Source organism: Bacteroides sp. An51A (assembly GCF_002161565.1).
Lineage (GTDB): Bacteria > Bacteroidota > Bacteroidia > Bacteroidales > Bacteroidaceae > Phocaeicola > Phocaeicola intestinalis.
Map to the genome: position 1 here is coordinate 1 of NZ_NFIC01000008.1, position 57,671 is coordinate 57,671.

Here is a 57,671-nt window from a genome sequence, read left to right on the forward strand (position 1 = left end):
CGTGTGTGCTTTGGGCGATTTTTTGGTCCTTTCCGCTCCTGTTCTTCGTCAGATAGCCCGCTATCTTCCTCATCACAGAAGCGGAAATCCCTCAAAAACTCATCCCAAATCATCGCACGATAAATTCAAAACAGCTTCTTAATTTCCTCTACCTTCTTCATGTTCGGCAACAATGGACCAGCGGACTGGAATTATGAATAAACGGATGTGGAATATCGCAGTCTTTAGGCTGTTGGATAAAATGTTTGTGTTTTCCGGTATTCATTAGGAGAGTGTCCTGTATGCTTTTTGAAAACCCGGTTAAAATGCTGTGAATATTGAAACCCTAGTTCGTAGGCTATTTGAGTAATGGTTTTGTCCGAACCTAAAAGCAGATCCTTGGCGGTGTCAATGATTTTATTCTGGATGTATTCTTGTGGCGTTTTGCCTGTTTCTTTTTTTATGAGGTCTCCAAAATAATTGGGCGATAGGAATACTCTCTCTGCAAAGTATCTCACTGTGGGAATACCTTCTACTTGGGTCTTTCCGTTGTGGAAATAGTCATCCAGCAACGATTCAAAACGTGTCAGGACATCCTTGTTGACTTCTTTCCGGGTTTCGAACTGTCGGTTGTAGAAACGCATACAATAATCCAATAGTAGTTGTATATTTCTGGTTATCAGCCTTTTGCTTAGTTTGTCTATCGGGTGCATCAATTCTGCTTTTATGTTTGTCAGGCAGTCAAGGATGGTGTTTTGTTCTTCATCCGAGAGGTGTAATGCTTCGTACGAACTATATGCAAAGAATGAATATGATTTGATTTCTTGTCCGAGTGACGTACCTTTTATCAGATCAGGGTGGAACAAGAGGCCTTTAGCCTTGGGCTTTACTCCTTTCTGAAGTTCTGTTTCTGCAACTTGTCCAGGTGCGAAACTGACAATGGTTCCGTCTTGATAATCGTAAGTCTGCTTGCCATAGCGGATATCTCCACATCGGGTATCTTTTAGAAACAAGGCATATATTCCATAATTGATGGTGAAATGAGTAGGAAAGTATGTTGCTTCGTCCAGGTCGATGACATTTACCAGCGGATGGAGCGATTCTAACCCGAATAGTTTATTGTACGTTTCTACCGAATCCAATTTGATAAAATCTTCTTTCATATGCATGTTATATTTTATGTAGCAAAAATACATATTTTGTGGAAAAATGCTATGCTTGATGGAATAGAATCTGTAATTAAGGTACAAATCTCCGTAATTTTTCTCCATAAGAATCAGGCTCTTGCTGCAGATTTTGCTGTGATTGTGTGTGTAAAGCATCGGAAATATCTGAAGTTTTTGGTATTATGGCTTCCGGATATGAGAAAAAAACAGCCCGTTACGCGATATTGAGTGCTTTTTTTACTAATTTTGCAATTCGAACGAAATCTTGGAGAATAATCAAACAAAAGACATATCTATGGCAAAAGAACTGAAAGAACTGACCAAAAGAAGCGAGAATTATTCGCAATGGTACAACGATTTGGTAGTAAAAGCAGACCTGGCAGAGCAGTCGCCCGTGCGTGGCTGTATGGTAATCAAACCTTATGGGTACGCCATCTGGGAAAAAATGCAGCACCAGCTGGATACAATGTTTAAGGAAACGGGACATGTGAATGCTTACTTCCCGTTACTTATTCCAAAATCATACTTGAGCCGTGAGGCAGAACATGTGGAAGGGTTTGCTAAAGAATGTGCGGTGGTCACTCATTATCGCCTGAAGAATGCCGAGGATGGTTCGGGTGTCATTGTCGACCCGGCAGCTAAACTGGAAGAAGAACTGATAATCCGTCCTACTTCGGAAACCATTATTTGGAGTACCTACAAAAACTGGATTAATTCGTATCGCGACTTGCCTATCCTTTGCAATCAGTGGGCAAATGTAGTGCGTTGGGAAATGCGCACACGTCTTTTCCTGCGTACAGCCGAGTTTCTGTGGCAAGAAGGACATACGGCGCATGCTACCCGTGAGGAAGCCGAAGCCGAAGCACAGAAGATGTTGCACGTGTATGGTGATTTTGCTGAAAAATACATGGCAGTGCCGGTCATTAAAGGAGTGAAGAGTGCCAACGAACGTTTTGCCGGAGCATTGGATACTTATACCATTGAAGGACTGATGCAGGACGGTAAGGCTTTGCAGTGTGGTACATCCCATTTCCTGGGACAAAATTTTGCTAAGGCATTCAATGTGCAATTCGTCGATAAGAACAATAAGCTTGATTACGTATGGGCTACTTCATGGGGAGTGTCTACCCGTTTGATGGGGGCACTTATCATGACTCATTCGGATGATAATGGTTTGGTTCTTCCTCCACATCTGGCGCCGATTCAGGTGGTCATTGTTCCTATTTACAAGAACGATGAGCAGCTGAAACAGATTGATGCGAAAGTGGAAGGTATTGTCACGAAACTCCGTAATATGGGGGTTACCGTGAAATATGATAATGCCGATAATAAGCGTCCGGGATTTAAGTTTGCCGATTACGAGCTGAAGGGTGTTCCCGTACGTTTGGCAATGGGTGGCAGAGACCTTGAAAACAATACCATTGAACTGATGCGCCGCGATACGTTGGAAAAGGAGACCCGCTCATGCGATGGTATTGAGGAATACGTAAAGAATCTGTTGGAAGAAATTCAGGAGAATATCTACCAGAAAGCCTTGAAATACCGCAATGAACACATTGTGAAAGTGGATACTTACGAACAGTTCAAGGAACAGATCGAAAAGGGCGGATTCATCCTTGCACACTGGGATGGTACGACTGAAACTGAAGAACGTATCAAGGAAGAGACGAAAGCAACCATCCGTTGCATCCCGTTCGAAGCAGACGAGGAAAGTCTGACACCGGGCGTCGATATGGTAACAGGTAAACCTTCGGTACGCCGCGTATTGTTTGCACGTGCTTATTGATTATTTTTCTTCCTGAGGATTGGAGTTTTGCTTTGCAGGATTCCAATCCTGATTGGAAACAGGGAAAGGAGTATTAGAAGTTGGCTGATAGTGAGAACATGTTTTTGTCTTGTATCAGGTTAGAGATATTGTATAAAAAACAGTGCCGGCAGAGTTAATGTTTTTATCTCTAGCTGACACTGTTTTTATTTTCATGGAGCTGGTTGCTGCAATGCTAACCTGATCCAATGTTGCTTGCGAATCAGATAAAATTGATTATTGATTCGCCTTATGGTTAAATTATTTGAACGAATTATTTGTCGATGTTGATGCCTTTATTACGCAAAGTTAACGCCATCAGACGAACGTAATCGGCATACTGCTTGTCATTTAATGTCTTTTTCATCAACTTCAAATTTCCATAAACCGCATTACGGACTTTCTGGTCAGTATCTTTAGACGATCTGTTCGCTAACTTCATTTGTTCCTGAAAGTAATCGCAGATATCTGCAACTTCTTCATTCTGTGCTGAAGTTAATTTCAAATACTTATTCAGTTTAGCCTTGTTAATAGATCCATCCCATTTGGCAACAGCAGTTGAATCATTCACACCGTTAGCAAATACTGATGCAGAAAACGCTAAAGCAGCTACTAATGTTAATCCAAACTTTTTCATAATACCTAAATTTTAAATGTTACCTAAAAACTTGTTACCTTAAAACAATTACGTTATCTTTTTAAATCTAGTTTAGCTCGAGCTTTATCTTTTTACCACTGCAAAGATAAGAATATGTTGAATAACATAAAAACAATATTGGAGAAAATCACAAATAAAGGTGTCATTTATTGATGTAAATCAATATCAATATAGCAAAATGTATGTTTTTGAAATGGAATTGTAATATTCTAAATGTGTTATCTGAAAAAGAAGCAACCTTTTGTAAGATTAATGTTGCCATAAACAATAGTTCGTTAAAATGATAAGTTTTCTTTAGATGAATGTCTGCCATTCAGCCAATGCATCATCTACGAAAACGAAGATATACTTCATAAGCCATTCCAGTTAACTGCTACAGCCTGAAATGTCAAATAAGTATATCTTCATTTAAAGCACATTATTAAAAACATTCGTTTCCTTTAGTTTTTTATTCTTGTGCACTCTTTTTCATTCGCAGTTCGTAGAGGTCGCTGCGACGGTCGCGTAGGTTGCGTACACTTCCGTAGGTATGAAGCTCGTTCAGCAGGTCAAGGTCGACATCCGATACCAGAATCATCTCGGTATTCGGAGTAGCCTCGGCACGTTTGCCATCGGTCGGAAAAGCGAAGTCGCATGGCGTGAATACACCCGACTGGGCATATTGGATATCCATGTTATGCACGCGGGGCAGATTACCGACACTTCCAGCTATCACCACGAAACATTCATTCTCGATGGCACGCGCCTGGGCACAGACACGTACACGTGAATATCCGTTCTGTGTATCGGTGAGGAAAGGCACGAAAAGGATTTGCATCCCTTGGTCTGCCATCAGTCGGGAGAGTTCGGGGAATTCGACGTCGTAGCAAATCAGTACGCCGATTTTTGCACAGTCGGTATCGAAGGTACGTACCATACGTCCACCACTCAAGCCCCAGCTCTTTACCTCATCGGGGGTGACATGGACTTTTTCATACATTTCGTAAGTTCCGTCACGGCGGCAGAGGAATCCTACGTTGTACAGGCTTCCGTCATCTTTTACGTAAGGCATGCTTCCGGTGATGATGTTGATGTTGTAGCTGATGGCAAGCTCAACGAAGCGGTCACGTACTTCTTCGGTGTATTGCGCCAGGGCGCGGATGGATTGTGCCTCACCCATATCGTTAAATTTAGCCATCAACGGAGCATTGAAATATTCGGGGAAAAGTACAAAATCGCTCTTATAGCCCGAAACGGCATCCACGAAAAACTCTACCTGTTCGAATACATCATCAAGAGTCTTGTATGAACGCATCTGCCATTGCACCAGGCCTACGCGCACGGTAGTTTTTTTGTCTACATACGAGTCGGTAGGTGGTTGATAGTAAATGTTGTCCCATTGAAGGAGTGTGGCGCAATGACGCGATTCCTCGTCGTTGGGCAAGTAGTTGCGCATCACACGGCGCACGTGGAAGTCGTTCGATAACTGGAAGGTGAGTACAGGGTCATAAATCTCGCGCAGGCGTACTTTTTCGATGTACTCTTTCGGGCGCATCGTGTCGGCATACTTGTGATAGTTTGGAATGCGTCCGCCAAACATAATTGCTTTCAGATTCAACTTTTCGCACAGTTCTTTTCGGTAGTCATACATGCGTCGTGCCAGGCGAAGACCTCTGTATTCGGGGTGGATAAACACTTCGATGCCATAGAGGATGTTCCCTTTCGGGTTATGGGTATTGAAAGTTTCATTGCCAGTTACTTTGGCATAGGTATGGTCGCCTTTCACCATGTCATAGTCAACGATAATGGAGAGCGCACAGCCTACAATCTTGTCGTCTGCCACGGTCACGATTTGCCCTTCCGGAAAAATGGCAATCAACTTCTTTATCTGAGCGCGTGTCCAAAATACGTCCCGGTCGGCGTACACGCGTGTGAATGATTGTGCCAACTGGTCATAATCTTCCATCCGCAAGTTGCGGATTTCTACTTTGTTGATTTTATGTGTCTGTTCCATAATGGTTATAATTATCAATGTGGCAAAGTGGGTTGGTATACAACATTACTCGTATATTTCCACCTTGTCGTTAGTATATCTTTATCTGTTTCTTGTCAAATAAAGCCGGTGGGTGATACATGCCGGAAGTTCTTCCTGGTAGTGTGTCACCATAATTAAAGTTTTGCCTTGGCGTTGGCAAAACGCCTCGATGATGTCTTTCACCATCCGGCGGTTGAACAAGTCGAGTCCGTGAAGTGGTTCGTCTAATATCAATAACTCGGGATCTTTCACAAAAGCGCGTGCCAGTAATACGAGGCGTTGTTCACCACTGGAAAGTTGTAAGAAACTGCGGTCTTTCAAGGCGAGGATACCGAAGATGTCCATCCACCATTCACACATGGCACGGTCGGCGTCACTCCGCTTTTTGTATAGCCCGATGGAGTCGTGCAGGCCGCTTGCCACGATGTCGACAGCTGGTAGGTTTTTCAAATAGGCGCGGTGCATTTCAGGGCTGACGTACCCGATATGCCGTTTGATTTCCCAAATACTTTCTCCGCTTCCGCGCTTCCGTCCGAAGAGGGAGATGTCACATGCATAGCTTTGCGGATTATCGGCACATACCAGACTGAGTAGGGTAGACTTGCCTGATCCGTTGTCGCCGCTTAAGGCCCACCGTTCGCCGCAGCGCACAGACCAGTCGAGGTCTTTCAGTATAGTGCGGTTTCCGTAACGGATGCTCACCTTGTTCAGGTCAACGATGTGGTCACTGTGATATAAACCTTCGGCATATGGCAGATTCAGGATGCGTGCGCGTTTTTCCTCAGACAATACACAAGCTGGGATTTCAGGATGCGAAGCCAAGTATTCAGAAAGTGTGATTTTCTTTCCGCATACTCTGTTGGACACAGGCACTACGTGGGTGATAAACGCAGGGATATCATCCGACTTCGAAAGCACAAGAATGACTTGTAGGTGGGTTACCTCGGTGAGGCGTTTCAACAAGACATGCAGCAAGTCGCGCGTCTTGGCATCCAAGCCAATGAACGGATTGTCCATAATCAGCACCCTAGGATGACTCAGCAAGGTCTTGGTGAGCTGGAACTTACGGAGTTCGCCACTTGAAAGAAGGATAATATGTTTGTCGAGCATCGCCTTGATGCCGAACAAGTCAAACAAGTTTTGTTTTAACGTTTCATCCTTACACTCGGGGAGCAAGTCGCGTACAACAGGCGTGTCGTCCAGGTCGTGTGCATTCCAGCGTTGTTGGTAATAATATGTAGCATCGGAGTCACCATACGAGTCGCGGAAGGTGATATACTTGATGTTATCGGACACCATTTTCGATGCAGAAGGCGAGAAGTCATATTTCACTTCGTTCATTAGCAAGGGATAACGTCCGGTTAGGGTGTCAACCAGCAGGCTCTTTCCTCCACCGTTGGGTCCGACGATGGCGATGTGTTCACCTTCGTTGAATTGCAGGTTCACTGGTTCTTTCATCCGGTATGCCGGATGGCGGGTTATGCCGTTTTCGATGGTAATGATATGTTGCATTGTTTTTTATATTATAATTGAACACAAAGACGCAAATACGCAGAGTTGTTATTGTTAAAGCAAAGTTTCCTGTTTTTAGAGAAGCAGAGCATGTGGAGAGATAATTCTCGGCAAATCTCTGTGGGTTTGGTTTTTCCTAAAAAGGAGTTCTTCGCGATTTTGTGTCTTAATGTTCTTGTTTCCATAAATCATTGGTGTATTATCGTAGCTGAGCGAGGAGCTACTTGGAGTTGGTTCCCCGTTATTGTGCCAAGTCCCAGTACCAAATCAACTTTTCCATTCTGGCATACCACCCAGTACTTCCCTTCTGGAATATTCACTTTTACGGCTTCTGTGCGTGCATTGAGCACTACTATTGTGTTGAGCCAAGCATCTCCACATGGGTTCCCTTTCAGGCGGAAAGCTACAACGCTAGAAGCAGGCACGGGGATAAATTCTAAATGTTCTCTTATTAAAGCAGCATCTCCCATGCGGAAGGCTGGATGCCCCTTGCGCATGGCTATCAACCCTCGGTAATAATCGAATACGTCACGATGCAATGTCTTGTCATTCCAGCGGATGGCATTTACTTCATCTGGCAGGTTATACGGGTTAGGTTTCCCTTGTCTTGTGCGCAAGAATTCATCTCCCGCGAATAAGAACGGCACTCCTTGCGAGGTAAGGAGGGCAGTAGCCGCCAGTTTTTGCAGCGAACCTAGTTCCTGCACTGAAGCTCCTGGAAGTGTTGCCTTCAAACGGTCGGTGAGGCACAAGTCATCATGGCAACTGACATAGCTGATGAATTGCAGTGGAGAACCCGTACATGAGTCATTGGGAGTCAAGGGATATGTGCCTCCCGATATGCCGAAACGTACGCCTTGTTCGTGGTTTGGTCTGCCAATCAGGAAAGCTCCTTTCTTGTCATTTCCGAATGGCCCGCGCAAACTATCGCGGAATTCGTCGCGGAAGACTGCTATTCCGGGCATTTTGTTCACGTTCTCTTTCATGGCAAGCAGGTCGGGCGAAAGACTTGGAACTGATGCCGCCCATCCCTCGCCGCAGATGAAGATGGCAGGGTCAATACGGTCAAGTGCATGACGTACGGTACGCATTGTCTCTGCATCGTGTAAGCCCATCAAGTCGAAACGAAATCCGTCGATGTGGTACTCTTTTGCCCAATAACAGACCGATTCCACAATAAAGCGGCGCATCATCGCTCGTTCGCTGGCAGTTTCGTTTCCGCATCCCGATCCATTAGCAAAATTTCCTTTCGCATCCTTGCGATAGAAATATCCTGGGACAGTACGTTCAAACACACTTCCTTGAACAGTAAACGTATGATTATATACTACGTCCATAATTACACGGATACCCGCATTGTGTAAAGCCTGTATCATCTGTTTAAACTCGCGGATACGCACTTGGGGATTATAAGGGTCTGTAGCATACGAGCCTTCAGGCACGTTGTAATTCTTCGGGTCATATCCCCAGTTGTATTGGGTACGTTCGGGATGGCTTTCGTCGATGGAAGCAAAGTCAAACACAGGCATCAGCTGTACATGCGTTACCCCTAGCTCTTTCAGATGTGCAAGTCCTGTATGTTCTCCCATCCATGTATGTGTAGTATCTTCTGTCAAGGCAAGGTATTTACCCCGGTATTTCATGCCTCCTGTGCTATCCGTGGTAAAATCGCGTAAGTGCATTTCGTAAATGATGGCATCTTGCAAGCTTTTTGCCGTCGGACGGCGATCGTTCTCCCAATCGGTGGGGTCGGTTTCTTTCATATCGATAATGGCTGCCCGGTTTCCGTTTACGCCCACTGCCTTTGCCCATAGTCCTGGTGTGTCACCTTGCCACACATCGTTTATCCGCACATTAAAAGTATAGAAACAGCCTTTTAAATCGCCCTCTACCGATGTTCTCCACATACCGTCTTCGGCCGGCTCCATGTCAACCATTCGTTTTGCAGACCCTCCTTGTCCGGTTTCATACACTAGCACTTTTACTTGTTGGGCGGTAGGTGCCCACAAGGCGAAACTGGTATGCAAAGGGGTATATGTCATTTCTTCCCACTTCCCTTCGTATACCGGATACTCATCGTAGGAAGCATACAAAACAGAATGTGGCTGGCAAGCGAAAATCATTGTAGTTAACATTCCCATCAACAATATTGTTTTTATATTCATTGTCTGTATATTTATTACTCATCACAGATGGTGCAAATATTAAAACTTCTATGTGCTGCTGTGGTGAACAAGCTTACATCATTTCACGATCTTCTCCGGATGTTTCCGAAGATAGTCTTTCCATCCCGAATAGGCATCGGGAAGTGCCGGACGCCCCATCTGTAAGTAATGGCAATAGGCGGCGCCCAGTGCATCGGTGGCATCCATAAAGGGACCCATTTCTGAGTCGGGGATGTGGAGCATCCGTTTCAGCATATTTGCTACCTGCTCTTTGCTGGCCTGTCCGTTTCCCGTTATCGCCATCTTGATTTTCAAAGGTGCATATTCGGTTACGGGGATATCACGGCACAAAGCTGCCACTATCGCTACTCCTTGCGCACGTCCCAGCTTCAGCATAGACTGGACGTTTTTTCCGAAGAATGGGGCTTCGATGGCAAGTTCATCGGGCAGGTACGAAGCGATGATGCCCTGCACGCGCTGGTAGATATGTTTCAGTTTCAGATAAGGGTCACCGCATTTGCGAAGGTCGATGACTCCCAGTGTTATCACTTCAGGCTTAATGCCGGTCACTTTCAAGACACCATAGCCCATAATGTTCGTGCCCGGATCGATGCCCAGAATAATCTTTTCCCTTACAGGCTGTATCACGCGATGACCTCCATCAAGGTAGGAAAACCTATCACCTTGTCTTTAAACGTTCTTTTTAGTTCCTCATTCAGGTGTGCTCCCACCTGCGTGTGCCAGCGGTGCAGTGCGGCACTGTCTTCCACTTCCCATTGCAAAGAGAAGCACTCGCTGTCCTGCTCCTTATGGCTCAGGATGCGCAAGATGCGCGGGTTGCTCAACTCTCCCGATTTTTCTGCCTCGGGAATATAACATTCGTGAAGCCAGATGACGAAATTGCGTGCGTCAGCCATCTCCACGTGAAAGGTCGTATTGTAAATCAACATAATTTTTGAGCTTTAAATTACCCTGCAAATTTAGATATAAATCTCGATTTATAGGCTAGAGTAATAAGAAAAAAAGTCAAGCCTTCATGGTTCTTTCATTTAAAGTCGTGTAAAAGGTCTTGTTTTGGCATAAGTGAAGATATGGCTTATTTTCTTTGATTTTCAAAGTTTTTCGGTAATGTGACTGATGAAGCCATGTCCGAAAGGATTCTTCATTCATTGGCGGTTCTATCATGAACAGATTAGTTTTAGCACCGATATTGTCGCATCTACAGTAAGAAGCTGTTTTGAATTTCTCCAAAAAGTTTTTCTTGGCTTGATGTATCTGTTTTCGTGTGTGCTTTGGGCGATTTTTTGGTTCTTTTCGCTCCTGTTCTTCGTCAGATAGCCCGCTATCTTCCTCATCACAGAAGCGAAAATGCCTCAAAAACTCATCCCAAATCATCGCACGATAAATTCAAAACAGCTTCTAAAGTGGCTCTGGAGGGACTGATATGCATCGGAAAAAGCAAGCATAAAAAAAGGGAATCTTCCCAGATTCCCAATCTTCATTAACCTTAAATCTAATACCATGAAAAACACGATGCAAAGATATATATATTATGTTATTCAACATACATATATAAGAAAAATCGTGTGTTATTTAACATATATTTAAATATCAATGAGATTTTGAGGGGGTAAAATTTGCTTTTCTTTAAAATTTCTACAATCTTTGCACAATAAACAAACAGACAGGCAAAAGACGAAGAAACTATTTTAAAGGAATTGATTACTAAATAAAGTCTAACTAAAACCTTATTTTATATGGAGAGTAATAGCAATCGCATCCTAAGATACAACAGTATCATCCAGGCTTTTGTGATAATGGGGGACTTATGCCTATGTAATGGATTGTTTTATGCTTTTTATTATTGGGGCAACATGATGGACAAGCCTGTTTCGTTTAATTCCAGTTTACCCCAGATTCTTATAGTAATATCGCTTTGCTATTTATTATGCACAATGCGTGGAGGGGTTATATTACATAGACAAAAGGTACATTCGTATCAAATTGTTGCACGTGTATTTCGTAATGTATTCTATTTTACCATTGTAAGTGGTTTTTTATTAACGGTAGGTATGCATTTTAATGTCATATCATTATTTTATGCAGCTTATCTGTCTGCCTTATTCCTTATTATAAGTATATACAGGCTTATGTTCCGCACATGCCTGAAAATTTACCGGAACAACAAAAAAAACATACACTATGTAGTTTTGGTGGGAAGTACTCCAAACAATATCGAGTTATACCATGAATTGACCGATGACCCGGCAAGTGGTTATGGGGTTGTGGGATATTTTGATGATGAACCAAATCCTAACATGGATAATGAACATTGCACTTATCTAGGCAAGCCGGAAGAAGTGGAACACTATCTTTCTGCTCATCCTTATATTCATTATCTTTTCTGTTGTCTTCCATCGCGAAAAGCAGATGTCATTTTGCCCATTATCAATTATTGCGAGAATAATGTGGTACATTTTTACAGCGTTCCTAATCTTCGCAACTATCTACATAACCGGGTATATTTCAATATGATGGGTAATGTGCCTTACCTCAGTTTGCGCCCAGACCCTTTAAGCCGTCCGGAAAACAAGTTCTTGAAACGTGCTTTCGATATTGCATTTTCACTCTTGTTCTTATGTACTTTCTTTCCTATCATTTTTATCATTGTGGCTATCGTTACCAAATTAACCATGCCTGGTCCGATATTTTTCCGCCAGAAACGTAATGGACTGAACGATAAGGAATTTTATTGCATCAAGTTCCGCTCTATGAAGGTCAACAAAGATGCTGATACCGTACAAGCTACTAAAAATGATCCGCGTAAAACAAGATGGGGGGATATTATGCGTAAAACCAATATAGACGAATTGCCTCAATTTATCAACGTATTACTAGGTGACATGAGTATAGTCGGACCACGTCCCCATATGCTGAAACATACACAAGAATATTCTAAATTGATTAATAAATATATGGTACGTCATTTTGTTAAGCCAGGCATAACAGGCTGGAGCCAAGTGACGGGATATCGGGGGGAAACCAAAGAATTAAAAGATATGGAAGGACGTATCTTAGGTGATATCTGGTATATTGAGCACTGGAGTTTCGGGTTGGATTTATATATCATCTACCGCACAGTCCGTAATGCCATTCATGGTGAAAAAAATGCTTATTGATAAAATCAAGATACGGTACTATCAGGGCCGACGCATTTGATTTCTGCAAAACACTGCCCTTGGGATATACGTTTTGGGGTATCCAAAGGCGGTCTTTGGAGGACGTGTAATGCTGCTGTAGATGATAATCTGTATAATTTAGATGCGTTTGCCCTGAATGTATTATGTATAATACAAGATACAATGTTGTTTTCTGTGGACTTTTAGTTGTAAAAAAAGTCCCACAAATCATTGATTTATGGGACCTTATTCACTTCTGTCCAGTAGTTATAGCGGAAGCTGGGGGATTCGAACCCCCGGTACGGTAACCCGTACGGCAGTTTAGCAAACTGCTGGTTTCAGCCACTCACCCAAACTTCCAATATAATTTAGGTTGGTAGCGCATACGGGAATCGAACCCGTGTTTCAGCCGTGAGAGGGCCGCGTCCTAGGCCACTAGACGAAAGCGCCATCTGAACTTTTGTAGCAATTGCCGGACCGGTTTGTCCTTTCATTGCTACTGAAAAGAATGACATTCTTCTTAACAAGCCTTTAATAGGTTTTGATTAAATTGAAAATCTTTCTTTTTCTTTTCCGGCTGCAAAGGTATGGCTTTTCTTTGAATTGGACAAGTTTTTAAAACTATTTTTTTTCAATCTATGGTTTTCTATTTTATGGGTTTCTATTTTATGGGTTTTCTATTTTATGAATGTCCTTATTTTCTATTTTCATACTATGCGCGGTATGGATTTGTGCGTTTTGCTGATGTCGTTGCAGGACACATTCACATGCTGACACTCTCAAACGAACATAAGTGATAGGACTGACTTGCTTATGTGAAACGCATAACTTACTTATGTGAAACGGCTAACTCACTTATGTTCATTAAAAGGCATGCTTGAAATCAGTTTTTTAGAAGCTGTTTTGAATTTATCGTGCGATGATTTGGGATGAGTTTTTGAGGCATTTTCGCTTCTGTGATGAGGAAGATAGCGGGCTATCTGACGAAGAACAGGAGCGGAAAGGACCAAAAAATCGCCCAAAGCACACACGAAAACGGATACATCAAGCCAAGAAAAACTTTTTGGAGAAATTCAAAACAGCTTCTTATTTTCTTGTTTCACAATTTGTAAAGTCATAATCTTTCCGTATATTTGTTTCATTGTTTTTTATTTGGAATATATATGATTAAATGAAGCGAATATGAATGTCAAAGTTCGATTGATAGTGATGAACTTCCTGCAATTTGCTGTGTGGGGGGCTTACTTGACTTCGATGGGGACGTATCTGGCAGGAATTGGGCTGGGAGGTCACATCGGGATATTTTATGCTATGCAAGGTATCGTTTCCTTGTTCATGCCGGCGATTTTGGGTATCATAGCCGACCGTTGGGTGCCTGCCCAGCGGCTTTTGGGGCTGAGTCATTTGCTGGCTGCTCTGTTTATGGCGGGTGCAGGTTATTATGGCTTGACGGCAGGCGACCAGGTTTCGTTTCCTGTTCTGTTTGCTTTTTATTCAATGAGTGTGGCATTTTATATGCCTACATTGGCATTGTCGAATTCAGTAGCTTATTCCGCCCTTGACCGCGCAGGGCTGGATACTATCAAGGCTTTTCCACCCATTCGTACGTGTGGCACGATTGGCTTCATTTGTTCTATGTGGCTGGTGGATTTGTGGGGATTCCAATCCAATTATATGCAGTTCTTTGTTTGTGCTGGTTGGGGTGTTCTGCTTGCTATTTATGCCAACACACTTCCTGCTTGTCCGGTAAATCGTGGCGGTGGAGGTACGAAATCATTGGCTGAGGCATTGGGGTTGAAAGCTTTCCTGTTGTTCCGCCGGCGCAAGATGGCTGTTTTTTTTATATTTTCCATGTTGCTGGGAGTTTCTTTGCAGATTACCAATGGTTTTGCCAATCCGTATATTACGAGTTTCAGTGCTATTCCTGAGTATGCTGATACGTTCGGCGTTCAGCATGCCAATTTACTTATTTCCTTGTCGCAGATTAGCGAGACGTGCTGTATCCTGCTGATACCTTTTTTCCTGAGTCGTTTCGGTATCAAGAAGGTGATGCTTATCGCAATGGTGGCGTGGGTATTGCGCTTTGGCTTGTTCGGTTTTGGAAATCCGGGTGAAGGTGTGTGGATGTTTATCCTTTCGATGATTGTGTATGGTGTGGCTTTCGATTTTTTCAACGTGTCTGGCTCTTTGTTTGTCGACAAAGAAACGGATGTGGATGTGCGTTCCAGCGCGCAGGGGCTGTTCATTATCATGACCAATGGCTTGGGAGCTACCATCGGTACGCTGAGTGCGCAGGCGGTGGTCAATCGTTTTGTCGACTTCAACAGTTCGCTTCCTCAGGTAGAGGGATGGAGCCGTGCTTGGTTTGTTTTTGCTGCATACGCATTGGTGGTGGCAATCTTGTTTGCCATCGTCTTTAAATATAAACACGTGAAGGAATGAAAGAGGTTGAACTGAAGATTCTGGATATGTCATCGGTCTTGAAACCGTCAGATTCGTTTGCGTTGGTTTTGGAAGAAGTTGGGGGAGAGGAACGGAAACTGGCATTGATTATCGGGGCGGTTGAAGCGCAGGGCATCAAAATGGCGGAAATGCACTATAGGCCGCCACGTCCGTTTACGCACGACTTGTTGTTGAATGTGATGGCAGTTGGTCGTCTGCAATGTCTGAAAGGGGTTATTTATCAAGTGAAGAATGGAATATATTCCACCTATTTATATATAAGGAGAGCCGATGGGGAAGTGGATGTAGTAGATGCGCGTACGTCGGATGCCATTGTGTTGTCATTGCGGGCAGGTTTCCCGCTTTATGTATACGAAGATATTTTGGAAAAAGAACATTTGCGCAATATTTCTTCGGACGGTTCCAGCTATACGATGTCAATCAACTCGGTAGATATTGATATGCTGAAAAGGGCGATGGATGAGGCGGTTCAGTGTGAAGATTATGAACGCGCGTCGCAATTGCGGGATGAAATCCGCAAACGGGAAAATGAAGAAAACAATAAAAACTAATACAGGGAGGAATTATGCATACATTTTATACGCCTGACATAAGGACTAAAGCGGAGTTGCCCGAAGAAGAGGCGGCTCATTGTCTGCGTGTGCTGCGGCTTACCGTGGGAGATGAAGTCTTGTTGACCGATGGAAAGGGGTTTTTCTACAAGGCTTTGATAGATGGCATTGCCGGGAAGCGGTGCCGTGTAAAGGTTATTGAAACCATTGCTCAGGAACCGCTTTGGACAGGACATTTGCATCTTGCCATGGCTCCTACGAAGAACATAGACCGTACGGAGTGGTTTGTGGAGAAGGCTACCGAGATTGGTTTTGATGAACTGACATTTTTGAATTGCCGTTTTTCGGAACGTAAAGTGGTGAAGAATGAGCGTATTGAGAAAATTGTGATATCCGCAGTCAAGCAGTCGCTAAAAGCACGGAAACCCTTGGTGAATGGAATGGTAGATTTTGCCAAGTTCGTGTGTAAGGACTTTCCGGGGCAAAAATTCATAGCTCATTGTTATGAGGGAGAAAAGCCTTTGTTAAGGAACGTGCTGAATCCGGAAGCTGGAGCAGTGGTACTGGTGGGGCCTGAAGGTGACTTTAGTCCGGAAGAAGTAAAGCTGGCGGAATCTTTCGGCTTCCAGCCGGTAAGCCTGGGAAAGTCAAGGCTGCGGACGGAGACGGCGGCATTGGTATCGGTGCATTTGATGAACTTGGCACATGTGAATGAATAAATAATAAAATGAATGTCTGCAAACAGCCAATATATACCCCTGAAAAATGAATATATACTGCATGTGCGATTGAATATATACTTCATCCGCCTATGGATATATACTTCATCTGCCAATGCAGTACTATTGCGTTTTCAACTTAGTTAGATGGGGGTAGATGCGGACATTAATAATAAATTTTTTAATATATAAATGTTATGATACAGAAGAAGACAATAAGTGTCTGGATGGCCTGTTGGACGATGCTTGTGGGGATGATGGTGTCTTGTACAGGCGGAAATGAATATGAATCTGCTTTGCCCGAAGACGCTGCTTTGGTGATATCCGTCAATCCCGTGTCTATTGTCGATAAAAGCGGATTGTCGGGAGAAACAGGAAAAAACGCTGTGCAAAGGCTGGGAGATGCATTGAAAAGTGGTATGCAAGGCTCCGGGCAATTAATAGACAAGATAATTGAAAACCCTTCGGAAAGTGGTATTGATTTTCGCAGGAATCTTTATTTTTTTATGGAATCGCAATCTATTTCGGCCGGGATGTTGGCACGTGTGTCTGACGAGGGGAAGCTGGAAGAGTTATTCAAGGCTTTGAGCAAGCAACAGATTTGTTCAATGCCGACGGAAGAGAATGGTTGTTCGTGGACGGTTATGGGAAATGTGCTTGCGGCCTACACGTCAGATGCATTACTGTTGCTGGCCGACCCTAATGGAGGTGCACCGCAAGATCTGTTGCATACTGCTTCGATGTTGTTGCGCCAAGGCGAGAAAGAAGGTTATCGTGCCACTTCGGATTTTGCGAGGATGAAGAGTGGGAATGGAGATGTCATAGCTTTGGGAACGCTTGATTTGATTCCCGGACGTTACGTGACTCCGATGATGATGGGTATTTCCGGTGACATGAAGATGAAGGATGTGAAATGTATGGCGGAGGTTACTTTTGGAGAAGGGAAGATGACCGTTGACTTTACTGACCTGACAACGGATCCTGTGATGAAGCAGATGAAAGACAGGCAAATGCAAGTGTTCGGGAAGGTGACGGGCAAGTATTTGGATTTTTTCCCTGCCAATACGGGTTTCTGGTTATCGGTGAATGTGGATGGAAAGAAGGCGTATGAAATGTTGAAAGAGCATCCAGTGTTCAATAACCAGTTGGAAAATTCGATGATGCCTGTCGATTTTGAGGCCATATTCAGTGCATTGAAAGGAGATATGGCAATTGCGGGTGATTTGCTGGCGAATAAGTTTATTGCGTATGCTGATGTGACAGATAATGGCTTTCTTCAGACATTCGAGGACTTGAAGCCTTTGCTCTTGCTGACAGGCGGGCAGATGAAACTGATAAACCGTGGAACTTCTGCATACGAATTTTGGATGATGGATGGCAGTATGCTTGGCATGCGTTCTGGAAGTTTGTCTTTCTGGTTTGGGGTCTCTGACGGAAAGTTTTATTTTACCAATGATGCCCGGTTGGTAGATGCATCTGTGGAAGGACTCTCTTTGCGTGATTGCCCGTGGGGGAAGGAAGTGAAGGGAAAACGTTGTTTTTATGCAATGAACCTTGCTGCGTTGCTGGAAACTGGGCAATCATTTCCAGACCGTCCTGAAATGGAGGCGCTCAGGTTTGTGAAGGGGTTGGATTACCTTGTCATTGAATCGGTTGATGCGGAAAAGTCACGGATGGAACTGGTAATGAAAGACAAGAAGCAAAATATTCTCCGTGTGCTGTTGAGTTCGATAAATTAAAGTGTGATTCATGCGTTCGGGACGGTATTTGTCAGAGCAATGGGTATCGTTCCCGAATGGAAGAATAAAGAATGGAAGACAATGGAAACAATAGAGTTGCAACAAACGTTGCCGGAAGTATTTGCCGGCAAGGATATGGTTATCTCAGATGTATGGCATCGGCAGATAACCTTTCAAAAAGGGAAGATTTATCTGCTGGAGGCAGCTTCGGGTACAGGTAAATCTTCTCTTTGTAGTTTTATTTATGGGTATCGGAAAGATTATCAGGGTATCATTACTTTTGACGGGCGTAATGTGCGCAGTTTTTCGGTGCGTGAATGGGTGGATTTGCGAAAACGTTCGTTGAGTATGCTTTTTCAGGAAATGAGGTTGTTCGGAGAATTGAGTGCAATCGAGAATATCCGGTTGAAGAATGCATTGACCCGCTATGCTTCGCGGAAACAGGTTGACGAGTGGCTTTTGCGTTTGGGGATTGATGGAAAAAAAGAGCAAAAGGTAAGCCGCATGTCATTCGGGCAGCAGCAACGTGTGGCGTTTGTTCGTGCCTTGTGCCAACCGTTTGACTTTATTTTCTTGGATGAACCAATCAGTCACCTTGACGATGGAAACAGCAAAGTGATGGCAGATATACTTTGTGAAGAAATCGGTAAACGTGGTGCAGGGGCGGTGGTGACGTCCATTGGTAAACATTTGCCTTTGGAATACGATAGGGTGTTGTCATTGTAGTTTAATCATAAAATGTTCATTATAAAAATATGATTTGGAAGTTATTGAAGCAGCATATCAGCCTTTCTCAATTACTGGGTTTTTCATTGGCAAACGTGTGTGGAATGGTAATCGTGTTGCTTGCTGTACAGTTTTATCGGGATGTTTTGCCTATGTTCACTCAGGAAAACAGTTTTTTGAAAGGTGACTATATCATTATAAGTAAGAAAGTAAGTACGTTAGGTACAATTGTAGGCAAGCAGACCACATTTTCAGCTGGAGATATTGCAGAGATAGAAGAACAGCCATTCGTGAAGCGTGTGGGTAGTTTTTTACCTTCTCAATTTAAAGTGATGGCTGGAATGGGGTTGCAAGGCATCAAGATGTCTACCGATTTGTTTTTTGAATCGGTTCCAGATGCGTATGTCGATGTGCAGTCGGAGGAATGGAAATTCAATCCCGAGTCGAATGTCATTCCTATCATCATTCCTCGTAATTATTTGAACTTGTATAATTTCGGGTTTGCGCAAAGTCGGAATTTGCCTCAGTTGTCTGAAGGGATTATCGGTATGGTAAATTTGGATATCCGTTTGGTCGGGAATGGGAAAACCGAGCAAATGAAAGGTCATATCGTAGGTTTTTCCAGTAGGTTGAATACAATATTGGTACCTGAATCTTTTATACGTTGGGCAAATGCACGTTTCAGCACAGGAGTTGAGGCTGAGCCTTCACGATTGATTGTTGAGGTGGGTAATCCAGCCGATGAACGCATCGTGCAGTTTGTCCAGCGCAAAGGCTATGAGATGGAAGGGAACGAACTGGAAGCTGGAAAGACAGTTTGGTTTTTGAAATTGATTGTCGGGGTGGTTTTGTCTGTCGGTTTGTTGATAAGCGTTTTGTCTTTCTATATTTTGATACTTAGTATTTATCTGTTGTTGCAGAAAAATATGCGAAAGTTGGAAACATTGTTGTTGATAGGTTATACTCCGGCGCAGGTGGCAAGACCCTATCAAATGTTGGCTGTTGTGCTGAATCTGTCTGTGTTGTTGCTGGGCATAGCTATCGTAATAGGGATACGCGGAACTTATTTGCCTGTGATAACTTCGTTGCTTCTTGATGCGGGAAATGAAAGTCTGTTGCCGGCTTTGTTGACGGGAGCGTGTGTCTTTTTACTGGTGTCTGTCTTGAATATAGTTATGGTCCGTCGGAAGGTGGACGGGATTTGGATGCATAAAAAGTAAGTGACTTATGATTGAGCAAGTTGAATTTTCGTTGAAACCTCGAAGAAGAGGATTTCATTTGATTACTCAGGAGGTTGCAAGCCATTTGCCTGTACTTCCAGAAAAAGGTCTGTTACATTTGTTTGTAAAACATACCAGTTGTGCATTGAGCATCAATGAAAATTATGATCCTAGCGTGCGAAATGACATGGAATGTATTTATAATGATTTAGTGAAGGAAAATCAGCCTTATTACACTCATACTGATGAAGGTTCGGATGACATGCCCAGTCATGCCAAATGTAGTTTGACGGGGGTGTCACTGACTATTCCCATTACGGATGGACATATGAATTTGGGTACTTGGCAAGGTATTTATTTATGCGAGTTCAGGGATTATGGTGGGGCGCGCAGAGTGGTAGCTACGATTGTCGGATAAATTTGTCGTTCTCGCACACGATACCGTTTTCAGAACTTTTTCTGTGAATAATTGTTTAAAAAGTAAGCTGTAATGACAGTCATGTTAATATCTTGTTTCACGTTAGGTGGGAAAAGTGGTTTTTTTATAAAAAAATGTTATGTAGAATGACAGGTTTATAAGATATTTATTTAAATTTGCATAGATGATTTGGTCAAACATTGAACAATTGTAAAACTTGTTTCAGGTAACACAGAATATTGAATCTATAATAAAAAGAGTAAAGCTTATGTCAAAAATCGTTGGACACATTTCGCAGGTCATCGGTCCGGTGGTCGATGTGTACTTCAAATTGGAAGAAGGACAGGATGTGGAAAAATCCTTGCCGAAAATCCACGATGCGTTGACTATCGTTCGTAACGATGGGCGTACGCTGGTAATCGAAGTGCAGCAACATATCGGTGAGGATACCGTACGTTGCGTTGCCATGGACAGTACGGACGGATTGAAGCGTGGAATGGAAGTCGTACCTGCCGGTCATCCGATTTCTATGCCGGTAGGAAATCAGATTAAAGGACGTGTGATGAATGTCGTAGGTGATGCGATTGACGGTATGACGGAACTGGATAAAAAAGATGGTTTCCCGATTCACCGTGAGCCGCCTAAGTTCGAAGACCTGGCTACATCACAAGAAGTTCTTTTTACAGGTATTAAAGTTATCGACCTTTTGGAGCCTTATTTAAAAGGAGGTAAAATTGGTTTGTTTGGTGGTGCGGGTGTAGGAAAGACCGTGCTTATCAAAGAGTTGATTAACAACATTGCCAAGAAACACAATGGTTTCTCTGTCTTTGCCGGTGTAGGTGAACGTACGCGTGAAGGTAATGACTTGTTGAGAGAAATGATTGAATCTGGGGTTATCCGCTATGGTGATGAGTTTCTGAAGAGTATGGAAGAAGGAAATTGGGACTTGTCGAAGGTGGATTACAAGGAAGTGGAGAAGTCACAGGTATCCATGGTGTTTGGCCAGATGAATGAGCCTCCTGGTGCACGTCAGTCTGTGGCTTTGTCTGGTCTGACGCTTGCAGAGTCTTTCCGTGACCGTGAAACGGGTGAAAACGGTCCCCGTGATATCTTGTTCTTCATCGATAACATTTTCCGTTTCACTCAGGCTGGTTCTGAGGTATCTGCTTTGTTGGGACGTATGCCTTCGGCTGTGGGTTATCAGCCTACGCTGGCTACTGAAATGGGACAGATGCAGGAACGAATCACTTCTACCAAGAATGGCTCCATCACTTCTGTACAAGCGGTGTATGTGCCTGCTGATGACTTGACGGACCCGGCACCTGCTACAACTTTTACACACTTGGATGCCACAACGGTGTTGAGCCGTAAGATTACGGAGTTAGGAATATATCCGGCTGTAGACCCGTTGGATTCTACTTCACGTATCTTGGATCCGTTGATTGTGGGGAAAGAACATTATGAGACTGCCCAACGTGTAAAACAGATTCTGCAGCGTAATAAGGAATTGCAAGACATCATTTCTATTTTGGGTATGGATGAATTATCTGATGAAGATCGTCTGACCGTGAATCGTGCGCGTCGTGTACAGCGTTTCTTGTCACAGCCGTTTGCTGTTGCCGAACAGTTTACTGGTGTACCGGGTGTAATGGTTTCCATTGAAGATACGATTAAAGGTTTCAAGATGATTCTGGATGGTGAGGTAGATTACTTGCCTGAACAGGCATTCTTGAATGTGGGAACGATTGAAGATGCTATCAAGAAAGGCGAGAAATTGCTTGCGGCAGCGAAAGGATAAGGATTTTGGTTTTAAGTTTTTTGTTTTTTTATTCTATAGTGAGCTAGGCTATAGAAACTGTAAGTAAGAAACAAATAAGCTGAAGGACTGACAAACTTAAAAATGAATGACTAATGAAAGAACTTCATCTGGTTATCGCTTCACCTGAACGTACTATTTTCGAGGGAAAAGTAGATATGGCTGTTTTACCAGGAGAACTTGGAGAGTTCCAAGTGTTGGTGAATCATGCGCCGCTGATTTCATCGTTGATGGCTGGAGAAGTGAAGTATACGACTGGGACAGAATCGCAGTCCTTGCAAATTAAGGGTGGATTCGTAGAAGTCAGAGACAATCAGATATCAGTTTGCGCTGAACTCTGAAAAAGAGAGATGTAGCAAAGTTAAAGCTGTATTGGCAAAATGTATTTGAAGACCGTAAAGAAGAAATTCATAGAGGAGCTTACTGTGGCAAGCATTGTTCTTACAGCAGGAATGGGATTGATTTTTCATTTCGTTATTCCAACGTGGTACTTTGTTTGGTTTCCGATTATCCCTGTGTTCTTTTATCTGTTTGGTTTTTTATACATCTTTATGTTCGCATTCGGTTATGAATTAGGAACGGACAAGATAGCAATGACTTACCTGATATGTAAAGTGCTGAAATTGATATTAAGTGCTTTGATACTGGTTTCCTATGGATTCGTGATAAAAGAAGACGTAGTGGCTTTTGTGGCGGCTTTTGTCTTTTATTATTTTGCGTTTCTGGTTTTCGAGACCCGTTTCTTCCTTCGCTTTGAAGCGAAACTGAAATTAAGTAAACAAGTAAAAAATGAAAAGAATACGGTACATAGTATTGACGCTGCTGCTGTTGTCGGCAATTCCGACAATGACGCTGAGGGCGGAGACCGGCGGTGAAGAAGATATAGATGTGAACGAACTTATTTTCGGGCATATCGGTGATGCTTACGAGTGGCACGTGGTCACAGTAGGTGATACACATCTCACCATTCCGCTCCCAGTCATTGTGAAAAGCAGTACGGGCTGGCATGTGTTTTGTTCTTCCCATCTTGCGGAAGGAAAAGAATATGAAGGTCTGTACATAGCCGAAGGAGGAGCTTATGACGGCAAGATAGTGGAGAGGAATGCTGCTGGCGAAGAGGTGAGACCCATTGACATTTCCATTACTAAAAATGTGCTAGGCTTATTCATCAACAGTGCCTTATTGGTAGTGATTATGTTAAGTTGTGCACGTTGGTATAAAAAACATGCTTTGGAACAAGGTGCCCCAAAGGGTGGGGTGGGAATGGTTGAAGCGACAGTAATGTCCATATACAATGATGTGATCAAAGGTTGTATAGGGGAGGATTACAAACGCTATGCTCCTTATTTGTTGACTGCTTTCTTCTTTGTGCTGGTGAATAATCTGATGGGATTGATTCCAATATTCCCAGGAGGTGCTACAGTGACTGGTAATATTGCTATTACTATGGTGCTGGCAATATGTACTTTCCTTTTTACCAATATTTTTGGTACAAAGGCATATTGGAAAGAGATTTTTTGGCCTGAGGTTCCTACATGGCTGAAAGTCCCCATTCCTATGATGCCGTTGATTGAATTCTTCGGTATATTCACTAAACCGTTTGCCTTGATGATTCGTCTTTTCGCCAATATGATGGCGGGGCATGCTGCTTTGTTGAGTTTGATTGCTATCATTTTCATCACAGTTAAGGCCGGTGCTGTCATCAATGGTTCGATGACGGTTGTCGCTGTGGCATTCGGTATTTTTATGAATGCACTTGAACTTTTGGTCGCATTCATCCAAGCGTATGTGTTCACGATGCTTTCGGCGGTGTTTATCGGTTTGTCGAGAGTGAAAGAACATCATGAATAAAAAGGACAATAAATTAAAAAGTATAACCAATTAAATTTTTAGAATTATGTTATTATCAGTTTTATTGCAGGCTGCTGCAGGTGTTGGCATTAGTAAATTGGGCGCTGCTATCGGCGCAGGTATCGCAGTATTGGGTGCAGGTATCGGTATCGGTAAAATCGGTGGTGCTGCCATGGAAGCTATGGCTCGTCAGCCGGAAGCATCTGGTGATTTGCGTATGAATATGATTATTGCTGCTGCTTTGGTCGAAGGTGTTGCCCTTATCGCCATTGTGGTTTGCTTGTTGACATTGTTCTTGTAAAAAAATGTAGCTTATGGGATTATTAACTCCGGATCCGGGGCTAGTGTTTTGGATGATTATTACGTTTGGTGTCGTTTTCGTTTTGTTGGCGAAATATGGATTCCCCGTAATCATTAAGGCAGTAGAGGACCGGAAAGCATATATTGACAATTCGCTGAAAGCAGCACGTGAAGCCAATGAACAATTGGCAAACGTGAAGCTTGAGGGTGAAAAGATCTTGGCTCAGGCACGTGAAGAGCAAAACCGCATCTTGAGTGAGGCTGCCGTCACACGTGACCGCATCGTGAAAGATGCTCAAGATAAGGCTATAGTTGAAGGCCAGCGTCTGATGGCAGAAGTGAAAAAGCAGATTGAGACCGAAAAGGAAAGTGCAATCCGCGATATTCGTCGTCAAGTAGCTGTGCTTTCAGTCGAAATAGCTGAAAAGATTATGCGGAGCAAGCTTATTGATGCCAAAGAGCAAAATGCTTTGATAGACCGTATGCTGGATGAAATGCTTGAATCTTCAAAAAAATAATTAGGTTATGAATACGGGAGTTGTTTCCAGACGTTATGCAAAGGCATTGCTTGCTTATGCCAAGACGGTGAATAAGGAAGACAAAGTGTATCAGGAAATGAAAAGACTTGCTACCTATTTTGACCGTGTTGCCGATTTGCGTCATGCAGTGGAGAATCCTGTATTGGATGTCCAGACAAAGCTGAAATTATTGCATGAAGCAGCTGGCGGAGCCAATGTAAGCGACGAGCTGATGCGTTTCTTTAGTCTGGTATTAGAAGAAAAAAGAGAAAAATTCTTGCAGTTCATGACCTGGTCGTACATTGATTTGTATCGTGAGGATAAAAACATTCTCATCGGCAAGTTAATGACTGCTGTGCCATCACCCAAATTGGAAGACTACTTGAAAAAGTCTTTGTCAAAAAGTAACAATAATGCTACTATTGAATTGGATACGAAAGTGGATTCTGAACTGATTGGTGGTTATATCGTAGAGGTCGCCGGGTATCGGATGGATGCCAGTGTGGCTAATCAGTTAAAGCGTGTGAAACAGCAGTTTATAGCAAAAAACAGGAGAATCATTTAATAGAATTGAGAATTTTGAAAGGGGAGAAGCCATGAGCTTCTCCAACTTTCTATTTCTGATTCTTAATATTCAATTTATTAAGCTTATGCCAGAAAATAATAATATCAAACCCAGTGAAGTTTCGGAAGTGTTACTCCAGCAGTTGCAAGGAATAGACACTTCTCTGAAATTCGATGAAGTAGGTACCGTGCTTCAGGTGAGCGATGGCGTGGCTCGTATTTACGGATTACGTAATGCTGAAGCCAATGAATTGCTCCAGTTTGAGAACGGACTTATGGGAGTCGTGATGAATCTGGAGGAAGACAATGTCGGAGCCGTCTTGTTGGGACCTACCGATCAAGTGAAAGAAGGGATGGTCGTTAAGCGGACTAATCGTATTGCCTCTATTAATGTAGGAGAAGGTATGTTGGGACGTGTTATCGACCCGTTAGGGGTACCTTTGGACGGACGTGGTGAAATAGGAGGAGATACTTGTGAAATGCCTTTGGAACGCAAGGCACCGGGAGTAATTTTCCGTCAGCCTGTGACTGAACCGTTACAGACTGGTCTGAAAGCTATTGATGCCATGATTCCTATTGGACGTGGACAGCGTGAGTTGATTATTGGTGACCGTCAGACAGGTAAGACAGCTATTGCCATCGACACTATTATCAACCAGCGTCATAATTACGAAGCAGGAGATCCTGTATATTGCATTTATGTGGCAGTAGGTCAGAAAGGTTCCACTGTTGCGAGCCTTGTAAATGTATTGCGCGAAAAAGGTGCGATGGATTATACGATTGTGGTAGCTGCTACTGCATCCGATCCTGCAGCCTTGCAGTATTTTGCACCATTTGCAGGTGCAGCTATCGGTGAATATTTCCGCGATACGGGCCGTCATGCGTTAGTTGTTTACGATGACTTGTCAAAGCAGGCTGTCGCTTATCGTGAAGTATCTTTGATTTTGCGCCGCCCTTCAGGCCGTGAAGCCTATCCGGGCGATATCTTCTATCTGCATTCTCGTCTGTTGGAGCGTGCGGCAAAGATTATCAGCCAGCAAGAGGTGGCAGAAACCATGAACGATTTGCCTGCAAGCCTGAAAGGGAAGGTGAAAGCGGGTGGTTCGCTTACCGCGTTGCCTATTATCGAGACACAGGCAGGCGACGTTTCGGCTTATATTCCTACCAATGTGATTTCTATTACCGATGGTCAGATATTCTTGGAAACAGACTTGTTCAACCAAGGCTTCCGACCTGCCATCAACGTGGGTATTTCTGTATCCCGTGTCGGTGGTAGCGCACAGGTCAAGAGTATGAAGAAAGTGGCAGGTACGTTGAAAATTGACCAGGCTCAGTATCGCGAACTAGAGGCATTCTCTAAATTCAGTAGTGATATGGACCCCGTTACTGCCATGGCTATCGACCGTGGCCGTAAGAACAACCAGTTGCTTATCCAGCCTCAGTATTCACCGATGCCGGTAGGCGAGCAGGTTGCCATCTTGTATTGTGGAACACACTCGTTGATGCGTGATATTCCTATTGATAAGGTTCGCGCATTTCAGGATGCGTTTCTTACTACGATGCGTGCTAATCATCAAAAAGATGTATTGGATGTGTTGGCAAGTGGAAAAATCAATGACGAGGTGACAACAATCATCGAAAAAGTAGCGGCAGACACTGTAGGACAATTTAAAGACAAATAATCATCATGGCATCACTGAAAGAAGTAAAAGGAAGAATCAATTCCATCAACGGGACGCTGAAAATCACTTCGGCGATGAAGATGGTAGCCTCTGCCAAGCTCCATAAGGCGCAAGGCGACATTGAAAATATGCTTCCTTACGAACGAAGACTGCACCATATGCTCACTAATTTTTTAAGTTCGGGACAAAGTGTGGAGTCGCCTTTCATTGTGAAACGTGATGTGAGGAAGATTGCGATTGTCGTGTTTGCATCGAATAGTAGTTTGTGCGGGGGATTCAATGCAAATGTGATTCGCCATTTGCAGGAAACGGTAGCAGAATATGCTCAGGCAGTGCGGAAGGATGATATCCTGATTTATCCGGTAGGACGTAAAGTGGCTGATGCTGTCAAGAAGATGGGATACACTCCAATGGGTGACTATCAACACATGAGTGGAAAGCCCAATTACAAAGAAGCATCCGATTTGGCAGAGGAGCTTATTGACCGTTATTTGGCTGATGAAATTCAGGAGGTCATCTTGCTGTACAACCATTTTAAGTCTTCATCTTCGCAGATTCTGACCAAAGAGGCGTATTTGCCGCTTGATTTGTCTGCAGAGCAGAAAAATCAAGAAGGGGAAGACGATACGCGGAAATTCCACATGGAAGCTGATTATATTATTGAGCCTTCGGCAGAACGGGTGATGCAGGAACTATTACCCAAGGTACTGCGTCTGAAGATTTATACCGTTTTGCTTGACTCGGCTGCAGCCGAACATGCAGCACGTACGATGGCGATGCAGATTGCTACGGATAATGCCAATGACTTGCTTCAAGAGCTTACATTGCTTTATAATAAGAGCCGTCAGCAGGCAATTACCAATGAATTGCTTGATATTGTGGGTGGTACGATGGCATGATTGTTGTTGTAGGGAAGAAGGTAATTAATTCCCAACCCCGGCAAGTTAGGATTATTTTATAAGAATGGCATATGAAAATGGCGAGATCATTTCATATGCCATTTTTTTAGGGATACCTGGCGTATGGCTACTACAAGGGTTATCTTCTCCAATGAAGAGGATGATTCTTTATTTTTCCGGTATGTAGAATTTGTCATTAAATGAATGCCGCCAACAATCGATACATACCTCTGAAAAATGAATATATACTGCATCTGCGGTTGAATATATACTGCATCTGCTTATGGATATAACTTCATCGGCAAATGCAGTACTACTGCGTTTTCAATTCAGCCGGATTGGCTAAATGAGGACATTCGTTAATTGGGGAATATGAAAGGTGTAGACCAACTTATTTGCTAGGCTTAGGAGAAAGATAAGGCATTATAAAGTCTTGTACTTTTTTTGTATATGTCTGAGGATAGTCACGGTAGGAGTGTGCATGGTCTACTTCTGGCACAACCCATAAGGATTTGGGTTGAGGCTTAGCATCGTAGAGCTTGTATATCATATAGGTAGGGACGAAATCATCGTTTCCACCATGAATGAATAGCATCGGGAGGTGACATTTCTCCACTTGATTTAGTGCTGAAGCTTCGTGAAAGTTCCATCCGTTCTGAAGTTGGCATATCCAACTGGTGATATACAGCAAGGGGAATGCAGGCAGGTGAAACATTCCTTGCAGTTCTTTTTCAAACTGGTCCCATACACTGGTATAGCCACAATCTTCTACAAAACATTTAATGTAAGTCGGAAGCTCTTCGCCTGAAAGCATCATTGTTGTGGCTGCTCCCATTGAAATGCCGTGAACTACAGTACGGAGAGAATCGCCAAAAAGGTGGGGGGCTACATTTATCCATTGCATTACGTCTTTCCTGTCAAGCCACCCCATTTGGATAGCATCACCTTCTGACAAACCGGAATAGCGCAGGTCGGGCAACAATACATTGAAATCAAGCGAGTGGTTATAGAGGTATCCGATATGAAACATGCGTATGGCATTATCTGTATATCCGTGTATGATAACTGCAGTATTTGCCGTAGGTTTGGAAGAATAGGCATAGAATGCATGCAGGCGGATACCATCGGGAGCAGTGATAAAAGTATCGCGTAATGCATTGCATTGTGTCAGACTGTCTATCCAAGGCACAACTTGTGGATAAGTTTCGCGTATGTAAGTCATTGAGCTTTTTATGTCTTTCCCACGGTTAATAGGCCGTAAGGAAAAGTCAAGCATATACAAGCCTGCTCCAATGAAGATACCTGCCAATACAAGGATTCCCACTATGGCGCTGATAAGAATTTTCTTTTTTTTCACTGCACAACCTGTTTATTAGTTATTAATGGCTTGTTCTGGTAGATGCGGAAAATCATTTGTTCCAGATTTCCCATGAACCGAATGCTTGTAGCAAAAGCATTTCCAGTCCGTTTTTCACCACGGCTCCCTGATCACTTCCTTTTTTCATAAAAAGTGTCGTGTCGGGGTTGTATAAGAGGTCGTAGAGTAAGTGTCGTGAGGTAAGACATTCGTAAGGAATATCAGGACATTGGTCGGCTTGCGGATACATACCTACAGGGGTACAATTGACGATAACTTTGTATTCGTCCATTATTTCGGGAGTGATTTCCTTGTAGGTGATGGTATGGTCATCGTGTCGGTTTCGGGAAACGAATCGTGTTTCTAGCCCGAGTTGCTTCAAACCGTAGTTGATAGCTTTAGATGAACCTCCTGTACCTAAGATGAGAGCTTTTTTATGGTAGGATTCAAGTAGTGATTCTATTGACCGCGTAAAGCCGATGACGTCAGAATTGTATCCTGTCAGCCTCAGCTTGCCTTTTGTCCATTCGAACTTGATGACGTTGACCGCACCGATTTCGGCAGCTACAGGGTCTATATGGTCGAGATAAGAGATGACTTTTTCCTTGTAAGGGATAGTGACATTCAATCCGCAAAGGTCGGGATTGGTTGCTGTTACTTTGGGAAACTCGTCAATGGTGGGTATTTCGAAGTTAACATATTGTGCATCGATGTTTTCTGAGGCGAACTTCTCATTGAAGAAGTTTTTGGAAAAAGAATGTCCCAGTGGATAGCCTATCAAACCAAATTTTTTCATAGAATAAAATTTATAAAGTATTATTTAGTGGCAAAATAAAGCGTGCAGACGCCCAAAGTCAATCTTTTGAATTTCACTTCCCGGAAACCTGCTTTGCAAAGAATTCCCTGCATTGCCTCTCCTTGTGGGAAAGCCTTGATGGAGTTGGGCAGGTAGGTATAGGCACTGTTGTCTTTCGAAAACAGTTTCCCCAGATTAGGGATAACGATTTTTGAATAGATGGAGTAAAGTTGCTTCATCGGGAACCATTCAGGTTCTGACAATTCTAGAATTACAAGATGCCCTTCGGGAACCAGTACCCGGTGCATCTCTTGCAGGCCTTTATCAAGATTCTCGAAGTTACGTATGCCGAAAGCTACGGTAATGGCATCAAAGCGGTTATCCGGAAAAGAAAGGGTCGTGCAGTCTTCTTTGGCGAAAGAAATCTGCTTGTCGAGATGCATTTGTTTTACTTTTTCGCGTCCTATGTTCATCATACCTTCCGAGATGTCGGTTCCTATTAATTCTTCGGGTTGGAGCATACGGTAGGCTTGGATGGCGAAGTCTCCTGTTCCGGTAGCTACATCCATGATGTGTTGCGGCCGGTAGGGTTTAAGCAGGCGGATGGCTTTACGCCGCCAGCTTTTGTCGATGTCCAAAGAAAGCAGGTGATTCAGTTTGTCATAAGCAGGTGCGATGTTGTCGAACATTTTTTCTACCTGTACTGCTTTTCCTTCGCTTTCGTTATAGGGCTTGATTTTCTCTTGTGGATAATGGGTCATAGGAGCTTTTTTAATGTGCTAATTGTTATAATGAACAATGTGCTAATGTGCCAATGAGTTTTTTAATGTGCTAATGAATAATGTGCTGATAGAAAAAATATTCCCACATTAGCACATTCTCTCATTAGCACATTGTCATATTCTCACATTGTTACATTGTCACATTTTTATCATTCCATCAAATAATTCATCACGTTCTTTTCGATACGTTCGCTCAGATGGTCGGTATCGGCTTTGACAAAAGGTTCGCCGGTGATGTGCTCATAAAGTTCGATGTAACGGTCGCTGATGGACGATACTATCTCTGGAGTCATTTCAGGCACTTTTTGTCCTTCTTTGCCTTGGAAGCCATTGTCCATCAGCCATTCGCGGACAAATTCTTTCGAGAGCTGGCGTTGCGGTTCTTCGTTTTCGAAGCGTTCCTGATAGCCTTCCAGGTAGAAGTAGCGGCTTGAGTCTGGAGTGTGGATTTCATCCATCAGGTAGATTTCACCGTTGTGTTTGCCGAATTCGTATTTTGTGTCTACCAGTATCAGGCCTCTTTGGGCAGCGATTTGTGTACCACGTTCAAAGAGGGCAAGTGTATAGCGTTCCAGTATGTCATATTCTTCGGGAGTAGCTAATCCACGTGCCAGGATTTCTTCTTTTGAGATGTCTTCATCGTGCATACCCATTTCCGCCTTGGTGGTAGGGGTGATGATGGGATGAGGAAACTTTTCGTTTTCACGCATATTTTCGGGCAGACGCACGCCACAAATTTCACGTACACCGCTCTTATAGGCACGCCATGCACTTCCGCACAGATAGCCGCGCACTATCATTTCAATGGGGAATCCTTGGCACAATACGCCTACGGTTACCATGGGGTCGGGAGTAGCAAGTTTCCAGTTGGGGCAGATATCGGCGGTAGCATCCAGAAATTTGGCTGCGATTTGGTTCAGCATCTGTCCTTTATAAGGGATACCTTCGGGCAAAACCACGTCGAAAGCGGAGATGCGGTCGGTTGCCACCATAATCAGTTTCTCATCATTGATGTTGTACACATCACGTACTTTTCCGTGATATACACTTTTTTGTCCCGGAAAGTGGAAATCGGTTTTTGTCAATGCTTTGCTCATAGTTTTATATTTTATTATATTTTTAATTAGGTGACAAGTTTTCAGTGGGCAAGGTTTTCAGATAATCTTGACTGTTCAGGACCTTGTCACCTTGTTGCCTTTGTTCTCTTCTTCGAATTTTTCGTATGCCTCCACGATACGTGTCACCAGTTTATGGCGTACGATGTCTTTTTTGTTCAGCTCGATAAAGCCGATGCCCTTCACTCCTTTCAGAATCTTAAGGGCTTGTACCAGTCCCGAAGTCTGGTGTGAAGGCAAGTCTATTTGCGTCATATCACCTGTTACAATCATCTTGGTATTCATCCCCATACGTGTAAGGAACATTTTGATTTGTTGTGTGGTGGTATTCTGGGCTTCATCCAGAATTACCACTGCATCGTTCAGTGTACGTCCACGCATAAAAGCCAGCGGGGCTATCTGTATGATGTTCAGGTCCATATACTCCTTGAGCTTGGCGGCAGGAATCATATCTTGCAATGCATCATATAGCGGTTGCAGGTAAGGATCGATTTTATCTTTCATGTCACCCGGTAAGAATCCCAGTTTTTCTCCCGCTTCTACGGCCGGACGGCTCAAGACTATTTTTTTTATTTCCTTGTTTTTCAAAGCACGTACTGCCAGTGCTATAGCGGTATAGGTTTTTCCTGAACCGGCAGGACCGATGGCAAAAATCAAGTCGTTCTTGTCGAACTCTTTGACTAGCTTCAGCTGGTTGGTACTCCGCGGTGTGATGGGTTTTCCCGTTACGCTGTATACGATGGCATCCCCTGTTTTTTCTACCGCAGGTTTGTTTCCCTTGATGATATCGAGGATGGTTTCTTCGTTTAACGAATTGTATTGTGCACAATGCTTTTCCAAGTCAAGGATAGCTTCTTCGAAAGCGCACATTTCTTCTTCGTCTCCCATAATCTTGATGACATTTCCACGTGCTACGATTCGTAGTTTTGGAAACAATGCTTTAATCATCTGCATGTTGGCGTTATTGACGCCATAAAAGACAACCGGGTCAATGTCCTCCAGTACAATATGCTTTTCTATCATTCAGTCTTTGTTCGTATTTAAATTTCTGCAAATTTAATCATTCCTTTTAATCTAACGCTTCTTATCGGGCATTTTCTTTTCTTTTTTCATCGGATGTTTCGTTGAATCTCGTTATCTTTGTGCCATATTGTTTAGATTTGTGAAATCTGTACTAAAAAAGAAGAAAATGATACGAACTTTCATGCGAACAGTCCTGATAATAGGGGGCTTTTTGGTTGTGTTGGGAAGCTGTATGGAGCCTGACCGGAGTATTGTGCTGAACAATCCGCACAACATCCGTGGAGTAGTAAGTTATAAACGGAGTTTCAATGACCTGAATGATGTGCAGTTGTCTTCAGCTAAGCGTATCGGCATCCGTCCCATTGCTTCGCGTGAAGAGGCCGAAGATGAAGTCGGGTCACGTCTTACCCACATAGCTCCGTGCGGGCATTATGATATGGACTCATTGACACATTCAATTCCTTTTCTTGTTCCGAAGGCTAGTGCCTTGCTGGATACTATAGGCATGAATTTTCTTGACTCATTGGGTCGGAAGGGGTTGAATCCGAATAAAATTATTGTGACTTCGGTGTTGCGCACCAAAGATGACGTGAAGCGTTTACGTCGTACCAACGGAAATGCTTCGCTCAACTCATGTCATTTTTATGGTACTACGTTCGATATCAGTTGGAAACGATTTGCTAAAGTCGAGCATCCCGAGGGGCGTCCCATGCAGGGTGTGGGTGCAGATACCTTGAAACTGGTATTGTCGGAAGTGCTTCGTGACTTACGTCAGGCAGACCGGTGTTATGTGAAGTATGAGTTGCGTCAAGGATGTTTTCACATAACGGCAAGATAAGGGAAATGGTACGTTATTTCATTTATTTAGGATATGACGGCACAGCTTATCACGGCTGGCAGGTACAACCCAATGGCATGAGTGTACAAGAAGTATTGCAAAAAGCCTTGTCTGTCTTGATGCGCCGTCCGGTGGAAGTGGTTGGAGCCGGGCGTACCGATGCCGGTGTGCATGCTCGTCTGATGGTGGCACATGTTGATTTTGATGCTCCGGTAGATATATTTCGGATGGTGGACAAGCTGAATCGCCTGCTTCCGCCTGACATTGCGGTTTACCGGATGCGTCGGGTTACAAACGAGGCTCATGCCCGTTTTGATGCCACTTATCGGCGGTATCAGTACCATATTACCACAAATAAGGATCCATTCCATCGGCATTATGCATGGCGTGTATTTCAGTCGCTTGACTTCGAGGCAATGAATCGGGCTGCATCTGTTCTTTTCGAATACACCGATTTTACGAGCTTCAGCAAGCTTCATACTGATGTGAAGACTAATAATTGCCGTATCATGCAAGCTGGTTGGGAACAGGTGGGCGAAGATGAATGGGTGTTTACTATTCAGGCAGACCGTTTCCTCCGTAATATGGTGCGTGCGGTGGTAGGTACGCTAGTCGAAGTAGGTAGGGGCAAACTTACCCTTGACGGGTTCCGTCGGGTGATAGAAGCAAAAGACCGTTGTAGTGCAGGGACTTCCGTGCCTGCACATGCTCTTTTCCTGGTTGATGTGGGCTATCCGGAACTTCTGTTTTATCCATAAACCAGATATCCCACAATACCGCTTAGTACAATCAGCAGGATGGGATTGGCCTTAAAGCGGTAGGAGGCTATGAAGACAGTTACGAAGAGGATGATGCTGACGATGATTTGCACATTGGCGGTGCCGAAGTTTTCTCCATTCATCAATACGAGGGCGGCAGCAGCAAGCAGTCCTACTACGCCCGGACGTAATCCACTAAATACGGAAGACACAGCAGGATGTTTTTGGTATTTCAGGAAGAACCGGCTGATGAGGACCATCAAGATAAACGAAGGAAGCACCACGGCACCAGTCGTGATAATAGAGCCTAAAATACCCCAAGCGTGCGAATAGCCTGCATTGACTACTGCCGTATACCCCACATAAGTGGCAGAGTTGATGCCGATAGGACCAGGAGTCATTTGGCTGATGGCGATGATGTCGGTAAACTCGGGCGATGTGAGCCAGGCGTGGCGGGTCACAACTTCGCCTTGTATCATGGATATCATGGCGTACCCGCCTCCGAATCCAAAAAGTCCGATTTTGAAGAATGCGTAAAAAAGTTGCAGGAAAAGCATATGGATAATTAATAGTTAATAATTAATAATTAATAATTAATAGTGAACGGTTGATGTTTGAGCCGGTGTATGCAAACTTCTAATTTTCAACGTTTAGATTTTAACCTCCCATAGATGTATCCTCCCAGTCCGCTTAGGATAATGACATAAATGGGAGAAAAACCCAAGAGCCAGATAAGAAGAGCGGAAACAATGGGAATCCACACGTTATAGCGGTTAATACGTGCCGACTTTGCCATCTTGAACGTGGGGGCAGCTATTAATGCCACTACAGCAGGGCGGATGCCCTTGAACACGTTTTCCACTGCAGGGTATTGTTTGATTTGTTGGAAGAAAAGGGCAATGGCAAGGATAACAAGGAACGAAGGGAGGATGGTGCCCAGTGCCATCCAGAAAGCTCCCCAGAATTTTCGTAACTTGTAGCCGATGAAAATGGCGATATTGACGGCAAAGATGCCGGGTACGGTTTGTGCCAGTGCCATCAGGTCGAGGAAGTCTTCGCGGGTAATCCATTTCCGTTTGTCGACTAGTTCGTCTTCGATGAGCGGCACCATGGCATATCCGCCCCCGATGGTGAACATCCCGATGCGGGTAAAGATAAGGAATGACTTGATGTAGAAATTCATGTTGTTGTTTTAATCGGTTTGTTATTCGTTTTTCTTATATACGCTGGGCGGCACGCCATAAAATTTCTTGAACGTGTCGGCGAAATATTTCGGATCGGCAAAACCCATACGGTCGGAAACTTCTGCTACAGTGTATTGCTGGCTTTTCAGCAGGGTGGCAGCTTCTTGCATACGGATATTGCGGATGAATTCGTTGGGGGCGATGCCCGTTAGTGCCTTCATCTTGTTGTAAAAACTGGTGCGGCTCATGTTCATGCTGGCGCACAGGGTGTCTACAGTCAGTTCACCTCCTAGGTTTTCCTTAATGAAAGTAGTGGCACGGCGCATGAAGTCTTCGTCCAGTCCTGATGGGAGAGGGATGTCTTCGGCAGGTGGTTCCATGTCTAATGATGCCTGCTTCAGACGCTTACGTATAAACTCACGGTTTTCCAACAGGTTATTGATATTTGCTTTCAGTACCGTCAGGTCGAAGGGCTTTACAATATGCATGTCTGCTTTGGTCTGTAGACCGCGCAGGATATCCTCCTTAGTTCCCAGGGCTGTGAGCAGAATGACTGGTATGTGGCTGGTTTCAATGTCACTTTTCAGGGTTCCACATAGCTCTTCTCCGTTCATTACGGGCATCATTACGTCGGAGATGACCAGGTCGGGCTGAAGGGTGCGTATCTTGCTGAGTGCCTCTTGTCCGTTGCCGGCTTCTTCTGTACGATAGGTGTCAGCCAGGTTTTCTGCAAGGAAAGTGCGCAGGCTGGTGTTGTCTTCTACTATTAAGATAAGAGGAGCATTGGAAGCTGCTTTCCGGACGTTCTTTTTCTGAGGAAGTGCAGGAAGAATTTCTTCTCGTTCTTCCATTGTGGCGAAGGCTTCGCCTGGGATTTCATCGGTGCGATACTGATAATGTTCGCTCCGGATGGGGAAGCTCAAGACGAAGGTGGTGCCTGCGTTTTCAGCACTTGTGAAACTTATTTTTCCTTCGTGATTACGGATGAGCCGGTAGGTGAGCAACATGCCAATACCTGAACCCGTTATCAGTTGGTTGGTAGCATTTCTGCCCCGGAACAGGAAACGGAACAGTTTCTTTTGGTCTTCTTTGGGGATGCCGATTCCGGTGTCTTTGATGCAGAGTGTCCAGCGATTCTTGGTATATCCGGATTCTATCTGTATTTCTCCTCCGTGCGGTGTGTACTTCAAGGCGTTGCTGATGAGGTTTCGTAGGATAGAGTCTATTTTATTACGGTCTATCCATACATCCAGTTGGCTGAAAGTGGAGGTATAATGTAGGCTGATGCCTTTTTGTTCGGCGTATGCCTGAAATTGTTTCAGGTAGGTTTGCAGGTAGGTTCCCAGCTCATGTCGTGACACTACGGCTTGTGAACTGTAGTAACTTTCTTTCTGGAAGTTGATGAGATTGTCTGCAAGGTCAGAGAGGTTTTCGGTGCTTTGCAGGGCGAGGTTTAGATTCATTACTCCCTTATCGCTTAAATGTTCGTCTTTCAGGATTTCACCCAAAGGAGCCTTGATGAGGGTGAGCGGTGTACGGATATCGTGAGCGGTATGTACGAAGAAATTGATTTTCTCTTGCGATACTTGTTTCTCGTGGCGTATCATTTTGATGCGTACCAAGAGGTATGTGATGCCGATGATGATAAGGGCATAGCCCAGAAATGCCCAAAAGGTGAGCCATGCCGGACGTCCTATCAGGATACGGATAGAGCGCTCTTCTATCGGTTGGTGATTATCGGTCAGGACGGCTCGTACGTGCAGGGTATAATTGCCTGGCGAGAGGTTGGTGTATTGGATGAGTCCGTCGGGCGAGAGAGGTGACCATTCATCGTAGAATCCTTCCAGTTTCCAGCTGTATGCAATGTCGGATGAATTGTCGAAATTGATGGATGAAACGTTGAGTGAGAAAGTGTTCTGGTTATACCCCAGCTTGATTTGTGTCGTTTGGTCAAGCGGTTGGGAAAGGGGAGAATCTTTCTCTCCCGCGTGTACTGTTCGGTACATGATTTTCAAGTCTGTAAATACCAGATGGCTATAGAAATCGGAAGGTAACTGGATGTTGTCAGGCAAGACGATGGCACCTTCGTTACTTCCGAATATCATTTCCCCATTCCGGCTATGGATAGCTGCATTGGGGTTGAAGCTTGCTGCCAGCAGACCTTGCTCTTTGGTCCAGTTAGTAAATGTACCAGTGGAGAGGTTGAAAAATGCCAGTCCGTTTTCTGTGCCCAGGTAGAGATTTCCTTCACGGTCGTTCGTGATGCTGTAAATATTGTTGCTTCCCAAGCCACTGTTTTCGGTATGGTAGTGCCGGATGATTTTTCCTTGATCATCGGCAACGAACAGTCCGTTTCCGGAGGTTCCGATATAGGTATACCGGCTTTTTGGGTGCAGACAGATGGCATTGATGCAACCCATTTCGATTTCATTGTCAAGCGGACGGATTTCACCACTCTGTTTGTTGAGGACGAATACCCCGTTTATGGTACCTGCCCACATTGTCTGTTTGTCTTTTTGTACCAATGTTGTAATAGGATAGCCTATGTCATACTCGGCAGTGGCGTGCGTGTGAGGATGATGCGATTTCAGGCGGTAGAATCCTCCAGTCCATACAAGGCCTTCTTCATCGCGCAGGATGCATCGGATATATTTGTCCGATCCTTCTTCGGGTGAGAACTTTTGTTGCTGATAAAAGGTCACTCGTCTGGCCTGCTTGTCTATTGCATAGATTCCTGACATGTATCCTCCGGTTAGGATAAGGCCGGGGCGAACTTCACAAAGAGCTGTAAAGATGCGGTTTTCACTTTCTCCGTTGGAGCCTTTGTCGGAAGAAGTGAGATAGTTGGTCCATTGCTTCCGCTGAGTGTCAAAACAGCTTATGCCGTTGCTGGTGGCATACCAGATGTCTCCATCGGCATCTTCCAGAATGTCGTTGATACAATTGTTTGCCAAGGAATTGGCATTGTTGGGCGAGTGTACAAGCCACTGATAACTGGGATATTGTTCCGAATAGATGGTGATACCAGTAGGGTAGACCACGTTCCAAAGTCGTCTGGCGTGGTCCATGTAAATATCTTTGATGATGTTTCCATTCATCTTATTGGGGGTGCGTGGGTCTTCTTGCAGGAATGGTTCCAGGTGCAGGCGGTTCATGTCCAGGCGGTAAACGCCTTTCCCATCGGTAGCGATATAAAGTGTATCAGGGTACGTACGGTCTGGGATGATATTGTTAATGCCAATGTCTTTCATCGAATTGCCCAGTGCCGTTAGCTTTTCTTGCAGCGGATTATATACATACACCTTATCCAGCAGGCTATTGATGACAAGCTGGTGTGTAGGTTGGTGGTAATAGATATAGTCTATCAGCTGGAGGGCAGGCAGATGGATGGGATATATCTCTCGAATCTGGAAATCCTCGAACCGGATTTTGTATAATTGTAGTTCGGATGCCAGATAATATTCGGTTGCATTTGCCTGTGCAATGCCGATGATTTTGCCTTTTGCCTGTTGGGGTAACTGGTAGTGTTTACCCGAGTGGATGTCGTAAATGACAAAATGCTGGTTCACGCACATCCATATCCGGTCCGAACGGTCCATATAAAGTGCCGATATAGGGTGCTTCTTCAATTCCGGATAAGCAAGATGCAGGTCGAAAGTGAGCTGGAAAGAATCTTTCAGTTCGTTGTAGCGAAAAAGGTGTCCATCTTTTCCTATTTCCCATATTGTCTGTTTGCTGTCGGTGCGTAGGAGGTTAAGGTTGGGATAGAAGTCTTGGGCTTTTCCTTGATGGAACAGGTCGTAATGTGTGAACCGTTTCCCGTCGTAACGGTCTGCCCCTTTGTGGGTAAGTATCCAGATATAATATTGTTTTCCTTGTTCGATAGAAAGTACCCTTCTGCTGCTGAGTCCGTTATCCATGCCGATGTATTTGAATATTTGGGCGTTTATAGGGAATAATGATACCAATATCATTCCTATTAGAATAAAGAACTTGTTCAGCATAACGGAAAGGTTTATGAGTTTTGTTTTTAACGCGGATTAACGCAGATTTTCGCAGATATTCATTCGATAATCTGCGTTAATCCGCGTTAATCTGTGTTTCCTTATATATTAAAGGTATTTACTTATGTACTTCTACCCACTTACGCGCATTGACGAAGGCTTCCATCCACGGTGTGATTTGGTCTTCGTGAATGCGGTCGGCAGGATAGTAGGCATTGTTCCAGGGGAAGCAGGCACGTTCCAAGTGCGGCATCATCGCCAGATGGCGTCCGTCCTGACTGGCGATACCTGCTACGCTATAGTCTGAACCGTTCGGATTGCCCGGATATTCATCGTATGAATATTTCAATACCACGTTGTAATGGTCTTCAGGATAAGGCAACGAGAATTTTCCTTCTCCATGGGCTACCCAGATGCCTAATTTTGAGCCGCTCAACGAGCCGAACATCACGCTTCGGTTCATCGGTACGGTTACGCCCAAGAATGCCGATTCGAACTTGTGCGAGTCGTTGTGCAACATCTTGCCCTGTTTCTTGTCTTCAGGAGTAATCAGCCCTAATTCCATCATCAGCTGGCATCCGTTGCATACGCCTAACGAAAGGGTATCCTTGCGTGCATAGAAGTTATCAAGTGCCGCCTTGGCTTTCGGGTTGAAGAGGAAGGTTCCAGCCCATCCTTTTGCCGAGCCTAATACGTCGGAATTGGAGAACCCTCCGCAGAACACGATGAAATGGATGTCTTCCAGTGTTTCGCGTCCGCTTACAAGGTCGGTCATCGTTACGTCTTTTACATCGAAGCCTGCCAAGTAGAGCATATATGCCATTTCGCGTTCACCGTTGGTTCCTTTTTCACGGATGATTGCCGCCTTGATGCCGCTTGGTGTGCGTCGGTCGGGGTTCAAGCCGAATTGTGACAATTTGCCTGTAAATGACTTGTCGAATACGGTTTCGAGCGGTTGCATCTTGTAGTTCTCGAAACGTTTCTTGGCGCATCCGTTCATGCTCTGCTTGCGGTCGAGAAGGTAAGAAGTAGAGTACCATACGTCGCGCAAATAGTCGATGCCGAACTGGTAAGTAGCTTCGTGAAGCGTGACAAGTATATGGCGTTCGTCGGCAGGTGTACCCAGCTTGACAAAGCCTACACCTGCATCTTCCAGGATTTTCTTGACTTCGTGTTTGTGCTTGTCGGCTATCTGGATGACAACACCCGGATTTTCGGCGAAGAGAATCTTCACGATGTCTTCGTGCTTGAACTTGTTGAGGTTGATTTCCATACCGCCTTCGGTATTGGCGAAGCACATTTCGAGTAAGGTAGTGATAAGACCTCCAGCCGAAATGTCGTGTCCTGCCAAAATCAATCCTTTGTTCACCAGTTCCTGAATGGCAAGGAATGCATTGCGGAAATAGTCGGGATTTTGTACGGTGGGAACATCATCGCCTATTTTATTCAAGGATTGGGCAAATGCCGAACCTCCCAAGCGGAGCTGGTCGAAGCTGAAATCGATGTGGTAGAAGGTCGATTTCGGATTGTTTACCATTACCGGAGAAACAACTTTCTTGATATCCGATACTTCGCCTCCTGCAGATACAATAACTGTTCCCGGGCTGATAATCTTTTCTCCGTTCGGGTATTTTTGCGTCATCGAAAGCGAGTCTTTTCCTGTAGGCACATTGATTTGCAAGGCACAGCAGAAATCAGACAATGCTTTCACCGCCGTGTAGAGACGTGCGTCTTCACCTTCTTGCGAGCGGCAGGGCCACATCCAGTTAGCCGAAAGCGAGAGGCTGTCCATGCCGTCTGCCAAAGGTGCCCATACGATGTTGGTCAGGGCTTCGGCTACAGACAATACCGAGCCGTATGCCGGATTGGCAAGACCTGCTTGCGGAGCATGTCCCAAAGCAGTCGCAATACCTTTCTCGCCCCGATAGTCGAGTGCCACCACACCGCAATCGCTCAAAGGCAACTGAAGTTCGCCCTGACATTGCTGGCGCGCGATTTTACCGGTAACCGAGCGGTCTACTTTGTTGGTCAGCCAGTCCTTGCAGGCTACGGCTTCCAGTTGGAGCACACGGCGCACGTATTCGTTCAGCTTGGTTACATCGTAGGTCACGTTTTCATAGTGACGTTCTACAGTCTTGTCTACCATATAAGTCTTAGGCGAAGAACCGAACATCTGGTCTACCGCCAGGTCGAACGGGCGTACACCGTCGGCTTGCTCGAAGGCAAAACGATGGTCGCCCGTGGTTTCGCCTACCACATACATCGGGGCACGTTCGCGTTCGGCTATCTTTTTCACATGTTCGATAGATTCTTCTTCAATCAACAGTCCCATACGCTCTTGCGATTCGTTGGCTATGATTTCTTTTGCCGAAAGTGTTTCGTCTCCGATAGGCAGCTTGTCCATGTGAATCAATCCGCCGCAATCCTCAACCAATTCCGACAAGCAGTTTACGTGACCCGCCGAACCGTGGTCATGGATGGAAACAATCGGGTTGGTATCTTCTTCGCAGAGGGCGCGCACTACATTGTATGCGCGTTTCTGCATCTCGGCGTTGGCACGTTGTACGGCATTCAGCTCGATGCCTGATGAATAACGGCCGGTTTCTACCGACGATACCGAACCGCCTCCCAGTCCGATGCGATAGTTGTCACCTCCTAATACTACGATTTCATCTCCTGCTTCGGGCGTTCCTTTCAGGCAATCGCGTTTTGTTCCGTAGCCCACACCTCCGGCAAGCATAATCACCTTGTCGTATGCATATTTCTCATTGTTTTCCTGATGCTCGAAGGTCAATACCGAACCGCAGATGAGAGGTTGCCCGAATTTGTTTCCGAAGTCGGAAGCACCGTTCGAAGCCTTAATCAGGATTTGTTCGGGAGTCTGGTACAACCATTTGCGTACGGGCAGGATACTTTCCCATTCGCGTCCCTCATCGGTACGGGGATAAGAAGTCATATAAACCGCTGTACCTGCAATGGGCCACGAGCCTTTTCCTCCGCCCATACGGTCGCGGATTTCACCTCCGGTACCAGTAGAAGCGCCGTTGAACGGCTCTACCGTTGTGGGGAAGTTATGCGTTTCCGCCTTTAGGGAGATGACGGTCTTTATATCTTTAATGATGAAATAATCGGATGTAGAGTGGTCTTTCGGAGCGAATTGCTCTACTACGGGACCTTCGGCAAAGGCTACATTGTCTTTGTATGCCGAGATAATCTTGTTCGGATTCTCTTTGGTAGTCTTCTTAATCATCTGGAACAAGGATGATTCCATTTCCTTTCCGTCAATGATGAACGTACCGCCGAATATTTTATGGCGGCAATGTTCCGAATTGATTTGGGCGAAACCGAACACCTCTGAGTCGGTCAGCTTGCGTCCCAGGTCTTGTTCTACTTTTTTCAGGTAGTCCATCTCTTCGCGTGAGAGTGCCAGTCCTTCCTGTTCGTTGTAAGCTTCCAGGTCATCAATGTAAATAATGGGCTGGGGTTTGATATTTACGTCAAATATCTGTTGGTTTAGTCCGTGGTACATACGTTGCAGCATCGGGTCGTGTTCCGCGTTTTCGTCCTTTACGGAAAAATATTCTTCGATGCGGCGAATGCCTGTAAGTCCCATGTTCTGGGTAATTTCTACCGCGTTCGTACTCCACGGCGTAATCATTTCCCGGCGTGGACCGATGAACCAGCCTTGTAAATTCTCTTCTTTTTCTACCGTCGCGTTTCCATACAGCCAACTCAGTTTCTTGATGTCGTCTGCATTCATTTCCTTATTGCATTGGGTAGCAATCACACTTTGATTAGGTGTTCTGAAAAATAGAATCATAGCGTCTGTTATGGTTAAAATTGATTGTTCACTAAAATTATTCTGCAAAGTTACACAATTCGTTGGAATATTATCGAATAAAAGATAGATTTATATAGATTAGGAAGGAATATTTGTGATGGATTTTCAGGCTGTTGAGATTGTATATATGAGGTGTGTTGGCAACAATTTTGATTTTTGTTTGGCAGATGAGCTTGAAAAAGTTAACTTTGCCGTGCTGAAAACTAACTTATTACATCAAGACAAAATGAATAAAATTATTTCAAAGGAACATTTTTCAGAAAAGGTGTTCAAATTAGTGGTGGAAGCACCACTTATAGCCAAGTCACGTAAGGCTGGGCATTTTGTCATCGTGCGCGTAGGAGAAAAAGGTGAACGTATGCCGCTTACCATAGCTGAGGCAGATCCGGTAAAGGGCACGATTACATTGGTGGTACAAGAGGTGGGATTATCGTCTACACGCCTGTGCGAGTTAAACGAGGGTGATTACATTACTGACGTGGTAGGACCACTTGGTAAGGCCACGCACATTGAAAACTTCGGTACGGTGGTTTGTGCTGGTGGAGGCGTGGGTGTTGCTCCAATGTTGCCTATTGTGCAGGCGTTGAAAGCTGCCGGAAACCGGGTGATTACTGTGCTTGCCGGACGTAGTAAGGAACTGATTATCCTGGAGAAGGAGATGCGTGAAAGTTCGGATGAGGTAATCATTATGACTGATGACGGTTCGTATGGGAAGAAAGGCTTGGTAACGGCTGGTGTGGAAGAAGTCATTCTGCGTGAGAAAGTGGATAAGTGTTTTGCCATTGGTCCGGCAATCATGATGAAGTTCGTTTGCCTGCTCACCAAAAAATACGATATCCCGACCGATGTGTCGCTCAATACCATTATGGTAGATGGAACAGGTATGTGCGGTGCCTGCCGTATAACTGTAGGAGGAAAGACCAAGTTTGTATGCGTAGACGGGCCGGAGTTCGATGGACATCAAGTGGATTTCGATGAAATGTTGAAGCGTATGGGGGCTTTTCGCGATATCGAACGCGAAGAAATACATAAACTCGATCCGGTAGACCCGCACGTATGTGAAGTTACAAAGTCTCAGGACGACCGTACAGCTCCATGGCGAGAAGCCCTGCGTAAGTCAATGAAACCGAAAGAACGCACCGCTATCCCTCGTGTGAAAATGAATGAGTTGGATCCCGAATACCGTTCGCATAGCCGTAAGGAGGAAGTGAACCTCGGATTGAATGAAGAACAGGCATTGACAGAGGCTAAGCGTTGTTTGGATTGTGCCAATCCTTCGTGTATGGAAGGTTGTCCGGTAGGTATCAATATTCCGGGCTTCATTAAAAATATCGAACGTGGTGAGTTTCTTGAGGCGGCCCGTGTATTGAAAAAGACCAGTGCACTGCCTGCAGTTTGTGGTCGGGTATGTCCACAGGAAAAGCAATGTGAGTCGAAGTGCATTCATCTTAAGATGGGGCACGAAGCCGTTGCTATCGGCTACTTGGAGCGTTTTGCTGCTGATTACGAGCGTGAGAGCGGACAGATTTCTACGCCCGAACTGGCTCCGAAGAATGGCGTTAAAGTAGCTGTTGTAGGCTCGGGACCTGCCGGTTTGTCGTTTGCTGGCGATATGGCTAAGATGGGTTATGATGTGACCGTGTTCGAAGCTTTGCACGAAATTGGTGGTGTATTAAAATATGGTATCCCGGAATTTCGGTTGCCGAATAAAATCGTGGATGTAGAGATAGAGAACCTTTCGAAAATGGGGGTAGAGTTTGTAAAAGACTGCATCATTGGGAAGACGGTTTCTGTAGAAGACTTGCAGGCTGAAGGTTATAAGGGTGTTTTTGTAGCATCTGGAGCCGGACTGCCCAACTTCATGAACATTCCGGGCGAGAATTCAATCAATATTATGTCATCGAATGAATATCTGACCCGCGTCAACCTGATGGATGCGGCAAGTGAGGATTCAGATACCCCTGTTACTTTTGGAAAGCGTGTCATTGTGGTCGGAGGCGGAAATACGGCAATGGATTCCGTGCGTACAGCACGCCGTCTAGGAGCTGAGCGGGCAATTATTGTTTACCGTCGGTCGGAAGCTGAAATGCCTGCCCGTATTGAAGAGGTGAAGCACGCCAAAGAAGAAGGTGTGGAGTTTATGACTCTGCACAATCCGCTTGAATATATTGCCGACGAGCAGGGGCGTGTGAAGCAAGTGGTGCTTCAGAAAATGGAGTTAGGAGAACCCGATGCTTCTGGACGCCGTAGCCCGGTAGCTATACCAGGGGCTACTGTAACGCTCGATATTGATATGGCTATTGTCAGTGTGGGCGTGTCGCCAAATCCGATAGTGCCGAATTCCATTCCAGGACTGGAACTGGGACGTAAAGGTACCATTGCGGTGAACGATGACATGCAGTCTTCCATTCCTGCTATCTATGCCGGAGGTGATATCGTGCGTGGAGGTGCTACGGTGATTCTGGCAATGGGTGACGGACGTCGTGCTGCAGCCGCCATGGACAAGCAGTTGCGTGGTGCTGTCTAATGAGTGGTATAATATATTGGTATTGATTTTAGAACATTAGGAACGCAGGTTTCCGCAGATTGGAAAAGATAAATCATCTGTGTGAATCTGCGTTTTTGTTGATGAATAAATATTGAAAATGAGTAAAGACAATCGTGCATCGACACCGATGCGCCGACTGCCTTCGTGGCAAGTTTCTTTGATACCTTTTGTGGTATTGACCCTGTCTCTGGTAGTGATTATAAAAATATTCGGCCCCGATGCTCTTTCGGGAGGGAGTCAGGTATGTTTGTTATTGGCTTCTGCTGTTACGGCAGCCATTTCGATGTTTGCCTATAAGAATTCGTGGGAAATTTTAGAGTTTTGCATTCTCGACAATATCCGGTCAGTTGGTACAGCTATCCTTATCTTGTTGCTTATCGGTGCGATTGCCGGCACATGGATGGTGAGTGGTATTGTTCCTGCTATGATATGTTATGGAATGCAGGTAATTTATCCGGCAATATTCTTGGCTGCAGCTTGTGCGATATGTGCGCTAGTATCGCTGATGACAGGGAGTTCGTGGACCACGATTGCCACCATTGGAGTGGCATTGATAGGCATCGGTGTGGCTTTGGGATTTGAACCGGGATGGACGGCAGGTGCTATTGTGTCGGGGGCTTATTTCGGCGATAAGGTCTCTCCGTTATCTGACACGACGGTGTTGGCTTCTTCCTCTTCGGGCACTCCTTTGTTCACTCATATTCGCTATATGATGATTACTACTATCCCTTCGCTGACGATAGCGATGGTGATTTTTCTTGTGGCGAGTCTGATGCACAAGCAGGTTGGAGCGTCACAGACTGCCGAGTTTGCTGGGGCATTGAAATCTGTTTTTAACATTACACCCTGGTTGCTGATTGTTCCGGCACTTACTGGTGTGCTTATTGTTAAGAAAGTACCTGCTGTCTTGACGCTTTTTTGTGCTGCGGTGATGGCTGCCGTAACGGGACTTGTCGCTCAGCCTCAAGCGGTATGGGCAGTAGCGAACCCCGGACTGCCTTTTACTGATTTTTCAGGTTTGTCTTTTTGGGATGCATGTAAGGGCATTACTGTTACATTTTATGGCTCGACGGCTATCCAGACCGGTAATGAGGCTATTGATGCCTTGATTTCTACACGAGGTATGACGGGGATGCTTAATACGATATTCTTGATTGTCTGTTCGGTTACTTTCGGTGGAGTACTTGCGGGAAGTGGTATGCTGAAAAGTCTGACCGAACTGTTTGCCCGTCTTGCCCATAGGGCCTTTACGTTGGTAGGAGCTACGGTTGGAACCGGATTGGTATGTAATATCGTTACGGGCGACCAGTATATTTCCATCTTGCTGACTAGCAGCCTCTATAAGAAACTTTATGAGCGAAAAGGGTATGAAAACCGTTTGCTTAGCCGGTCGGTGGAAGACTCGGCTACTGTCACATCGGTGCTTATTCCATGGAATTCTTGTGGTATGACGCAGGCGACAGTACTTAAAGTACCTACGCTGGAGTATCTTCCATATAGCTTTTTTAATATCCTTTCTCCGTTTATGTCTGTTCTGGTTGCTGCAGTAGGGTATAGAATATTCCGGAGTAAGAAGGCGAAGGCAGAAGAGGTTGATTGAAAGGGAGTACGTTTCAGTGCCTCTTTTTGTCGGTTGGGAAAGATTTCTGAAGTCAGTCTTGTGTGAATGCTTTTACTTTGCATGCGTTAATCAATAAAATACAGATGATATGAAATTTTGGTTCGACACACTCCGGAGCCGGCTGCTGCTGACGTTCATCACTTATGTGCTCTACATGTTGCTTTACTTCCTGACTGACGAGGTAATGCGTGATTTCTATCTGGAGAAGCACCCGGTCTGGGATTACGCGGTGGATATTTTGACTACTTTGGTCTGCGTGTTCTTTTTCGTACAGCTTTCCATCTGTTACAGCAAGGTGATTTACAGGCGGTTCATGTCGTTGGCACACCCTTATCGCAGTCTGATTGTATTCTTCGTCAGATAGCCGTTATCTTCCTCATTACACAAACGGAAATGCCTCAAAAACTTATCCCAAATCATCGCACGATAAATTCAAAACAGTTTCTGAATTGCCTGATGAAATTTTGTAAGCATTCGAACCAATGCTTACTGACTACTGCCTTTCCGGATAGAATCATAACAAGACGCAGCCGGTTGCAGAAGCCCGCGGATATAGTTGCAGTGGCAAGCGCATATAGGTCCATCCGCTGCAAGATTATTAATTTTATACCAGACGAAGTTATCTGTGTGTAGACAAGAAGATACAGTACTCCGGCGTTTGATAGGTCTATACAATCTATAGTCACCTGTTTGTCTATGTTGTTACGGTAGTAAAAAGCTATAAACAAGTTTTTTCGGATGGCAGTAAGATGGGCAGCAAGCAATAAAAAAGAGGATAGGATGTTACTCTTTGCGAGTGTACATCCTATCCTCTTTTGGAAATTTAGGGAGTTTGTTATCTCATTTCAATTTGAGTAATTTCACCGATATACATTGTATATTGTTTAGATGCATCGACAGTTTGGTTGAGCGATTTCAATTCATTTGCAGTCATTGGTTGCGCCATCGCTTTTTTGCAAGTAATAATTATCGAAGGCTGTGTGCTTTGGTTGAAGTAGAATGAAACTTTGTAGGTCGTGTTTTGTCCCATCAATGCGTTGGCTGCGATGCGGCTTTGGTCGAATAAAATATAGGCAACATTCTTTCCCAACATTTGTCCCAGTCCACTCCAGCTTTCAGTTTGGATGTCAATGGTTTCTCCGTTTTCAGCAGTCAGAGTGATACGTCCTTGGGTGGCCAGCTCATTCAAGTTGGAAGGAAGCCGGTCTATGCTCACTGTTTTCAGTTCACCTGTAGCAGAAAGAGTGGGCTGTTGTGTAGAGAGAGTGGCAGGTTGTTGTACGTTTGCAGTTGTTTGCGTACCCAGAAGCTTTTGTCCTAAAGCATCGGTTACCTGCTGGAAGAGTTGGTCTTTCAGGTCGATGGTTTCTCTTCTGAACTTTCCACATATCGGAGCCAGTTTCGTTTGTTTCTTGTTTAAAGCCATATCGTCTGTAATCCATTCTTCTGCAGTATATTTTTCACCTCCATCACGGGCTTCGTCATACCAATAGCGGATACGTGTCATTTCAAGGTCGCAAATACCTTCTTTGGCATAAATCAGAAATTGATAGTAAATACGTGTGCGGTCGAGTGACAATGCGGAAGAAGAAAATACAATGTATTCTTCAGCTTGTACGGCGATTTCTCCAGCTTCTTCGTTGGTATAGGCTACAAAACTGTTTAGTTTTCCATCGGGTTTAAACCGGTTCGTAGCCCAGTCTAGAAGTTGATTGTAGATTTCCTGTTTCGAGAGTCCGGGTGCTTTGATTTCTTTGGTGAAAGTCACTTTCCCATCGGTCAGGGTTACGGCTCCTGCCAGGTACTTTGGATTTGAGTTGTCGTTTTTATCCTTAGCAATGCCTGTCAGAGGCAAACATATCAAAAGGATGAGCAGTAGTTTTTTCATAATGATTTATTGATTTGATTCTATTTAGAAGGACAAATATAGGAAGAAAACGAAAAAAAGGCTGAATTTTGCTATAAATAATATGAAAAGAGAAGCTTCTAAATAAAATGGGCTTCTAAATAAAATGCGGATTAACGCAGATTGGGCAGTTAGTTATTCTATGCTGCGAAAGCCTGCGTTAATCCGCATTTTTAAAAGGTACCGGTTAGTGGACCGGCATTTTATCGATGCGTTTTTGGTGACGTCCTCCTTCAAAAGCTGTGTTGAAGAATTCGGTCATAATTTTGTCCGCCATCTCGTTGTCAATGAAACGTCCAGGCATTACCAAAACGTTGGCATCATTATGCTGGCGTGCCAAGTGGGAAATCTCCGGAATCCAGCAAAGTGCGGCACGTATGCCCTGATGTTTGTTCAGAGTCATGCTGATGCCTTCTCCGCTGCCACAGATTGCAATACCCGGATAACATTCGCCCGCTTCTACGGCAAGTGCCAACGGGTGTGCAAAGTCTGCGTAGTCGCAACTGTCGGCAGTATATGTGCCGAAGTCTTTATATTCCCAACCTTTTGCTTCGAGCCATTGCTTTACATATTGTTTCAATGCAAAGCCGGCATGGTCGGAAGCCAATCCTATCAGTTTCATATTAGAACATGGCTTTTACTTGGTTGTATACGTTTTCGGCTGTGAAGCCCAGCTTTTCGTCCAAAACCTTGTACGGAGCCGAGAAACCGAATGATTCCAATCCCCAAATCTTTCCGTCAGTGCCTACCAGTCCAAGCAGATTTACAGGCAGTCCGGCTGTCAGACCGAATTTCTTTACTCCGGCAGGAAGGACGCTGTCCTGATATTCTTTGCTTTGGCTGCGGAACAGTCCTTCCGAAGGAACAGAAACGATACGCACCTTGATGCCATCTTTACGGAGTAGTTCAGTTCCGGCTACCAAAGTAGATACTTCCGAACCTGAAGCCAGCAGGATAACATCCGGGTTTTCGTCAGAGCCGGCTACGACATAAGCGCCTTTGGCTGTCTGGGTATAATCGTTTCCTTCGGGCAGGTTGGCAATATTCTGGCGAGAGAAAATCAGTGCAGTAGGAGTGGTCGTGTTTTCCATTGCCAGCTTCCATGCCTGAGTAGTCTCTTCGCAATCTGCCGGGCGGAGAACCAACATTGAGTTGTGTCCCTTGTGGTTTTTCAGTTTCTCCATCAAGCGGATTTGTGCTTCTTGTTCTACCGGTTCATGAGTAGGTCCGTCTTCGCCTACACGGAATGCGTCGTGTGTCCAAATGAACTTCACAGGAGTTTCCATCAGGGCAGCCATACGTACAGCTGGTTTCATGTAGTCGGAGAATACAAAGAAGGTACCGCATGCGGGGATAACGCCTCCGTGCAATGCCATACCGATGCAGCAGCATGCCATGGTCAATTCTGATACACCTGCTTGGAAGAATGCGCCGCTGAAGTCGTTTTTCGTAAAGGCATGTGTCTTTTTCAAGAAACCGTCGGTCTTATCAGAGTTAGACAAGTCGGCAGATGCGCAAACCATGTTTTCTACTTGTTCTGCCAATGTGCCGAGCACAGTAGCCGAAGCACCACGTGTAGCCGAACCTGCTTTTTGCTGGATAGCGTCCCAGTTTACTTGAGGAGCTTTGCCAGAGAACCAGTATTCCATCTTGGCAGCCAGTTCCGGATTAGCCTTTGCCCATTCTGCTTTAGCCGCATAGCGTTCGCCTACGATGGCTTTCAGTTCTTCGCGGCGTTTTGCGTAAAGTTCCGCTACTTCCGGGAAGATTTGGAACGGTTGTTCCGGATTGCCACCCAAGTTCTTGACGGTATTGGTGTAAGCGTCACCTCCCAACGGCGCGCCGTGTGTAGCGCAGTTGTGTTCGTAGCTGCTGTTGTCTGCCTTACGTGCCCCCTTACCCATGATGGTCTTACCGATAATCAAGGTAGGCTGACCTGTTACGGCTTTTGCTTCGGTCAATGCGGCACGGATTTCGTCAGCGTCATTCCCATTGATTGTAATGACTTTCCAGCCCCATGCCTCGTATTTCTTGGCTACATCTTCGTCTGTTACGTCTTTACATTCGGTAGACAGCTGGATATCGTTCGAGTCGTAGAACATAATCAAGTTGTCCAGTCCCAAGTGTCCGGCGATACGTCCCGAGCCTTGCGAGATTTCTTCTTGTACACCTCCGTCTGAGATGTAAGCATAAATCGTTTGGTTCATTACATCGCCTAAACGTGCTTTCAGGAATTTGGCTGCGATGGCGGCACCTACAGCGAATGTGTGTCCTTGTCCCAGCGGGCCGGAAGTGTTTTCGATGCCTCTCATGACGTCTACTTCAGGATGTCCTGGAGTAGGGCTTCCCCATTGACGGAATTGTTGCAATTCGTCCATGGTGAATTTGCCAGTCAACGCCAGTACAGAGTACAGCATCGGCGACATGTGTCCTGGGTCAAGGAAGAAGCGGTCTCTGCCTTCCCAACGGGGATTTTCAGGGTCGTAAACTAAAAACTCAGAGAAGAGTACATTTACAAAGTCTGCACCACCCATAGCGCCACCCGGGTGTCCGGATTTAGCTTTTTCTACCATTGAAGCAGCCAAGATACGGATGTTATCGGCTGCGCGGTTCATAAGTTCTTTACTGTTTTTCATTATTGGATATATTAGTTGGATGTATTAGTTTGTTGCAAAGATAAGAAAAATCTGGAATGTGCAAGCAAATTCGGAATCTAAAATTGGGGATGGAAGGGTAAGAAATTGTGGATAAAAGGATAATTTTTCTTTTCAGCACTAATTTGCCGTTCGCAGACATACCGAAAAACGCAGGAAAAAGCCTCAAGCCATGAAGTCATCGGATGCTTTTTCCTGCGCGTTTAGAGTCTGTTTATTGGGGTTCATCAGAAACTGATAAATTCCAGTTTGGCGTAATCTGACTGGAGGACGAGGTGTTTCCCGTCGGCTTTCAAAACATCGAAGGTCGTTTCAAGTGAGTTGATGCCGAAAGGAAGCAGCCGCTCTACTGGAACATCTTCACCGCTGTCGCCGGTTGATTCACGGAAACGGAAATCTTTCATGGTTGCCTGGCTATGGTCTTCGTTCAGGTAAAAATGTCCGACGAATGTGCCGTATTTGTGCGTGCATTGCTTTTCAGCTATCTGTACAATCTGTAATTGGATGCTATAAAAGATGCGCTGGCAGTCACGGTGGACAATGCCATCGTCAAGGGTGGTAAACTGTTCCAATTTCCACATGCCTTCGATGTTTTCGTCAATAGGCTTTTTCTCGCAAGAAGCGAACAAGGCGAAGAAACACATCGCAATTAATAAATGTATGGCTTTCATATTAACAATCAAAACTTAAAAACTCACAAACTTAAAATATCTTTCCTGTTTTCCGGATTGTCAGGATACCTCCTGTAGAGTTTCCCAAATAGTTTCCACGGTCAAGCCCTAATCCTATGGAAGCGCTCCAGCCTGTAGCCCAGCGGGGACTGTAAGTTGCTTCATAAAGCGAACTGAACTGTTTGCGTTGTTTGTCCAGCGGTGTTTGGTAGGTTCCCCAATGGCGTGCAAACGATATCAGTATGCGCCAGTTCCATTCCTCGCTTGGGTCGCCTTCGATGCCTAAATGCTGGGCACGCACGCGGTTGCTCTTGAAAGTGATTTCTCCGTCTTTATTATAAATAGGCCCCGGAAGGAAAGGATTTCCCATACCTTGTCCCCAGTGCTGCCATGCCTGATAGCAATAGTTGTTGTAATAATTATCGGATGCACTGACTTGATAACCCAGTGTTCCGGCAAATTCGTCATACAGTAGCGGGCCGGTCTGCTGTTTGGTCGACATGGTTTCCCATACAATTGCGCTTAACCAACGATTCTTCGGCAGGTCTATTTCGATGCCTAGCTGTCCGTCTTTCCATCGTCCGTATTGCCATACCATTTGCGAATGGTCATCGAAATAATGGTCTAAGTAAGCACGGAACCGCCAGTCATTCAAGTAATAGGTCAAGGCAAAATTCCAGCTTCCCAAGTGGTTGCCTTCTACGTTTACTTGATCGCCCCAAGGTGTGTCGCTTCCTCCGCTCATTGGGATGAATGCCTTAAAGAAACTTTTCAGTCCGCCGGGCATGTCTACAGAGACCGTACTGCTTCCATCGGCATTCTTCAGCATTTGTGCTCCGGCAAACTGTGCAGCCATCAGCAGTCCCAGTTCGAACTCTACCGGAAACTTTTCACGGTTCCCGATGCGGAACATCAACGACTTGCTGTGATACAGGATATGTTTGCCCCAATTGGTCTCGGGAGCTGCGAAATCTTCCTGCCAGTTCCAGTCGGTAAACGCTCCGTAAGCAAGATGCCCCTTTAAGGCAAGCCAATTGCCCGTACCAGGGATGGTGACATATTCGGGGATGTCTATTCTGACTTGCGGAACTGGTCGGGCATTCGGTCCTTCTACCATCATGCCGCTGCTCAGTCTTTCATTTTTTGTAAGTGGGAAACCCGGGCGCTCTTTGCTTCCGATGCTGAGGCGCAGGAATTTCCACGCGATGTCGGCGTACGCTTGTTGTATAACAAAACCGGAAACTTGATTGGCGGCACCTGCCAGGTCAAGTCCTGCTTCGATGCGCCAGTGGCGGTTCAGTTTTTTTCCGTAATGTAGTCCGGCTCGGATGTAGCCACTGTTTGGTTTCTGGCTGGATAGCCCATACCGGTTGGCTGTGAACCAGAGCGGTGCATACGTACCATCCGACAGATTGCCGCTTGCTTCGATGCGGTAGGTGAGGGTGGTGTCTGTTTGTTGGGCAATAGCGGGCAATGATAGGCAACCTGCTGCCAGCCATAAAGTTAGTTTTTTCCAATTCATATTGTAATTATTGAAAATGTGATGCAAAAGTAATGATTATTTAAGACAATCCGCTCAAGTTTACCGGATATTCCTTCGGTTCAATGCCTGTTGATAACGTCGGGCATTGGCAAGGTGCTGGCTCATGGTACGGGCAAAATTGTGCGTACCCGAAAAATCTTCTTTGGCACACATGTACAGATAGTCGTGATGTGAATAGTTTAATACACTTTCCAATCCTTGTATGCTGGGAATGCGGATAGGACCAGGAGGAAGTCCTTTATATATATAGGTATTATACGGGCTGTCGGTCTCCAGATGTTTGTATAGAATGCGGCGTAATCCAAATTCCTGTAATCCGAATTTAACAGTAGGGTCTGCTTGAAGCAGCATGTTTGCTTTCAGCCGGTTAATGTACAGTCCTGCCACTATCGGTTTTTCTGCTTGGTTAGCCGTTTCTTCGTCTACGATGGATGCAAGGGTACTTACCTCAGTCGGGGTAAGTCCGATAGCTTTTGCCTGTGCCGTGCGTTTTTCATTCCAGAACCGTTGATGTTCTTTCTGCATGCGTTTTATGAAATCTTTGCAACTGGTGTTCCAATATACTTCATAGGTGTTTGGAATAAATAGGGCAGGCAGGGTATAAGCGTTATATCCCAAACTGGCACAATATGTACTGTCTGTCAGGAGGCTGGCAATTGCGGTCGAATCCATCATCAATTGGTGTGAAATAGATTGGCATAGTTTTCCGATGGTGCGCACGCTGGGGATAGTGACCGATACAGGCGTTTGGTTTCCAGCTTGTAACGTCCGGAAGATTTGCCACGTACGTGCTTCTGGAGTAAACAGATAGGCTCCCGAGTGGATGTGGTTGGTATAATCACTTTGGAATGCCAGCAGGCGAAATCCTGTCAGCCTGCGTGCATGCAGCCTGTGTTCCAATTTATAGCATACAGAGTCTATGTTGTCATCATTGTCTATATATAAGAAAGTGGATTTTTCAATTCCCAGCGGTTGGTTCATTAGGCAGGCATATCCTGTTATGATGCCTGAGGCTAGGATTAGGAACAGGATGCTTCCTCCAATAAGCAGTCGTTTCTTTTTCATTTTAATTTAGTAGTTCAAATTTGGGGGCAAAGATAATACAAAAAAGCAAGATACTGGGTAAATTACGAAAACGTAATTGAGAAATAGATGAGGAACTGTTTTTGAAAAACAGTTTTGAATTATGAATTCCGCAAACAGCCAATACATACCCCTGGAAAATGAATATATACTGCATCTGCGTTTGAATATATCTCCATCCGCCTACGGATATATACTTCATCGGCAAATGAAGTACTACTGCGTTTTCAACTCAATCGGATTGGCTAATTGCGGACATGCAGATTCATTAAATTTAAGTATGTCTTAGAAACTGTTTTGAATTTATCGCCCAACACACACGAAACGAACACATCAAGCCCAAAAAACTTTTTGTGGAAATTCAAAACAGTCCCTTTGTTTGTGAAAGTAATAAAATCGACTTCGTTTGTGTGAAATTGATAACAGAATGTTGCGGTTTTATTTCAAATTGAAAGGTTCTGATAAAATAAATGAAAATATGACTTCGTAGAGGGGGAGTATATGAATGAAAAGCCTTACTTTTGCATCAGACAAAAAGATGTTATATAATTGAATTTCGTTTCAAAAAGATTTGATTATATAGAAATATGTGAACAAATAACAACTAATTATTGAGGTATTATGTCAACTTTAAGATTCAGGGTAGTAGAAAAGGCATTCCAGGCGAAGCCTTTTGATGTACCGGCTCCAAAGGAGCGCCCGAGTGAATATTTCGGGAAATACGTGTTCAATCGGGAAAAGATGTTTAAGTATCTTCCCAGCAAAGTGTACGAGAAGCTGGTAGATGCAATGGATAACGGCGCGACACTAGACCGCAGCATTGCCGATGCTGTAGCAGCAGGAATGAAACAGTGGGCAAGCGAATTAGGGGCTACTCACTATACACACTGGTTCCAACCGCTTACGGAAGGGACTGCAGAGAAGCACGATGCCTTTGTGGAACACGATGGCAAGGGAGGTATGATGGAAGAGTTTTCCGGAAAATTGCTGGTACAGCAGGAACCGGATGCTTCTTCGTTCCCTAATGGCGGTATCCGTAATACTTTCGAGGCGCGTGGTTATAGTGCGTGGGATCCCTCGTCGCCGGTATTTGTGGTAGACGACACCTTGTGTATCCCTACCGTGTTCATCGCTTATACGGGCGAATCGCTTGACTATAAGGCTCCGTTGTTGAAAGCACTGCGTGCCGTCAATAAGGCAGCGGTAGATGTATGCCATTATTTCGATCCGAATGTGAAGAAAGTTTCGGCATACCTGGGATGGGAGCAGGAATATTTCCTGGTAGATGAAGGCTTGTATGCCGCACGACCCGATTTATTGCTGACCGGGCGTACGTTGATGGGACACGAGGCTTCGAAGAACCAACAGCTGGAAGACCATTATTTCGGTGCCATCCCGACCCGCGTGGCTGCTTTTATGAAAGATTTGGAAATTCAGGCATTAGAACTGGGAATACCCGTCAAGACCCGTCATAATGAAGTGGCTCCCAACCAGTTTGAACTGGCACCTATCTTTGAGGAGTGCAACCTTGCCGTAGACCATAACATGCTGATTATGTCGCTGATGCGTAAAGTGGCACGTACGCATGGATTCCGTGTGCTGCTTCATGAAAAACCCTTCAAGGGAGTAAATGGTTCGGGTAAGCACAACAACTGGTCATTGGGGACTGATACAGGTGTATTGCTGATGGCACCAGGTAAGACTCCCGAGGAGAACTTGCGCTTTATAACTTTTATTGTCAACACACTGATGGCGGTGTACCGTCACAACGGTTTGCTGAAGGCCTCTATCATGAGCGCTACGAATGCCCATCGTTTGGGAGCCAACGAAGCACCTCCTGCCATTATCTCTTCTTTCCTCGGCACACAGCTTAGCAAAGTACTTGATCACATGGAGGAAAGCTCGACCGATGACTTGATAGCTCTTGGCGGCAAGCACGGCATGAAACTGGACATCCCGCAGATTCCCGAATTGCTGATTGATAATACCGACCGTAACCGTACT

Annotated in this window: 48 protein-coding genes and 2 tRNA genes (1 of these 50 running past the window's edge); 25 read left to right on the plus strand and 25 right to left on the minus strand. The window is 44.7% G+C overall.

Annotated features, from left to right (window positions below; all coding sequences use genetic code 11):
- Positions 1-224: 224 nt before the first annotated feature.
- Positions 225-1,142: a helix-turn-helix domain-containing protein gene (locus B5G04_RS15285; RefSeq protein ID WP_087398035.1), complete on the minus strand. Its 918-nt coding sequence runs from the start codon at positions 1,140-1,142 to the stop codon at positions 225-227.
- Positions 1,143-1,440: 298 nt separating this feature from the next.
- Between B5G04_RS15285 and proS the strand changes: the two genes are divergently transcribed.
- Positions 1,441-2,931, plus strand: a complete 1,491-nt coding sequence (gene proS / locus B5G04_RS15295) for a proline--tRNA ligase (RefSeq protein ID WP_087212719.1) — start codon at positions 1,441-1,443, stop codon at positions 2,929-2,931.
- A gap of 292 nt (positions 2,932-3,223) precedes the next feature.
- On the opposite strand, the gene B5G04_RS15300 is transcribed toward proS, so the two are convergent.
- The 7 genes from B5G04_RS15300 to B5G04_RS19965 all read right to left on the minus strand — a co-directional run bounded on the left by B5G04_RS15300 (position 3,224) and on the right by B5G04_RS19965 (position 10,693).
- A complete protein-coding gene (locus B5G04_RS15300) occupies positions 3,224-3,586 on the minus strand; it encodes a hypothetical protein (RefSeq protein WP_022039147.1) in 363 nt (120 codons plus the stop codon).
- A gap of 469 nt (positions 3,587-4,055) precedes the next feature.
- Positions 4,056-5,600: a carbon-nitrogen hydrolase family protein gene (locus B5G04_RS15305; protein WP_022039148.1), complete on the minus strand. Its 1,545-nt coding sequence runs from the start codon at positions 5,598-5,600 to the stop codon at positions 4,056-4,058.
- An 81-nt stretch (positions 5,601-5,681) separates the two neighbouring features.
- Positions 5,682-7,133 (minus strand): ATP-binding cassette domain-containing protein, encoded by a 1,452-nt coding sequence (locus B5G04_RS15310; RefSeq protein WP_087247372.1) that lies wholly within the window; start codon positions 7,131-7,133, stop codon positions 5,682-5,684.
- Positions 7,134-7,321: 188 nt separating this feature from the next.
- Entirely contained in the window at positions 7,322-9,298 is a 1,977-nt protein-coding gene (gene pulA / locus B5G04_RS15315) for a type I pullulanase (RefSeq protein WP_087247370.1), read from the minus strand.
- 78 nt (positions 9,299-9,376) lie between these two features.
- Complete coding sequence (gene ruvC / locus B5G04_RS15320) at positions 9,377-9,946, minus strand: crossover junction endodeoxyribonuclease RuvC (RefSeq protein WP_022039151.1); 570 nt, start codon at positions 9,944-9,946, stop codon at positions 9,377-9,379.
- Entirely contained in the window at positions 9,943-10,248 is a 306-nt protein-coding gene (locus B5G04_RS15325; RefSeq protein WP_022039152.1) for a DUF4286 family protein, read from the minus strand. The genes ruvC and B5G04_RS15325 overlap by 4 nt, the downstream gene beginning before the upstream one ends.
- 76 nt (positions 10,249-10,324) lie before the next feature.
- Entirely contained in the window at positions 10,325-10,693 is a 369-nt protein-coding gene (locus B5G04_RS19965; protein ID WP_158100115.1) for a hypothetical protein, read from the minus strand.
- Between the two features lie 362 nt (positions 10,694-11,055).
- Between B5G04_RS19965 and B5G04_RS15330 the strand changes: the two genes are divergently transcribed.
- Entirely contained in the window at positions 11,056-12,477 is a 1,422-nt protein-coding gene (locus B5G04_RS15330; RefSeq protein ID WP_087247368.1) for an undecaprenyl-phosphate glucose phosphotransferase, read from the plus strand.
- Positions 12,478-12,750: 273 nt separating this feature from the next.
- Here B5G04_RS15330 and B5G04_RS15335 read toward each other — a convergent pair.
- A tRNA-Ser gene (locus B5G04_RS15335) sits at positions 12,751-12,837 on the minus strand.
- Between the two features lie 14 nt (positions 12,838-12,851).
- Positions 12,852-12,927 (minus strand) — tRNA-Glu (locus B5G04_RS15340).
- 469 nt (positions 12,928-13,396) lie between these two features.
- On the opposite strand from B5G04_RS15340, the gene B5G04_RS19970 reads away from it, so the two are divergent.
- From B5G04_RS19970 to B5G04_RS15420, 17 genes are all read left to right on the plus strand, one after another.
- Positions 13,397-13,597: a hypothetical protein gene (locus B5G04_RS19970; protein WP_158100116.1), complete on the plus strand. Its 201-nt coding sequence runs from the start codon at positions 13,397-13,399 to the stop codon at positions 13,595-13,597.
- A 62-nt stretch (positions 13,598-13,659) separates the two neighbouring features.
- Positions 13,660-14,919: an MFS transporter gene (locus B5G04_RS15345; protein ID WP_087247242.1), complete on the plus strand. Its 1,260-nt coding sequence runs from the start codon at positions 13,660-13,662 to the stop codon at positions 14,917-14,919.
- Complete coding sequence (locus B5G04_RS15350) at positions 14,916-15,491, plus strand: bifunctional nuclease family protein (protein WP_087247244.1); 576 nt, start codon at positions 14,916-14,918, stop codon at positions 15,489-15,491. Before B5G04_RS15345 ends, B5G04_RS15350 begins: the two co-directional genes overlap by 4 nt.
- 14 nt (positions 15,492-15,505) lie before the next feature.
- The gene (locus B5G04_RS15355; protein ID WP_087208812.1) at positions 15,506-16,210 is read left to right on the plus strand and encodes a 16S rRNA (uracil(1498)-N(3))-methyltransferase; all 705 of its coding nucleotides are present in this window, start codon (positions 15,506-15,508) and stop codon (positions 16,208-16,210) included.
- Positions 16,211-16,407: 197 nt separating this feature from the next.
- Positions 16,408-17,949: a DUF4836 family protein gene (locus B5G04_RS15360; RefSeq protein WP_087397974.1), complete on the plus strand. Its 1,542-nt coding sequence runs from the start codon at positions 16,408-16,410 to the stop codon at positions 17,947-17,949.
- An 81-nt stretch (positions 17,950-18,030) separates the two neighbouring features.
- Entirely contained in the window at positions 18,031-18,675 is a 645-nt protein-coding gene (locus tag B5G04_RS15365; RefSeq protein ID WP_087208830.1) for an ATP-binding cassette domain-containing protein, read from the plus strand.
- Between the two features lie 29 nt (positions 18,676-18,704).
- Positions 18,705-19,895, plus strand: a complete 1,191-nt coding sequence (locus B5G04_RS15370) for a hypothetical protein (RefSeq protein ID WP_087397975.1) — start codon at positions 18,705-18,707, stop codon at positions 19,893-19,895.
- Positions 19,896-19,902: 7 nt separating this feature from the next.
- Positions 19,903-20,313 (plus strand): secondary thiamine-phosphate synthase enzyme YjbQ, encoded by a 411-nt coding sequence (locus B5G04_RS15375; protein WP_022040760.1) that lies wholly within the window; start codon positions 19,903-19,905, stop codon positions 20,311-20,313.
- A gap of 268 nt (positions 20,314-20,581) precedes the next feature.
- Entirely contained in the window at positions 20,582-22,111 is a 1,530-nt protein-coding gene (gene atpD, locus B5G04_RS15380; protein ID WP_087208809.1) for a F0F1 ATP synthase subunit beta, read from the plus strand.
- A 113-nt stretch (positions 22,112-22,224) separates the two neighbouring features.
- A complete protein-coding gene (locus B5G04_RS15385; RefSeq protein ID WP_022040757.1) occupies positions 22,225-22,470 on the plus strand; it encodes an ATPase F1 complex delta/epsilon subunit in 246 nt (81 codons plus the stop codon).
- Between the two features lie 39 nt (positions 22,471-22,509).
- On the plus strand, positions 22,510-23,004 hold the full coding sequence (locus B5G04_RS15390; protein WP_022040756.1) for a hypothetical protein: 495 nt from the start codon (positions 22,510-22,512) through the stop codon (positions 23,002-23,004).
- On the plus strand, positions 22,919-23,980 hold the full coding sequence (gene atpB / locus B5G04_RS15395; RefSeq protein ID WP_204247027.1) for a F0F1 ATP synthase subunit A: 1,062 nt from the start codon (positions 22,919-22,921) through the stop codon (positions 23,978-23,980). Before B5G04_RS15390 ends, atpB begins: the two co-directional genes overlap by 86 nt.
- 46 nt (positions 23,981-24,026) lie before the next feature.
- Positions 24,027-24,281, plus strand: coding sequence for an ATP synthase F0 subunit C (gene atpE, locus B5G04_RS15400; RefSeq protein ID WP_013616285.1), 255 nt, complete (start codon positions 24,027-24,029; stop codon positions 24,279-24,281).
- A gap of 13 nt (positions 24,282-24,294) precedes the next feature.
- A complete protein-coding gene (gene atpF / locus B5G04_RS15405; protein ID WP_022040754.1) occupies positions 24,295-24,798 on the plus strand; it encodes a F0F1 ATP synthase subunit B in 504 nt (167 codons plus the stop codon).
- Positions 24,799-24,805: 7 nt separating this feature from the next.
- Positions 24,806-25,363 (plus strand): F0F1 ATP synthase subunit delta, encoded by a 558-nt coding sequence (locus tag B5G04_RS15410; protein ID WP_087208807.1) that lies wholly within the window; start codon positions 24,806-24,808, stop codon positions 25,361-25,363.
- A gap of 85 nt (positions 25,364-25,448) precedes the next feature.
- Positions 25,449-27,044: a F0F1 ATP synthase subunit alpha gene (atpA, locus tag B5G04_RS15415; protein WP_022040752.1), complete on the plus strand. Its 1,596-nt coding sequence runs from the start codon at positions 25,449-25,451 to the stop codon at positions 27,042-27,044.
- A gap of 5 nt (positions 27,045-27,049) precedes the next feature.
- A complete protein-coding gene (locus B5G04_RS15420; protein WP_087208805.1) occupies positions 27,050-27,943 on the plus strand; it encodes a F0F1 ATP synthase subunit gamma in 894 nt (297 codons plus the stop codon).
- Between the two features lie 391 nt (positions 27,944-28,334).
- Here B5G04_RS15420 and B5G04_RS15425 read toward each other — a convergent pair whose 3' ends face one another.
- The 5 genes from B5G04_RS15425 to B5G04_RS15445 all read right to left on the minus strand — a co-directional run bounded on the left by B5G04_RS15425 (position 28,335) and on the right by B5G04_RS15445 (position 33,016).
- Complete coding sequence (locus B5G04_RS15425; RefSeq protein ID WP_087397976.1) at positions 28,335-29,300, minus strand: alpha/beta hydrolase; 966 nt, start codon at positions 29,298-29,300, stop codon at positions 28,335-28,337.
- A gap of 52 nt (positions 29,301-29,352) precedes the next feature.
- Complete coding sequence (locus B5G04_RS15430; protein ID WP_022040749.1) at positions 29,353-30,096, minus strand: shikimate dehydrogenase; 744 nt, start codon at positions 30,094-30,096, stop codon at positions 29,353-29,355.
- A 20-nt stretch (positions 30,097-30,116) separates the two neighbouring features.
- On the minus strand, positions 30,117-30,857 hold the full coding sequence (ubiE, locus tag B5G04_RS15435; protein ID WP_087247252.1) for a bifunctional demethylmenaquinone methyltransferase/2-methoxy-6-polyprenyl-1,4-benzoquinol methylase UbiE: 741 nt from the start codon (positions 30,855-30,857) through the stop codon (positions 30,117-30,119).
- A 170-nt stretch (positions 30,858-31,027) separates the two neighbouring features.
- Complete coding sequence (locus B5G04_RS15440) at positions 31,028-31,975, minus strand: phosphoribosylaminoimidazolesuccinocarboxamide synthase (RefSeq protein WP_087247254.1); 948 nt, start codon at positions 31,973-31,975, stop codon at positions 31,028-31,030.
- A gap of 75 nt (positions 31,976-32,050) precedes the next feature.
- On the minus strand, positions 32,051-33,016 hold the full coding sequence (locus B5G04_RS15445; RefSeq protein ID WP_022040746.1) for a PhoH family protein: 966 nt from the start codon (positions 33,014-33,016) through the stop codon (positions 32,051-32,053).
- 181 nt (positions 33,017-33,197) lie between these two features.
- Between B5G04_RS15445 and B5G04_RS15450 the strand changes: the two genes are divergently transcribed.
- Both B5G04_RS15450 and truA read left to right on the plus strand, forming a co-directional pair.
- Positions 33,198-33,854 (plus strand): DUF5715 family protein, encoded by a 657-nt coding sequence (locus B5G04_RS15450; protein WP_087208826.1) that lies wholly within the window; start codon positions 33,198-33,200, stop codon positions 33,852-33,854.
- A 5-nt stretch (positions 33,855-33,859) separates the two neighbouring features.
- The gene (truA, locus tag B5G04_RS15455; RefSeq protein WP_022040744.1) at positions 33,860-34,612 is read left to right on the plus strand and encodes a tRNA pseudouridine(38-40) synthase TruA; all 753 of its coding nucleotides are present in this window, start codon (positions 33,860-33,862) and stop codon (positions 34,610-34,612) included.
- On the opposite strand, the gene B5G04_RS15460 is transcribed toward truA, so the two are convergent.
- The 4 genes from B5G04_RS15460 to purL form a co-directional block, all read right to left on the minus strand.
- Positions 34,603-35,169, minus strand: a complete 567-nt coding sequence (locus B5G04_RS15460; protein WP_022040743.1) for a chromate transporter — start codon at positions 35,167-35,169, stop codon at positions 34,603-34,605. The genes truA and B5G04_RS15460 overlap by 10 nt on opposite strands.
- An 86-nt stretch (positions 35,170-35,255) precedes the next feature.
- Positions 35,256-35,795, minus strand: a complete 540-nt coding sequence (locus B5G04_RS15465; protein ID WP_087247256.1) for a chromate transporter — start codon at positions 35,793-35,795, stop codon at positions 35,256-35,258.
- Between the two features lie 21 nt (positions 35,796-35,816).
- The gene (locus B5G04_RS15470; protein ID WP_087397977.1) at positions 35,817-39,800 is read right to left on the minus strand and encodes a hybrid sensor histidine kinase/response regulator transcription factor; all 3,984 of its coding nucleotides are present in this window, start codon (positions 39,798-39,800) and stop codon (positions 35,817-35,819) included.
- A gap of 118 nt (positions 39,801-39,918) precedes the next feature.
- Positions 39,919-43,620 (minus strand): phosphoribosylformylglycinamidine synthase, encoded by a 3,702-nt coding sequence (gene purL, locus B5G04_RS15475; RefSeq protein ID WP_087208794.1) that lies wholly within the window; start codon positions 43,618-43,620, stop codon positions 39,919-39,921.
- A gap of 247 nt (positions 43,621-43,867) precedes the next feature.
- On the opposite strand from purL, the gene B5G04_RS15480 reads away from it, so the two are divergent.
- The 3 genes from B5G04_RS15480 (at position 43,868) to B5G04_RS15490 (ending at position 48,174) form a co-directional block, all read left to right on the plus strand.
- Positions 43,868-46,168 (plus strand): bifunctional dihydroorotate dehydrogenase B NAD binding subunit/NADPH-dependent glutamate synthase, encoded by a 2,301-nt coding sequence (locus B5G04_RS15480; RefSeq protein ID WP_087208823.1) that lies wholly within the window; start codon positions 43,868-43,870, stop codon positions 46,166-46,168.
- A 148-nt stretch (positions 46,169-46,316) separates the two neighbouring features.
- Entirely contained in the window at positions 46,317-47,789 is a 1,473-nt protein-coding gene (locus tag B5G04_RS15485; protein ID WP_087208820.1) for a Na+/H+ antiporter NhaC family protein, read from the plus strand.
- A gap of 109 nt (positions 47,790-47,898) precedes the next feature.
- The gene (locus B5G04_RS15490; RefSeq protein WP_087397978.1) at positions 47,899-48,174 is read left to right on the plus strand and encodes a hypothetical protein; all 276 of its coding nucleotides are present in this window, start codon (positions 47,899-47,901) and stop codon (positions 48,172-48,174) included.
- Positions 48,175-48,645: 471 nt separating this feature from the next.
- On the opposite strand, the gene B5G04_RS15500 is transcribed toward B5G04_RS15490, so the two are convergent.
- The 6 genes from B5G04_RS15500 to mltG all read right to left on the minus strand — a co-directional run bounded on the left by B5G04_RS15500 (position 48,646) and on the right by mltG (position 55,649).
- Positions 48,646-49,698 (minus strand): DUF4468 domain-containing protein, encoded by a 1,053-nt coding sequence (locus tag B5G04_RS15500; protein WP_087247266.1) that lies wholly within the window; start codon positions 49,696-49,698, stop codon positions 48,646-48,648.
- A 205-nt stretch (positions 49,699-49,903) separates the two neighbouring features.
- The gene (gene rpiB, locus B5G04_RS15505) at positions 49,904-50,338 is read right to left on the minus strand and encodes a ribose 5-phosphate isomerase B (RefSeq protein ID WP_022040735.1); all 435 of its coding nucleotides are present in this window, start codon (positions 50,336-50,338) and stop codon (positions 49,904-49,906) included.
- Between the two features lies 1 nt (position 50,339).
- The gene (locus B5G04_RS15510; RefSeq protein WP_087397980.1) at positions 50,340-52,352 is read right to left on the minus strand and encodes a transketolase; all 2,013 of its coding nucleotides are present in this window, start codon (positions 52,350-52,352) and stop codon (positions 50,340-50,342) included.
- A gap of 245 nt (positions 52,353-52,597) precedes the next feature.
- Positions 52,598-53,041: a lipocalin-like domain-containing protein gene (locus B5G04_RS15515; RefSeq protein ID WP_022040733.1), complete on the minus strand. Its 444-nt coding sequence runs from the start codon at positions 53,039-53,041 to the stop codon at positions 52,598-52,600.
- Between the two features lie 31 nt (positions 53,042-53,072).
- Complete coding sequence (locus tag B5G04_RS15520) at positions 53,073-54,563, minus strand: capsule assembly Wzi family protein (protein ID WP_087397982.1); 1,491 nt, start codon at positions 54,561-54,563, stop codon at positions 53,073-53,075.
- Positions 54,564-54,623: 60 nt separating this feature from the next.
- Positions 54,624-55,649, minus strand: coding sequence for an endolytic transglycosylase MltG (gene mltG, locus B5G04_RS15525; protein WP_022040731.1), 1,026 nt, complete (start codon positions 55,647-55,649; stop codon positions 54,624-54,626).
- 639 nt (positions 55,650-56,288) lie between these two features.
- Here mltG and B5G04_RS15535 point away from each other — a divergent pair.
- Positions 56,289-57,671, plus strand: the 5' portion of a protein-coding gene (locus tag B5G04_RS15535) for a glutamine synthetase III (RefSeq protein WP_022040729.1). It continues 807 nt past the right edge of the window; 1,383 of the gene's 2,190 nt are visible here — the first part of the coding sequence; it begins with the start codon at positions 56,289-56,291; its stop codon lies off the right edge, out of view.

What these genes read in the sequence shown, in the direction of transcription:
- B5G04_RS15285 (WP_087398035.1), bottom strand. Translation starts at nt 1,142, where the DNA reads ATGAAAGAAGATTTTATCAAATTGGATTCGGTAGAAACGTACAATAAA.
- proS (WP_087212719.1), top strand. Translation starts at nt 1,441, where the DNA reads ATGGCAAAAGAACTGAAAGAACTGACCAAAAGAAGCGAGAATTATTCG.
- B5G04_RS15300 (WP_022039147.1), bottom strand. Translation starts at nt 3,586, where the DNA reads ATGAAAAAGTTTGGATTAACATTAGTAGCTGCTTTAGCGTTTTCTGCA.
- B5G04_RS15305 (WP_022039148.1), bottom strand. Translation starts at nt 5,600, where the DNA reads ATGGAACAGACACATAAAATCAACAAAGTAGAAATCCGCAACTTGCGG.
- B5G04_RS15310 (WP_087247372.1), bottom strand. Translation starts at nt 7,133, where the DNA reads ATGCAACATATCATTACCATCGAAAACGGCATAACCCGCCATCCGGCA.
- pulA (WP_087247370.1), bottom strand. Translation starts at nt 9,298, where the DNA reads ATGAATATAAAAACAATATTGTTGATGGGAATGTTAACTACAATGATT.
- B5G04_RS15325 (WP_022039152.1), bottom strand. Translation starts at nt 10,248, where the DNA reads ATGTTGATTTACAATACGACCTTTCACGTGGAGATGGCTGACGCACGC.
- B5G04_RS19965 (WP_158100115.1), bottom strand. Translation starts at nt 10,693, where the DNA reads ATGATTTGGGATGAGTTTTTGAGGCATTTTCGCTTCTGTGATGAGGAA.
- B5G04_RS15330 (WP_087247368.1), top strand. Translation starts at nt 11,056, where the DNA reads ATGGAGAGTAATAGCAATCGCATCCTAAGATACAACAGTATCATCCAG.
- B5G04_RS19970 (WP_158100116.1), top strand. Translation starts at nt 13,397, where the DNA reads ATGATTTGGGATGAGTTTTTGAGGCATTTTCGCTTCTGTGATGAGGAA.
- B5G04_RS15345 (WP_087247242.1), top strand. Translation starts at nt 13,660, where the DNA reads ATGAATGTCAAAGTTCGATTGATAGTGATGAACTTCCTGCAATTTGCT.
- B5G04_RS15350 (WP_087247244.1), top strand. Translation starts at nt 14,916, where the DNA reads ATGAAAGAGGTTGAACTGAAGATTCTGGATATGTCATCGGTCTTGAAA.
- B5G04_RS15355 (WP_087208812.1), top strand. Translation starts at nt 15,506, where the DNA reads ATGCATACATTTTATACGCCTGACATAAGGACTAAAGCGGAGTTGCCC.
- B5G04_RS15360 (WP_087397974.1), top strand. Translation starts at nt 16,408, where the DNA reads ATGATACAGAAGAAGACAATAAGTGTCTGGATGGCCTGTTGGACGATG.
- B5G04_RS15365 (WP_087208830.1), top strand. Translation starts at nt 18,031, where the DNA reads ATGGAAACAATAGAGTTGCAACAAACGTTGCCGGAAGTATTTGCCGGC.
- B5G04_RS15370 (WP_087397975.1), top strand. Translation starts at nt 18,705, where the DNA reads ATGATTTGGAAGTTATTGAAGCAGCATATCAGCCTTTCTCAATTACTG.
- B5G04_RS15375 (WP_022040760.1), top strand. Translation starts at nt 19,903, where the DNA reads ATGATTGAGCAAGTTGAATTTTCGTTGAAACCTCGAAGAAGAGGATTT.
- atpD (WP_087208809.1), top strand. Translation starts at nt 20,582, where the DNA reads ATGTCAAAAATCGTTGGACACATTTCGCAGGTCATCGGTCCGGTGGTC.
- B5G04_RS15385 (WP_022040757.1), top strand. Translation starts at nt 22,225, where the DNA reads ATGAAAGAACTTCATCTGGTTATCGCTTCACCTGAACGTACTATTTTC.
- B5G04_RS15390 (WP_022040756.1), top strand. Translation starts at nt 22,510, where the DNA reads ATGTATTTGAAGACCGTAAAGAAGAAATTCATAGAGGAGCTTACTGTG.
- atpB (WP_204247027.1), top strand. Translation starts at nt 22,919, where the DNA reads ATGAAAAGAATACGGTACATAGTATTGACGCTGCTGCTGTTGTCGGCA.
- atpE (WP_013616285.1), top strand. Translation starts at nt 24,027, where the DNA reads ATGTTATTATCAGTTTTATTGCAGGCTGCTGCAGGTGTTGGCATTAGT.
- atpF (WP_022040754.1), top strand. Translation starts at nt 24,295, where the DNA reads ATGGGATTATTAACTCCGGATCCGGGGCTAGTGTTTTGGATGATTATT.
- B5G04_RS15410 (WP_087208807.1), top strand. Translation starts at nt 24,806, where the DNA reads ATGAATACGGGAGTTGTTTCCAGACGTTATGCAAAGGCATTGCTTGCT.
- atpA (WP_022040752.1), top strand. Translation starts at nt 25,449, where the DNA reads ATGCCAGAAAATAATAATATCAAACCCAGTGAAGTTTCGGAAGTGTTA.
- B5G04_RS15420 (WP_087208805.1), top strand. Translation starts at nt 27,050, where the DNA reads ATGGCATCACTGAAAGAAGTAAAAGGAAGAATCAATTCCATCAACGGG.
- B5G04_RS15430 (WP_022040749.1), bottom strand. Translation starts at nt 30,096, where the DNA reads ATGAAAAAATTTGGTTTGATAGGCTATCCACTGGGACATTCTTTTTCC.
- ubiE (WP_087247252.1), bottom strand. Translation starts at nt 30,857, where the DNA reads ATGACCCATTATCCACAAGAGAAAATCAAGCCCTATAACGAAAGCGAA.
- B5G04_RS15440 (WP_087247254.1), bottom strand. Translation starts at nt 31,975, where the DNA reads ATGAGCAAAGCATTGACAAAAACCGATTTCCACTTTCCGGGACAAAAA.
- B5G04_RS15445 (WP_022040746.1), bottom strand. Translation starts at nt 33,016, where the DNA reads ATGATAGAAAAGCATATTGTACTGGAGGACATTGACCCGGTTGTCTTT.
- B5G04_RS15450 (WP_087208826.1), top strand. Translation starts at nt 33,198, where the DNA reads ATGCGAACAGTCCTGATAATAGGGGGCTTTTTGGTTGTGTTGGGAAGC.
- truA (WP_022040744.1), top strand. Translation starts at nt 33,860, where the DNA reads ATGGTACGTTATTTCATTTATTTAGGATATGACGGCACAGCTTATCAC.
- B5G04_RS15460 (WP_022040743.1), bottom strand. Translation starts at nt 35,169, where the DNA reads ATGCTTTTCCTGCAACTTTTTTACGCATTCTTCAAAATCGGACTTTTT.
- B5G04_RS15465 (WP_087247256.1), bottom strand. Translation starts at nt 35,795, where the DNA reads ATGAATTTCTACATCAAGTCATTCCTTATCTTTACCCGCATCGGGATG.
- B5G04_RS15470 (WP_087397977.1), bottom strand. Translation starts at nt 39,800, where the DNA reads ATGCTGAACAAGTTCTTTATTCTAATAGGAATGATATTGGTATCATTA.
- purL (WP_087208794.1), bottom strand. Translation starts at nt 43,620, where the DNA reads ATGATTCTATTTTTCAGAACACCTAATCAAAGTGTGATTGCTACCCAA.
- B5G04_RS15480 (WP_087208823.1), top strand. Translation starts at nt 43,868, where the DNA reads ATGAATAAAATTATTTCAAAGGAACATTTTTCAGAAAAGGTGTTCAAA.
- B5G04_RS15485 (WP_087208820.1), top strand. Translation starts at nt 46,317, where the DNA reads ATGCGCCGACTGCCTTCGTGGCAAGTTTCTTTGATACCTTTTGTGGTA.
- B5G04_RS15490 (WP_087397978.1), top strand. Translation starts at nt 47,899, where the DNA reads ATGAAATTTTGGTTCGACACACTCCGGAGCCGGCTGCTGCTGACGTTC.
- B5G04_RS15500 (WP_087247266.1), bottom strand. Translation starts at nt 49,698, where the DNA reads ATGAAAAAACTACTGCTCATCCTTTTGATATGTTTGCCTCTGACAGGC.
- rpiB (WP_022040735.1), bottom strand. Translation starts at nt 50,338, where the DNA reads ATGAAACTGATAGGATTGGCTTCCGACCATGCCGGCTTTGCATTGAAA.
- B5G04_RS15510 (WP_087397980.1), bottom strand. Translation starts at nt 52,352, where the DNA reads ATGAAAAACAGTAAAGAACTTATGAACCGCGCAGCCGATAACATCCGT.
- B5G04_RS15515 (WP_022040733.1), bottom strand. Translation starts at nt 53,041, where the DNA reads ATGAAAGCCATACATTTATTAATTGCGATGTGTTTCTTCGCCTTGTTC.
- B5G04_RS15520 (WP_087397982.1), bottom strand. Translation starts at nt 54,563, where the DNA reads ATGAATTGGAAAAAACTAACTTTATGGCTGGCAGCAGGTTGCCTATCA.
- mltG (WP_022040731.1), bottom strand. Translation starts at nt 55,649, where the DNA reads ATGAAAAAGAAACGACTGCTTATTGGAGGAAGCATCCTGTTCCTAATC.